At 59.3% G+C, this 57,028-nt stretch carries 48 protein-coding genes, 7 pseudogenes and 1 riboswitch (2 of these 56 only partly in view); of the genes and pseudogenes, 25 read left to right on the forward strand and 30 right to left on the reverse strand.

Features of this window, described 5'->3' with window-relative positions; translation table 11 throughout:
* Both JN403_RS08620 and JN403_RS08625 read right to left on the reverse strand, forming a co-directional pair.
* A pseudogene (locus JN403_RS08620) lies at nt 1-268 on the reverse strand (autotransporter domain-containing protein); it reaches 2,830 nt to the left of the window's first position.
* 168 nt (nt 269-436) lie between these two features.
* Nucleotides 437-1,600 carry a 1-acyl-sn-glycerol-3-phosphate acyltransferase gene (locus JN403_RS08625; protein WP_205487274.1) on the reverse strand — a complete coding sequence of 388 codons (1,164 nt, stop codon included), beginning with the start codon at nt 1,598-1,600 and terminating at the stop codon, nt 437-439.
* Nucleotides 1,601-1,814: 214 nt separating this feature from the next.
* Here JN403_RS08625 and JN403_RS08630 point away from each other — a divergent pair, with 214 nt between their 5' ends.
* From JN403_RS08630 to JN403_RS08645, 4 genes are all read left to right on the forward strand, one after another.
* Nucleotides 1,815-1,997, forward strand: a complete 183-nt coding sequence (locus tag JN403_RS08630) for a CPXCG motif-containing cysteine-rich protein (protein ID WP_122536175.1) — start codon at nt 1,815-1,817, stop codon at nt 1,995-1,997.
* On the forward strand, nt 1,997-2,257 hold the full coding sequence (locus JN403_RS08635; RefSeq protein ID WP_122536174.1) for a DUF2007 domain-containing protein: 261 nt from the start codon (nt 1,997-1,999) through the stop codon (nt 2,255-2,257). The genes JN403_RS08630 and JN403_RS08635 overlap by 1 nt, the downstream gene beginning before the upstream one ends.
* 51 nt (nt 2,258-2,308) lie before the next feature.
* Nucleotides 2,309-2,953, forward strand: coding sequence for an SOS response-associated peptidase (locus tag JN403_RS08640; RefSeq protein ID WP_205486733.1), 645 nt, complete (start codon nt 2,309-2,311; stop codon nt 2,951-2,953).
* 155 nt (nt 2,954-3,108) lie between these two features.
* Complete coding sequence (locus JN403_RS08645) at nt 3,109-3,927, forward strand: M48 family metallopeptidase (RefSeq protein WP_122536172.1); 819 nt, start codon at nt 3,109-3,111, stop codon at nt 3,925-3,927.
* Nucleotides 3,928-4,099: 172 nt separating this feature from the next.
* On the opposite strand, the gene JN403_RS08650 is transcribed toward JN403_RS08645, so the two are convergent.
* The 3 genes from JN403_RS08650 to JN403_RS08660 form a co-directional block, all read right to left on the reverse strand.
* Nucleotides 4,100-4,684 (reverse strand): TMEM165/GDT1 family protein, encoded by a 585-nt coding sequence (locus JN403_RS08650; protein ID WP_205486734.1) that lies wholly within the window; start codon nt 4,682-4,684, stop codon nt 4,100-4,102.
* Between the two features lie 90 nt (nt 4,685-4,774).
* A riboswitch (yybP-ykoY riboswitch) is annotated at nt 4,775-4,894 on the reverse strand.
* Nucleotides 4,895-4,934: 40 nt separating this feature from the next.
* Entirely contained in the window at nt 4,935-5,933 is a 999-nt protein-coding gene (locus JN403_RS08655) for a class I SAM-dependent methyltransferase (RefSeq protein ID WP_205487275.1), read from the reverse strand.
* 96 nt (nt 5,934-6,029) lie between these two features.
* Complete coding sequence (locus JN403_RS08660) at nt 6,030-6,995, reverse strand: 2-hydroxyacid dehydrogenase (RefSeq protein WP_205486735.1); 966 nt, start codon at nt 6,993-6,995, stop codon at nt 6,030-6,032.
* Between the two features lie 88 nt (nt 6,996-7,083).
* Here JN403_RS08660 and JN403_RS08665 point away from each other — a divergent pair, with 88 nt between their 5' ends.
* From JN403_RS08665 to JN403_RS08695, 7 genes and pseudogenes are all read left to right on the forward strand, one after another.
* Entirely contained in the window at nt 7,084-7,713 is a 630-nt protein-coding gene (locus JN403_RS08665; RefSeq protein ID WP_122536168.1) for a LysE family transporter, read from the forward strand.
* A gap of 426 nt (nt 7,714-8,139) precedes the next feature.
* Nucleotides 8,140-9,815: pseudogene (locus tag JN403_RS08670) on the forward strand (fatty acid--CoA ligase).
* Between the two features lie 363 nt (nt 9,816-10,178).
* On the forward strand, nt 10,179-12,101 hold the full coding sequence (locus JN403_RS08675) for a DUF1302 domain-containing protein (protein ID WP_122622572.1): 1,923 nt from the start codon (nt 10,179-10,181) through the stop codon (nt 12,099-12,101).
* A gap of 14 nt (nt 12,102-12,115) precedes the next feature.
* On the forward strand, nt 12,116-13,480 hold the full coding sequence (locus JN403_RS08680; protein ID WP_205486736.1) for a DUF1329 domain-containing protein: 1,365 nt from the start codon (nt 12,116-12,118) through the stop codon (nt 13,478-13,480).
* 451 nt (nt 13,481-13,931) lie between these two features.
* Nucleotides 13,932-16,694: a LuxR C-terminal-related transcriptional regulator gene (locus JN403_RS08685; protein WP_205486737.1), complete on the forward strand. Its 2,763-nt coding sequence runs from the start codon at nt 13,932-13,934 to the stop codon at nt 16,692-16,694.
* Between the two features lie 111 nt (nt 16,695-16,805).
* Nucleotides 16,806-18,130 (forward strand): annotated as a pseudogene (locus JN403_RS08690) (HipA domain-containing protein).
* The gene (locus JN403_RS08695; RefSeq protein ID WP_205486738.1) at nt 18,127-18,417 is read left to right on the forward strand and encodes a helix-turn-helix transcriptional regulator; all 291 of its coding nucleotides are present in this window, start codon (nt 18,127-18,129) and stop codon (nt 18,415-18,417) included. Before JN403_RS08690 ends, JN403_RS08695 begins: the two are co-directional and overlap by 4 nt.
* A gap of 33 nt (nt 18,418-18,450) precedes the next feature.
* Here the strand turns inward: JN403_RS08695 and JN403_RS08700 are convergent.
* Nucleotides 18,451-19,649, reverse strand: a pseudogene (locus JN403_RS08700) (HD-GYP domain-containing protein).
* A gap of 423 nt (nt 19,650-20,072) precedes the next feature.
* Here JN403_RS08700 and JN403_RS08705 point away from each other — a divergent pair.
* Entirely contained in the window at nt 20,073-20,774 is a 702-nt protein-coding gene (locus JN403_RS08705) for an OmpA family protein (RefSeq protein WP_205486739.1), read from the forward strand.
* A 65-nt stretch (nt 20,775-20,839) separates the two neighbouring features.
* On the opposite strand, the gene JN403_RS08710 is transcribed toward JN403_RS08705, so the two are convergent.
* From JN403_RS08710 to JN403_RS08720, 3 genes and pseudogenes are all read right to left on the reverse strand, one after another.
* Nucleotides 20,840-21,739, reverse strand: coding sequence for an acyltransferase (locus tag JN403_RS08710; protein ID WP_205486740.1), 900 nt, complete (start codon nt 21,737-21,739; stop codon nt 20,840-20,842).
* Between the two features lie 80 nt (nt 21,740-21,819).
* Nucleotides 21,820-23,913: a phosphate acetyltransferase gene (gene pta, locus JN403_RS08715; protein WP_205486741.1), complete on the reverse strand. Its 2,094-nt coding sequence runs from the start codon at nt 23,911-23,913 to the stop codon at nt 21,820-21,822.
* Between the two features lie 94 nt (nt 23,914-24,007).
* A pseudogene (locus JN403_RS08720) lies at nt 24,008-24,369 on the reverse strand (DUF3565 domain-containing protein).
* Here JN403_RS08720 and JN403_RS08725 point away from each other — a divergent pair.
* The 3 genes from JN403_RS08725 (at nt 24,338) to JN403_RS08735 (ending at nt 26,648) form a co-directional block, all read left to right on the forward strand.
* Entirely contained in the window at nt 24,338-24,823 is a 486-nt protein-coding gene (locus JN403_RS08725) for a peptidylprolyl isomerase (protein ID WP_074884740.1), read from the forward strand. The pseudogene JN403_RS08720 and the gene JN403_RS08725 overlap by 32 nt on opposite strands.
* Nucleotides 24,824-24,937: 114 nt before the next feature.
* Entirely contained in the window at nt 24,938-25,420 is a 483-nt protein-coding gene (locus JN403_RS08730) for a glutathione peroxidase (protein ID WP_122536156.1), read from the forward strand.
* 124 nt (nt 25,421-25,544) lie between these two features.
* On the forward strand, nt 25,545-26,648 hold the full coding sequence (locus JN403_RS08735) for an NADH:flavin oxidoreductase (RefSeq protein ID WP_205486742.1): 1,104 nt from the start codon (nt 25,545-25,547) through the stop codon (nt 26,646-26,648).
* Nucleotides 26,649-26,750: 102 nt separating this feature from the next.
* Here JN403_RS08735 and JN403_RS08740 read toward each other — a convergent pair whose 3' ends face one another.
* Together JN403_RS08740 and JN403_RS08745 are read right to left on the reverse strand one after the other, a co-directional pair.
* Entirely contained in the window at nt 26,751-27,929 is a 1,179-nt protein-coding gene (locus JN403_RS08740) for a glycosyltransferase family 1 protein (RefSeq protein WP_205486743.1), read from the reverse strand.
* Nucleotides 27,930-28,096: 167 nt separating this feature from the next.
* On the reverse strand, nt 28,097-28,390 hold the full coding sequence (locus JN403_RS08745; protein ID WP_205486744.1) for a hypothetical protein: 294 nt from the start codon (nt 28,388-28,390) through the stop codon (nt 28,097-28,099).
* Between the two features lie 205 nt (nt 28,391-28,595).
* On the opposite strand from JN403_RS08745, the gene JN403_RS08750 reads away from it, so the two are divergent.
* The gene (locus JN403_RS08750; RefSeq protein WP_205486745.1) at nt 28,596-29,228 is read left to right on the forward strand and encodes a hypothetical protein; all 633 of its coding nucleotides are present in this window, start codon (nt 28,596-28,598) and stop codon (nt 29,226-29,228) included.
* Nucleotides 29,229-29,416: 188 nt separating this feature from the next.
* Here the strand turns inward: JN403_RS08750 and JN403_RS08755 are convergent, their stop codons facing one another.
* The 7 genes and pseudogenes from JN403_RS08755 to cysZ all read right to left on the reverse strand — a co-directional run bounded on the left by JN403_RS08755 (nt 29,417) and on the right by cysZ (nt 38,313).
* A complete protein-coding gene (locus JN403_RS08755; protein ID WP_205486746.1) occupies nt 29,417-30,529 on the reverse strand; it encodes a hypothetical protein in 1,113 nt (370 codons plus the stop codon).
* Between the two features lie 93 nt (nt 30,530-30,622).
* Nucleotides 30,623-31,294 (reverse strand): DUF2931 family protein, encoded by a 672-nt coding sequence (locus tag JN403_RS08760; protein WP_205486747.1) that lies wholly within the window; start codon nt 31,292-31,294, stop codon nt 30,623-30,625.
* A complete protein-coding gene (locus tag JN403_RS08765) occupies nt 31,287-31,571 on the reverse strand; it encodes a hypothetical protein (RefSeq protein ID WP_205486748.1) in 285 nt (94 codons plus the stop codon). The genes JN403_RS08760 and JN403_RS08765 overlap by 8 nt, the downstream gene beginning before the upstream one ends.
* 7 nt (nt 31,572-31,578) lie before the next feature.
* Nucleotides 31,579-32,253, reverse strand: coding sequence for a DUF2931 family protein (locus JN403_RS08770; RefSeq protein WP_205487277.1), 675 nt, complete (start codon nt 32,251-32,253; stop codon nt 31,579-31,581).
* Between the two features lie 236 nt (nt 32,254-32,489).
* The gene (locus tag JN403_RS08775) at nt 32,490-33,164 is read right to left on the reverse strand and encodes a DUF2931 family protein (RefSeq protein WP_205486749.1); all 675 of its coding nucleotides are present in this window, start codon (nt 33,162-33,164) and stop codon (nt 32,490-32,492) included.
* Between the two features lie 1,738 nt (nt 33,165-34,902).
* Nucleotides 34,903-37,170: pseudogene (gene vgrG, locus JN403_RS25405) on the reverse strand (type VI secretion system tip protein VgrG); the annotation flags it as partial.
* Between the two features lie 387 nt (nt 37,171-37,557).
* Nucleotides 37,558-38,313 carry a sulfate transporter CysZ gene (cysZ, locus tag JN403_RS08785; protein WP_122535271.1) on the reverse strand — a complete coding sequence of 252 codons (756 nt, stop codon included), beginning with the start codon at nt 38,311-38,313 and terminating at the stop codon, nt 37,558-37,560.
* A 385-nt stretch (nt 38,314-38,698) separates the two neighbouring features.
* Between cysZ and trxB the strand changes: the two genes are divergently transcribed.
* A complete protein-coding gene (gene trxB, locus JN403_RS08790) occupies nt 38,699-39,661 on the forward strand; it encodes a thioredoxin-disulfide reductase (protein WP_122535273.1) in 963 nt (320 codons plus the stop codon).
* A gap of 86 nt (nt 39,662-39,747) precedes the next feature.
* Here the strand turns inward: trxB and JN403_RS08795 are convergent, their stop codons facing one another.
* The 7 genes and pseudogenes from JN403_RS08795 to JN403_RS08825 all read right to left on the reverse strand — a co-directional run bounded on the left by JN403_RS08795 (nt 39,748) and on the right by JN403_RS08825 (nt 43,725).
* Nucleotides 39,748-40,089 (reverse strand): HopJ type III effector protein, encoded by a 342-nt coding sequence (locus tag JN403_RS08795; RefSeq protein ID WP_205486751.1) that lies wholly within the window; start codon nt 40,087-40,089, stop codon nt 39,748-39,750.
* Nucleotides 40,082-40,378 carry a DUF1244 domain-containing protein gene (locus JN403_RS08800; RefSeq protein WP_172609676.1) on the reverse strand — a complete coding sequence of 99 codons (297 nt, stop codon included), beginning with the start codon at nt 40,376-40,378 and terminating at the stop codon, nt 40,082-40,084. The genes JN403_RS08795 and JN403_RS08800 overlap by 8 nt, the downstream gene beginning before the upstream one ends.
* A 90-nt stretch (nt 40,379-40,468) precedes the next feature.
* Nucleotides 40,469-40,840 (reverse strand): dihydroneopterin triphosphate 2'-epimerase, encoded by a 372-nt coding sequence (gene folX, locus JN403_RS08805; protein WP_172609675.1) that lies wholly within the window; start codon nt 40,838-40,840, stop codon nt 40,469-40,471.
* 3 nt (nt 40,841-40,843) lie between these two features.
* Nucleotides 40,844-41,404: a GTP cyclohydrolase I FolE gene (gene folE, locus JN403_RS08810; protein ID WP_205486752.1), complete on the reverse strand. Its 561-nt coding sequence runs from the start codon at nt 41,402-41,404 to the stop codon at nt 40,844-40,846.
* Nucleotides 41,405-41,424: 20 nt separating this feature from the next.
* Nucleotides 41,425-42,134 (reverse strand): annotated as a pseudogene (folM, locus tag JN403_RS08815) (dihydromonapterin reductase).
* Nucleotides 42,135-42,363: 229 nt separating this feature from the next.
* A complete protein-coding gene (locus JN403_RS08820; protein ID WP_122535283.1) occupies nt 42,364-42,933 on the reverse strand; it encodes an antibiotic biosynthesis monooxygenase in 570 nt (189 codons plus the stop codon).
* 186 nt (nt 42,934-43,119) lie between these two features.
* On the reverse strand, nt 43,120-43,725 hold the full coding sequence (locus tag JN403_RS08825) for a hypothetical protein (RefSeq protein WP_122535285.1): 606 nt from the start codon (nt 43,723-43,725) through the stop codon (nt 43,120-43,122).
* A gap of 376 nt (nt 43,726-44,101) precedes the next feature.
* Between JN403_RS08825 and JN403_RS08830 the strand changes: the two genes are divergently transcribed.
* The 4 genes from JN403_RS08830 (at nt 44,102) to JN403_RS08845 (ending at nt 50,291) form a co-directional block, all read left to right on the forward strand.
* On the forward strand, nt 44,102-44,557 hold the full coding sequence (locus tag JN403_RS08830) for a flavodoxin (RefSeq protein WP_205486753.1): 456 nt from the start codon (nt 44,102-44,104) through the stop codon (nt 44,555-44,557).
* Nucleotides 44,558-44,803: 246 nt separating this feature from the next.
* Nucleotides 44,804-45,712: an SDR family oxidoreductase gene (locus JN403_RS08835; protein WP_205486754.1), complete on the forward strand. Its 909-nt coding sequence runs from the start codon at nt 44,804-44,806 to the stop codon at nt 45,710-45,712.
* Between the two features lie 186 nt (nt 45,713-45,898).
* The gene (locus JN403_RS08840) at nt 45,899-46,423 is read left to right on the forward strand and encodes a hypothetical protein (protein WP_205486755.1); all 525 of its coding nucleotides are present in this window, start codon (nt 45,899-45,901) and stop codon (nt 46,421-46,423) included.
* A 427-nt stretch (nt 46,424-46,850) separates the two neighbouring features.
* On the forward strand, nt 46,851-50,291 hold the full coding sequence (locus tag JN403_RS08845; RefSeq protein WP_205486756.1) for a DUF6543 domain-containing protein: 3,441 nt from the start codon (nt 46,851-46,853) through the stop codon (nt 50,289-50,291).
* On the opposite strand, the gene JN403_RS08850 is transcribed toward JN403_RS08845, so the two are convergent.
* Entirely contained in the window at nt 50,292-51,095 is an 804-nt protein-coding gene (locus JN403_RS08850) for a transglutaminase family protein (RefSeq protein ID WP_205486757.1), read from the reverse strand.
* Between the two features lie 194 nt (nt 51,096-51,289).
* On the opposite strand from JN403_RS08850, the gene JN403_RS08855 reads away from it, so the two are divergent.
* On the forward strand, nt 51,290-52,312 hold the full coding sequence (locus JN403_RS08855; protein WP_205486758.1) for a Glu/Leu/Phe/Val dehydrogenase: 1,023 nt from the start codon (nt 51,290-51,292) through the stop codon (nt 52,310-52,312).
* Between the two features lie 55 nt (nt 52,313-52,367).
* Here JN403_RS08855 and JN403_RS08860 read toward each other — a convergent pair whose 3' ends face one another.
* The gene (locus tag JN403_RS08860; protein WP_122535297.1) at nt 52,368-52,634 is read right to left on the reverse strand and encodes a YebG family protein; all 267 of its coding nucleotides are present in this window, start codon (nt 52,632-52,634) and stop codon (nt 52,368-52,370) included.
* Between the two features lie 419 nt (nt 52,635-53,053).
* Between JN403_RS08860 and JN403_RS08865 the strand changes: the two genes are divergently transcribed.
* Entirely contained in the window at nt 53,054-53,500 is a 447-nt protein-coding gene (locus JN403_RS08865) for a phosphate-starvation-inducible PsiE family protein (RefSeq protein WP_122535298.1), read from the forward strand.
* A gap of 87 nt (nt 53,501-53,587) precedes the next feature.
* On the opposite strand, the gene JN403_RS08870 is transcribed toward JN403_RS08865, so the two are convergent.
* The 3 genes from JN403_RS08870 to JN403_RS08880 all read right to left on the reverse strand — a co-directional run bounded on the left by JN403_RS08870 (nt 53,588) and on the right by JN403_RS08880 (nt 55,458).
* The gene (locus JN403_RS08870) at nt 53,588-53,932 is read right to left on the reverse strand and encodes a YXWGXW repeat-containing protein (RefSeq protein ID WP_122535300.1); all 345 of its coding nucleotides are present in this window, start codon (nt 53,930-53,932) and stop codon (nt 53,588-53,590) included.
* A 235-nt stretch (nt 53,933-54,167) separates the two neighbouring features.
* On the reverse strand, nt 54,168-54,497 hold the full coding sequence (locus tag JN403_RS08875) for a DUF3509 domain-containing protein (RefSeq protein ID WP_205486759.1): 330 nt from the start codon (nt 54,495-54,497) through the stop codon (nt 54,168-54,170).
* A 538-nt stretch (nt 54,498-55,035) separates the two neighbouring features.
* On the reverse strand, nt 55,036-55,458 hold the full coding sequence (locus JN403_RS08880) for an HPF/RaiA family ribosome-associated protein (protein WP_205486760.1): 423 nt from the start codon (nt 55,456-55,458) through the stop codon (nt 55,036-55,038).
* 293 nt (nt 55,459-55,751) lie between these two features.
* Here JN403_RS08880 and JN403_RS08885 point away from each other — a divergent pair, with 293 nt between their 5' ends.
* Both JN403_RS08885 and JN403_RS08890 read left to right on the forward strand, forming a co-directional pair.
* Nucleotides 55,752-56,357, forward strand: a complete 606-nt coding sequence (locus tag JN403_RS08885) for an RNA polymerase sigma factor (RefSeq protein ID WP_205486761.1) — start codon at nt 55,752-55,754, stop codon at nt 56,355-56,357.
* Nucleotides 56,354-57,028, forward strand: the 5' portion of a protein-coding gene (locus tag JN403_RS08890; RefSeq protein WP_240356870.1) for a FecR domain-containing protein. 321 nt of this gene lie beyond the right edge of the window; 675 of the gene's 996 nt are visible here — the first part of the coding sequence; the start codon lies at nt 56,354-56,356; its stop codon lies off the right edge, out of view. Before JN403_RS08885 ends, JN403_RS08890 begins: the two co-directional genes overlap by 4 nt.

The raw sequence follows: 57,028 nt of genomic DNA on the forward strand, positions 1-57,028 counted from the left end.
AGGCGGCGGTTTCCTGCGCGAGGGTCCGGGTATTGGCGCGGTCGACCACGATTTGCAGGTTGCGCCTTAGCAGACTCTGACCCAGGGCGGTCGGTGTGCCCGTGTCCCAGGTCGCGCCGGTTGTCCACAAGGTGTCGAATCCGGAAAGGAGGTCAACGCCGTTGAGGGTGTCGTCTCCCGCACGGCTCGCCGCCTGAACCGACACGGCGAGCATTGAAAGTGCCAGGGAGGACACCATGACACGGGCAACCTGATTGCTGGATCGCATAGCGTACGCCTTCACTCGTTTGGATAGGCGACGACCTTAACGAGCGAGTCTTACGCTTGAGTGTGTCAGCAGTGACACATTTGTGAAGGCCGGTCTCGGCAACAACGGAGGGCGCACAACAAAAAACGGCGCTTGGAGAGCGCCGTTTTCGTTGAAGAGACGGGGGCCTTAAAGCGGCAAGCCCGCCTTCACCCGGTACTGATTGCGTACCGGCATGGCGTATTGCTGAATCAGAAACGGACGGTGCTCGGCGGGGCAGCCATTGAGTCGGCGCTGCCATTCATCCTCCGCACGTTCCAGCTCGTCCGTCGGGAACACCTCGGCGGCCTTCGGCACCTTGAGTTCGGGCTCGGCGTCGGCCCACTGCGCATACGCCAGGTAATGCACCGGGAACAGTCGATAGCCGCCGAGAATCTGTCGGTCCATTTCGATAGCCAGTAATTTGGTGTCCTCGAACAGCTCGGTGATCGGCGGGGCAAAGTTCACATGCACGCGGCCTTTATAGCCGGTGATCCCCAACGCAATGCTGACGTCGTCCTCACCCGGCACTTTGGTGTAACTGCCGGTGGTGGCGCGGATGTACAGCTCCCGCGCTTTGGCGTGATCGCACGGGTCGTATTCATAGCTGATCGAGACTGGCGTCAGGTTCAACGATTGGATGACTTCGCCAAACGGCTCGTCCTTGCGGCTCATGTGGAACATCTTGAGGATGGCCGATTCGGTGCGGTCGTCGCCGTCTTTGGCGCGGCCTTCGGCCTGGGCGATCCAGATCGACTGGCAGTCATTGCGGATGGAGTGGTTGATGTACGCCGACAGCAACTGGTAGGCCGCCATCTTCTCGCGACGCCCGATGATCGAGCGGTGCACGATGAAGCTTTTGTTCAGGCGCATCAGGTCGCTGACAAAAGGCTTCTGCAGCAGGTTATCGCCAATGGCAATGCGTGGTGTCGGCAGACCCGCGTGATAAACCGCGTAATTGACGAAGGCCGGGTCCATCACGATGTCGCGGTGATTGGCCAGAAACAGGTACGCGACCCCGGACTTGAACTGCTCGACGCCGGTGTAGGTCACACCGTCAGTGGCGCGTTCGATGGTGTGATCGACGTAATGTTCGACCTTGTCCTGCAGGGCCGCGACAGTGTCGATACCGGCGAACTGGCGACGCAGCTTGCGCGCGATGGCCGGCTGCAGAATCCAGCCGAGGGAGCCGGCCAGACGCGGAAATCGGAAATGCGTGAGGATCGCGAGGAACGCCTTGTCACCCAGCAGCCGATCAAGCACGGCTCTTACTTCGGTGTCGTCGTATGGTCGGATGGCATCGAATTCGCCCATCATGCTCTCTTGTCGGAAACGGCTAAGGTAAAGGAGGTCGAGTCCGGTGCAGCAGCGAATCACGACACCGCAGGCGTGGTGCCTGGGCGGCGGCCGCTCGATAAAGCGGCTTCGCTGAAGATGTCGACTCAGGCTGATGCCCGGATGCTGAGGAATAAAGCTCGACCGGCAAACAAGTCGGCGATTATACGCAAAACTGTGCCCGGAGACTGCGATGCAGGAAATACAGGATTACGACTGCCCTTATTGCGGCGAACCGGTGGAGGCGGTGCTGGATATTTCCGGCGGCGATCAGACCTACATTGAGGACTGCCCCGTCTGCTGCCGGCCGATCATCTTCAGTCTGCAGACCGATGGGGAAGAGTGGACGCTGGACGTCCGCAGCGAGAACGAGTGATGCGCAAGATTTACGAGCCCGAACACCTGATGGAAGGCGAGCTGCTGCAGTCCATGCTGGCCAGCGAAGGCATCGAGTCCCACATCACCGGGCGTCATCTGTTGGGCGCTGTCGGGGATTTGCCGGCGTTCGGGTTGCTGGGCCTGACGGTCGAGGATGACCAGGCCGAGCGGGCGCGTCTGTTGATCACCGAGTACAATGCCGCCTTTCCGCTGCCCGGTGACGAGCCAGACAGCTACCCCGATGTGTTGCTGTGCTGAATCCGGTTCGCGCGCGCCTCATTCGCTTTCAAAAAGAGTTGTGCTGAACCCATGTGTGGACGCTATGCCCTGTTTCGTTGGTCGCCTGCCTTTGCGGCCCTGCCCGGATTCCCGAGCGACCAGCAAGCGCAGTGGAATATTTCTCCTGCCGCTTGTGTGTTGATGGTTCGGGCTGCACCGGGCGAGGTCGAGGAGGGTGGTGAGCGCGGACGCGAAGTGGCGCGGGCGCGTTGGGGGCTGACGCCGCCCTGGCTGACCGACATGTCGCGCACGCCGGCCCATGCCCGCGCTGAAACCGTGGCCGAGCAGCCGATGTTCAAGCAGGCCTTTCGCGAACGACGCTGCCTGCTGCCCGCCAACGGTTTTTATGAATGGCGTGGCAGCGTCCGCAAGCGGCCGTTCTGGCTGACGCCGGCCGAAGGATCGACGCTGTATTTCGCGGCGATCTGGGAAGCCTATCCCGTCGAAGGCCACACCTACCTGAGCGTTGCCGTGGTCACGCAGTCGGCCATGAACCAGCGTCGACCGTTGATCCTCGACGAAGAAGGGCAGCGCGCCTGGCTTGATCCGGACTGCCCGCTGATCACCTTGCAGGCCTTGCTCGCCGCCCCGCAGACGCAACTGCGCGAACGGCCTCTGGCCAATCTGGTGAATGATCCGAAGCTCAACGCACCGGAATGCCTGACCCCGTTGTAATCCGCTCTGGCTCGGTTCAAATCGTCATTCCGTTATTTCGCTGCCGTTACACAGGCGCGATTTGCTTGCGCCTTTTTACATGGCAGACGGCTGGCATCTGGTGCTCAGCCTGCGTATTGCCTAGGATGGCGCGATTGTTTCAATGGAGATACGAGATGCGCAGGATTTTTGCTCTTTGTGGCGTGACGGCAGCGTTGCTGGTTGCCGGGTGTCAGGCGGTCAATACCACCACCGGCGATTCGGTGGGTGTCGAGCGCAAGCAATACATGTTCAGCATGCTGTCGACTGACGAAGTCAACCAGATGTACGCCCAGTCTTATCAACAGACGGTCAGTGAAGCGTCATCCAAAGGCGTGCTCGACAACAGCAGCGCCGAGGGCAAACGCGTTCAGGCCATCGCCAAGCGACTGATCGCCCAGGCGCCGAAATTGCGGCCCGACGCGGCGCAGTGGCAGTGGGACGTCAACCTGATCAAGAGCGACGAACTGAACGCCAACTGCGGTCCTGGCGGCAAGATCATCGTGTACAGCGGCCTGATCAATACCCTGAAGCTCAGCGATGATGAACTGGCAGCGGTCATGGGCCACGAAATCGCTCACGCGCTGCGCGAACACGGTCGTGAAGCGATGTCCAAGGCCTACGGTGTGCAGATGGCCAAGCAGGGTGCCGGTGCCTTGTTGGGGTTGGGGCAGGACAGTCTGGCGTTGGCCGACACCGTGGTCGATTACAGCCTGACGCTGCCGAACAGCCGCGCCAATGAAAACGAAGCGGACTTGCTGGGCCTCGAACTGGCGGCTCGCGCGGGTTACAACCCGAATGCCGCGATCACGCTGTGGCAGAAGATGGAAGCCCAAGGCGGCGCGTCGCAGCCAGAATTCATGAGTACCCACCCTGCATCGTCCAACCGGATTGCCTCGTTGCAGGCGGCGATCCCGAAAGTCATGCCGTTGTACCAGCAGGCGCCGAAGGGCTGATCAGCGCCTGATCTCGATAGGTGAGCGGGCGCGGCGTTTTTCGGAGCGGGTTGGTGCATGAAACGCTGTAGGAGTGAGCTTGCTCGCGATCATCGAATAGTCGCTGCGTATCTGCGAAGCGATTGAAGAGCATCGCGAGCAAGCTCACTTCTACAGGGGTTATCGTTAGCGCCTACACCCAGCCGCTGATCTGCATCGCCTTGTACACCGCAACGATCGCCAGAACGAAAAACGCCCCCGCTGCCAGACGACGGATCAGCGTCAGTGGCAGTTTCTCCGCAGCGAAATTCCCCGCCAGCACCACCGGCACATTGGCCAGCAACATGCCCAGCGTCGTGCCGATAATCACCAGCCACAAGTTGGAATACTGCGCCGCCAGCATGACCGTGGCGATCTGCGTCTTGTCGCCGATTTCCGCGATGAAAAATGCGATCAGCGTGGTCAGGAAGGGGCCGAACTTGCGCCCGGTATTGGCTTCGTCGTCGTCCAGCTTGTCCGGAACCAGCGTCCACAGCGCGGTGGCGGTAAAGCTCGCTGCAAGAATCCAGTGCAGGACGGAATCCGAGAGGTAGCTGCTGAACCATGCGCCGACGGCCCCGGCCGCGGCATGGTTGGCCAGCGTGGCTGCGACAATCCCGGCGATAATGGGCCAGGGCTTGCGGAAGCGAGCGGCGAGAACGAGTGCGAGGAGTTGGGTCTTGTCACCGATTTCAGCCAGTGCGACGACGGCGGTGGGGACCAACAGGGATTCCAGCATCAGGGTTTTCCTAAGGGGCGGGTCAACACGGCTATGACACGTACAACCTCCCCGCCCCGGGTCAGGATGTTCGTGTCATAGGTCTTGTCAAACCACCGATCCGTCTGAGCGGATCTGGGGTCGCACGCACCATGGTCTGAGGACCAAGTATGTTGATGCGTGCCGGACGAGCATGGCGCTCGTGGGAGACTACTCCCCTAGGACGGAGCGGATTCTGCCTAGCCGTTTGCCGTTCGGCAAGCGCTAATTATCACGCACGTTTCGCGCGGTAAATCCGGAAACCCTGGCCCTCGGCCATGATTGCGCACGGTCCGAGATGCGACTCGATGATCGGCTGATAGCGCAGAAAACTGTTGGCTACCAGCCGTAGTTCGCCGCCTTTTCTCAGATGTTCTCGTGCTTTTTTCAGCAGGTTTTCGGTCGCAGCGTAATCGGTGTGCACACCGGTATGGAACGGCGGATTGGTCAGAATCACGTCCAGGTCGTTCGGCGCGGCGTCAATTCCGTTGCCGGTCATGACGTCGGCTTCAAGGCCATTGGCCGCCAGGGTCAGCCGGCTGCTGGCGGTGGCAAACGCATCGACATCCAGCATCGTCACATGTGTTTCGGGGTAACGACGTTTCACCGCTGCACCGAGAACCCCCGCGCCGCAGCCAAAATCCAGCAAATGCCCGGCGGGAAGTCGGTCAATGTTTTCCAGCAACAGCGCCGAACCGCGGTCCAGACGGCCGTGGCTGAACACGCCGGGCAGACTCACCACCTTCAACGCGCCGCCTTCGACTTCGATGTCGAAACGTTTGGCCAGGCTGTCGAGCTCGACGGCTTGCGGAGGCGTTTCGACGGTGACTTGCCAGAGCTGGCAATGCCGGGCGCTGTCGAGTTTGCGCGTGCGCCCGAACGGGCTCAGCTGGCGGGCCGCGGCTTCAATGCCACCGCGTTTTTCGCCCACCAGAAACAGCTCACGTCCGGCCAGGCGGGAAGCGAGCGCGTTAATGAGGTAATCAGCGAGGTCGCGGGCCTTGGGCAAAAACAGCACCGCGGCTTCAAAGGGTTCGCCCGGGGCTTCGGTGCCGAAGTGCACGCGCTCGGGGAATCGTGTACCGAGGGTGTCGAAGTCGCCAGCGTGCCAGCTCCAGCCGCGTGCATTGGGCAGCGTGCTCAGCAGGTCGTCGGCGGGGAGGCCGGTCAGCAACAAGGAGCCCTGAAACAAATCGGCCTGCCGGAGTAACACTTCACTGCGCGGGTCCATCATCGGCTCCTCGAAAAAAGGGCGAAGTTTAACAGGCCTGCCACGCCGCGCACGTGCCCTGTGCGGCGGATCGGCGGGCCTGCGAAGCTCTGCGTGTCAGCTCACGACCCTGACCGGCTTGCCTTGATAGAACGCCAGAGCGTTTTCGTTGATCTGACCGACGATGCGCTGCCGCGCCTCCTGGCTGCCCCAGGCGCTGTGGGGCGTGATGATCAAACGCGGAATATCGCCCGACAGCAGCGGGTTGCCATTCACCGGAGGCTCGACCGTCAGCACGTCGGTGGCCGCGCCGCCGAGATGGCCGTTGCGCAGCGCATCGGCCAGTGCCTGCTCATTGATCAAGCCACCCCGCGCGGTATTGACGATGAAGGCTTTGGGCTTGAGCAGGCTCAACTCGTGGGCGCCAATCATGTCCCGCGTATGCTCGTTGAGCGGGCAATGAAGGGTGAGGGCGTCGACCTGCGGCAGAAGCTCATCCAGCGGCACGCGATCAGGGCGGGCAGGGCGGCCGGGGATCTGACCCGACAGCACGCGCATGCCGAAGGCTTCCGCCAGCTTCGCGACGGCGCCTCCCAGCTCGCCATGGCCCAGCAGCCCCAATGTTTTGCCTTCCAGCTCGACGATGGGGAAGTCCAGCAAGCAGAACTGCTTCGATTTCTGCCACTGGCCTTGATGAATCGCTTGTTGATAGTCAGGCAAGCGGGTGGCCATCGCCAACAGCAACATCAGCGTGTGCTGGGCCACGGAAGGAGTGCCGTAGCCCTGACAATTGCTGACCACCACGCCATGCGTGCGCGCTGCATCGAGGTCGACGTTGTTGACGCCGGTTGCGGTCACCAACACCAGTTTAAGATTCGGGCAGGCGGCGAACGTGTCGGCATCAATCATGATCTTGTTGGAAATGGCCACGTCGGCGTCCTTCAAGCGCTCGGCCACCTGATCGGTTGTGGTGCTGCCATGAAGCACCAGCTCGCTGAAGGTTTCACGCCACGGCGCGAGGTCGAGATCCCCCAGATCCAGAGAGGAGTGATCCAGGAAAACTGCTCGGCGTTGACTGGGCATCAGCTGTACCTTTTGCTCGGTGGGTGGGAGGCGTAATGTGACGAGCCTACCAGAGCCTGCCGCTCGCCATAACGCCTGGAGAACTTCAATGTACTGGCCCGAATTTTTAACCGTTGCCCTGATTCACCTGCTGGCCGTCGCCAGCCCCGGTCCGGATTTCGCGGTCGTCGTGCGCGAGAGCGTGACCCACGGGCGCAAGGCCGGCACCTACACCGCCATGGGCGTGGGCACCGCGATCTTCCTGCACGTCGGCTATTCGCTGCTGGGGATTGGCTTGATCGTTTCGCAGTCCATCGTGCTGTTCAACGCCTTGAAATGGGCGGCGGCGGCTTACCTGATTTACATCGGCATCAAAGCACTGCGCGCCAAACCTGCGAGCGCATCGGATGCGCCCGTGGACATCGCCAAAGGCGAACGCACCGCGCGCGGCGCCTTCACGGCGGGGTTCGTCACCAACGGGCTCAACCCCAAGGCAACGCTGTTTTTCCTGTCACTGTTCACCGTCGTGATCAACCCGCACACGCCAATGCTGGTTCAGGCGGGCTACGGGGTTTACCTGGCATTCGCGACCGGCGCGTGGTTCTGCCTGGTAGCACGCCTGTTCAGCCAGCCTCGGGTCCGCGCGGGTTTTGCGCGGATGGGGCACTGGTTTGATCGGGCGATGGGTGGCGTGCTGGTTGCGCTGGGTTTGAAGCTGGCGTTGACGGAAATGCACTGATAGGGCGTTACAGAATGCAAATCGAGGCGGGCCGCGTGACAAGAAGTACTGGCAGCGTCCGAGGACTTCGCCCCGGACCACGAACCGCGTATCGCCGTGCGCACATTCCGCGCCAGACGACGCCCATGTAGGAGTGAGCTTGTTCGCGATTGGCTGCGCAGCAGCCGTCAAACAGGGCACCTCGGTTATACCTGACACACCATATGCGCTGGTTTACTGCCGCTGCGCGCCAGATCGCGAGCAAGCTCACTCCTACCGTTTCGATCCGCATCGTTCCCGAGCCTGTGATTTTCGCCTTGGTAAACAGTGCCGGGGGTGCATCGTTTCCGACGCACAATTCATCCCTTCGGCTGATCCGATCGACGCGCCCAGGCCCTACAGTGCATATTTTCAGCCCCCGCACCTGCACCGTGAAAAGGGATTCCTATGCTGCACACCCGCGTGATTCCGCCCGCCGAAGGGGCGTACCCGTACCCTCTGTTGATCAAACGACTGCTGCTGTCAGGCGTGCGCTACGAAAAAACCGTGAGATTGTTTACCGGGACCATTCGCGCTACTCATATCAAATGCTCAACGAGCGCATCTGCCGGCTGGCCGGTGCGTTGACCGCGGCGGGGGTGAAAGCGGGGGACACCGTCGCGGTGATGGATTGGGACAGTCACCGTTACCTGGAATGCATGTTCGCCATTCCGATGATTGGCGCAGTGATCCACACCATCAACGTGCGGCTGTCGCCCGAGCAGATCCTGTTCACCATGAATCACGCCGAAGACAAGCTCGTGCTGGTGAACAGCGAATTCGTGCCCCTCTACAACGCCATCGCCGGGCAACTGACGACCGTGGAAAAAACACTATTACTGACCGACACCGATGGCGCTAACGCCGACCTGCCCAACCTCGTCGGCGAGTACGAAGCGTTGTTGGCCGCTGCGAGTTCTCACTATCAGTTCGAGGATTTCGACGAGAACTCGGTGGCGACCACGTTCTACACCACCGGCACGACAGGCAACCCCAAGGGGGTGTATTTCACCCATCGCCAGCTCGTGCTGCACACCATGGCCGTTGCGACGATCATGGGCAGCGTCGAAGGCATGCTCGGCGGTGACAAGGTCTACATGCCGATCACGCCGATGTTCCACGTTCATGCGTGGGGCGTGCCGTACGCCGCGACTATGCTGGGCGCGAAACAGGTGTATCCCGGTCGTTACGACCCCGAGTTGCTGGTAGAGCTCTGGCAAAAAGAGAAGGTCACGTTTTCCCACTGCGTGCCCACCATCATGCAAATGGTCCTCAACGCCAAAGCCGCCCAGAACATGGATTTCACCGGCTGGCACATCATCATCGGCGGCAGCTCACTCAATCGTTCGCTATACGAGGCAGCCAAGGCCAAGGGTATTCAGCTGTCTGCGGCCTACGGCATGTCCGAGACCGGGCCATTGGTGTCGGTTGCGCACCTGAACGACGACCTGATGGCAGCCAGTGAAGACGAACGCACCGCGTACCGAATCAAGGCGGGCGCGCCGGGTGTGCTGGTCGAGGCGGCGATTGTCGATGGCGAAGGCAACTTTCTCCCGTCGGATGGTGAGACCCAGGGCGAGCTGGTATTGCGCGCACCTTGGCTGAGCGAAGGCTATTACCGCGAGCCGGAGAAGGGCGCCGAACTGTGGGCCGGCGGCTGGCTGCACACCGGCGACGTGGCGACGCTGGACAGCATGGGCGGGATCGACATTCGTGACCGGATCAAAGACGTCATCAAGACCGGCGGCGAGTGGGTGTCGTCGCTTCAACTGGAGGACCTCTGCAGCCGCCATCCCGGTGTGCGCGAAGTGGCCGTCGTGGGCATCGCCGATCCGCAGTGGGGCGAGCGCCCGTTTGCGTTATTGGTCGCCCGCGAGGGCCACGTCCTGGATGCGAAGATCCTGAAGGAACATCTCAAGCCGTTTGTGGAACAGGGGCACATTAACAAGTGGGCGATTCCGAGCCAGATCGCCCTTGTTACCGAAATTCCCAAGACCAGTGTCGGCAAGCTCGACAAGAAGCAGATCCGCCAGAACATCCTCGAATGGCAGGGCAGCAACAGCGCTTTCCTCTCTACGCTCTGACGCTTTCCTTCGCGGCCATTTTATCGGTTGATTACGGTCAAAATGTGCCGCGAAGGCTCTACTCCGCCGTCTTCCTTGCCAATTCCTCTTTTTCAGCCATGCTCCCCCTGCGTTGTGATTGGCCACTCTGGAGTCGGCGTGCCAGAGGTGTCGGCGCTATAAATCACACTTTAGAGGGATCAAGCAGCAGCACCTGCTGGCTATAGTCGGCAGTAGGTCGTTACCGGAGAAAAGCGCCCTGATCGTTTCGCAGTTGTTTGGCTGCCCGATCGGCGCTGACACACAGGCGCTGCGGCCCGTCCGCCTGAGTCGTTTCTGGAAGCACCCACTGCCATAAAAATAAAAGCACATGGAGTAGCGTCGATGACATCAGCTAACCAGTTCTGGCGCCGGGCTAAATTGCCTCTGGCCGTCAGCCTCGCTTCCACGCTCGCCGGTCCTGCATTCGGCGTCAGTTTCAATATCGGAGAAATCGAAGGCAACTTCGACTCGTCGCTCTCGGTGGGGGCGAGCTGGTCCACCGAGAATGCCAACAAAAACCTGATCGGCTCCAACAACGGCGGTCACGGTCTTTCGCAAACCTCCGACGACGGTCACTTGAACTTCAAAAGCGGCGAAACCTTTTCGAAGATATTCAAGGGCATCCACGATCTTGAACTGAAGTACGGCGACACCGGCGTGTTCCTGCGGGGCAAATACTGGTACGACTTCGAGCTCAAGGACGAAGGCCGCGACTTCAAGGACATCAGCGATTCCGGCCGCAAGGAAGGCGCCAAATCCTCGGGGTTCGAGCTGCTCGACGCTTTCGTTTATCACAACTATTCCATTGCCGACGAGCCGGGTTCGGTGCGTCTGGGCAAGCAAGTCGTCAGTTGGGGTGAAAGTACCTTCATCCAGGGCGGCATCAACAGCATCAACCCGGTCGACGTGTCCGCGTTCCGTCGTCCTGGCTCGGAAATCAAGGAAGGCCTGATTCCGGTCAACATGTTCTATCTGTCGCAAAGCCTGACGGAAAACCTCTCGGCTGAAGGCTTTTACCAGCTGGAATGGGACCAGACCGTCGTCGACAACTGCGGCACGTTCTTCTCGCAACCCGACGTCATCGCGGACGGCTGCAACAGCAACCTTGCCGTGCTGCGCACCCGCGACAGCCTCAATTCGGCTCTGCCAGCCGCGTTGCGTGGTCCCGTTCAAAGAACACTGGCCGCACGCGGCGTGAGTTTCGGCAACCCTGACGAGGGCGCAGTGGTTGCCCGCGGCCCTGATCGCGATGCCCGGGACAGTGGTCAGTATGGCCTGGCCATGCACTACAACTTCGAGCCGCTGGACACTGAGTTTGGCGCCTATTACATGAACTACCACAGCCGTCTGCCGATCTTCAGCGGCAAAGGTGGGCCGGCAAGCGCCTACAGCGCAGCGGGTCTGGTGGGCGGTCTGGCGGCCAACGGCGTTCCTCGAGGCGTCGCGGCGGCCCTCGCGCCGACCCTGTTGCCCGTCGTGGTCGCCGGCAATTCCAGCTATTACGTTGAGTACCCGGAAGACATCCACCTGTTCGGCCTGAGCTTCTCCACCACCTTGCCCACCGGCACGGCGTGGAGTGGTGAACTCAGCTATCGCCCCAACGCTCCGGTGCAGTTGAACACCACCGACATTCTGTATTCCGGCCTGTCGCCGCTGAACTCGAACGTGTCCCTGCTGCAGGGCGCGCCCGGTCAGGACCAGAAAGGCTACCGCCGCAAGGAAATCAGCCAGGCGCAAACGACGTTTACGCACTTCTTCGATCAAGTGATGGGCGCTGAACGGCTGACCGTGGTGGGTGAGGTGGGCTGGACCCACGTTGGCGGCCTGGAAAGCACATCCAAACTGCGTTACGGCCGCGACCCGAGCTACGGCCCTGGCCCGCTGCCGGGTGGTCAATGCCAGACCCTCAACGCCAGTACCCTGGGCACCGCCGCGCAGAACAACCTCAGCCGCTACTGCGAAAACGAAGGCTTCACCACCACCGATTCGTGGGGTTATCGCGCCCGCGCCATCTGGGACTACAACAACGTCTTCGCCGGTGTGAACCTGCGCCCGAGCGTGGCCTGGTCCCACGACGTCGACGGCTACTCGCCGGGCCCTGGCGGCAACTTCGAGGAAGGTCGCAAGGCGGTGAGTCTGGGCCTCGACGCCGAGTACCAGAACACCTACACCGCCAACCTTTCCTACACCAACTTCTTCGACGGCAAGTACACCACCGTGGACGACCGCGACTTCGTGGCGCTCAGCTTCGGCATGAACTTCTAAGGACAATAATGAAAATGAAAATCACGAAGGGTCTGTTGCAGGTAGGCGTACTGGGTCTGTCGTTGTTGGCGACCAGCGTGATGGCGGCGGTGTCCGATGCCGAAGCCGCCAAGCTGGGCACCACGCTGACGCCGATGGGCGCGGAAAAAGCCGGCAACGCTGCCAACACCATCCCGGCCTGGAGCCCGATGCCGGTCAATGCCGGCGCCGTCGACGACAAAGGTTTCCTGGCCAATCCGTACGCCAACGAAAAAGCGCAGTTCACCATCACTGCGCAGAACGTGGATCAGTACAAGGACAAGCTTGCCCCGGGCCAATACGCGATGTTCAAGCGTTACCCGGACACCTACAAGATGCCGGTGTACCCGTCCCACCGTGGCGCTACCGTTCCCGCTGAGGTGTTCGCCGCGATCAAGAACAACGCCACCAAGACCAAACTGGTCGGCGGCGGCAACGGCCTGGAGAATTTCGAAACCGCTGTGCCGTTTCCGATTCCGAAGGACGGCCTCGAGGTGATCTGGAACCACATCACCCGTTATCGCGGCGGCAGCGTCTCGCGTCTGGTCACCCAGGCCACGCCGCAAACCAACGGCTCGTTCAACCCGGTGTATTTCCACGACGAGTTCGTCTTCCGCGACAAAATGAAAGATTTCGATCCGAAGAATCCGGGCAACATCCTGTTCTACTTCAAGCAGGAAGTGACGGCGCCGGCGCGTCTGGCGGGCTCGGTGTTGCTGGTGCACGAGACCCTCGATCAGGTCAAAGAGCCGCGTGCGGCGTGGGTTTACAACGCCGGGCAGCGTCGCGTACGCCGTGCGCCGCAAGTGTCCTATGACGGGCCGGGCACCGCCGCCGACGGACTGCGCACCTCCGACAACCTTGACATGTTCAACGGCGCGCCAGACCGCTACGACTGGAAACTGATCGGCAAACAAGAAATGTACATCGCGTCCGACAGTTACAAGCTCGACGATCCGAAACTGAAATACGCCGACATCATCAAGGCCGGCCACATCAATCAGGACCTGGCGCGTTATGAACTGCGTCGCGTCTGGCACGTGACCGCCACCTTGAAAGAAGGCCAGCGCCACATCTACGCCAAACGTGACTTCTTCATCGACGAAGACACCTGGCAGGCCGCGGTCATCGATCACTACGACGGCCGTGGTCAACTGTGGCGCGTGGCGGAAGCCCACGCCGAAAACTACTACGACAAACAAGTGCCGTGGTACGCCCTGGAAGCCCTGTACGACCTGCAATCAGGTCGCTACCTGGCGCTGGGCATGAAGAACGAAGAGAAGAGGGCGTATGACTTTGGCTTCACCGCCACTGCCAGCGACTTCTCGCCCAATGCCCTGCGCCAGGATGGCGTGCGCTAACGGCTGATCGAATGAGCGGAGAGCGTGCAATGTTGATCACAGCTACAGCGCACTGAAGTCCTTCGCTGTTTCACCCTATGGCTGAACCCCATAGCGCAGAAAGGAAACACCCCGAGTGGTCGGGGTGTTTTTTTGCGTCTGGATTCTTGAATGCCAAGCCGCCCTGGTTCCGCGTGGCAGCAAAGGGAGTGCTACAAACGAGAGATTTCAACGCGCATTGGCGGATGGGTCCTACACGATCCAATCATCGAGCATAGCGACGCCCGAGCCGACTACACTGCAGCAGGTGTAGGACCGTGTACCTCTCCAGACATATAAACCAACATTCCCCCTGTGGATGGGATACGTTTTCTTACAGTCTTTCGTCTAACAATGTTCAAAAGGCTTCCCATAGCCGCTAGTCTCCCGACATCTGAACGCCGAACAACAAGCACTCCAACAAGAGCCGGCCATGACTGATCTGTCGCGTTTGCAAGGATTCGCAAATCACGCAGTCACTGCGTTGGAAGGCCGTTTCTTCCGTCCGCCACTGCCTGAAGGTTACGTATCGAGGCCTCGGTTGTGCGAGCGGCTGAGTGCGGGTCTTTCCGGGCGCCTTTTGTTGATCAGTGCACCGGCCGGTTTCGGCAAAAGCTCATTGGCGGTGGAGTTCTGCGAGAGCCTGCCCGATCAGTGGCAGAACCTCTGGCTGGGACTGAGCCACCGGGACAGCGACCCGGGCCGGTTTCTCGAACGTCTACTCTGCGGTCTCCAGCAATTCTTTCCTCAACTCGGCGGCCAGGCGCTCGGCCTTCTGAAGATGCGTCAGCGTCACCAGCCCTTTGCCTTCGAAGAGTGGCTGGACGGTTTGCTGGACGAGCTGGCGATGCACCTGATGTTGAGCAAACCGCTGTTGCTGGTGCTCGACGACTATCACTTGGTGCAGGGCCCCGTGCTGGATCGCTGCCTGCAGTTTCTCCTCAATCATCTGCCTGCGGGCATGAACATCATGGTCACCAGCCGGCAGAGGCCGAACTGGCACCTCGCGCGGTTGCGGCTGTCCCGTCAATTGCTGGAATTGTCCGAGCAGGATCTGCGTCTGACCGACGACGAGTCGCTGGCGGTGCTGGATTCGCAGCGCAATTCCTTGAGCGATGAGGCACTGCGGGCCCTGTTGCAACGCAGTGAAGGCTGGGTGGCCGGCCTGCGATTCTGGCTACTGGCGGCCAACGAAGCGGGCAGTAACGCGCTGACCCAGGGGCTCAATGGCGGGGAAGGGCTGATCCGTGATTACCTGCTCGAAGAAGTCATTGATTGTCTGCCGGCCGACGTTCAGGCCTTTCTCTATGAAACCGCCTGCCTGGAGCGCTTCAGCGGTGCTCTGTGCAACGCCGCGCGTGACAGTCACGACAGCGACGACATGCTGGAGTACCTGCAAGCCCATCAGGTGTTTCTGGTTCCGCTGGACGAGCAGGGTCGCTGGTTTCGCTATCACCACTTGTTCTCTGACCTGCTTCGCGCGCGGGCCGGGGCTAGCGTGACGCCGCAACAGCGGCGGGTGCATCTGAACGCTTGCCGCTGGTTCAGCGACCAGGGTCTGCTAGACGAAGCCATCGAACAGGCGTTGCGCGCCGGGCACCTGGATGTGGCGGCCAATCTGGTGCAAAACCTTTCCGAGGAACAACTCCTCGCCGAGCAAAACGTCGGCATGCTGCTGCGCTGGAAAATGGACTTGCCCGACAGCCTGCTGGTCAGCACGCCGCGTCTGATCGTGCTGTACGCCTGGGCCCTGGGTCTTGCGTGTCAACTGGATGCCGCCGAGGAGCTGGGCAATCACCTCAGCCGATTCCTGCCGGCCCCTTCCGTGACCGCGCAAAATTCGATGCTGGCGCAGTGGCTGGCGCTGAGCGGGATCATCGCCCGGGGCCGTGGCGACAGTGAAACGGCCCGGCGTTATTGCAGCGAGGCATTGGTCAGCCTGCCGCCCAAACGCTACGGCCAGCGTTTGTTGTGCCTGTCGACGCTGGCAAATCTGGCCATCGCTGACGGTGATTTGTGGCGCGCCCGGGCGCTGAACCGTGATGCACTTGAGTTGGCGCAGCGCGTCGCCAATCCTTTGTTCGAAGCGCTGGCGCATTACGACCGCGCTCGCACGCTGCAGGCCCGTGGTGAAACCCTTCGCTCGATGGAGGAGGTGCGCCAGGGCTTGAGACGTTTGAACGGCCTGTCTTCACAAAAACTCTATGCGGTCCGCGCGCGGCTGACGTTGTACGAAGGTTATCTGCTGGTGCAGTTTCTTCAACCGGAGGCAGGGCGCGAGCGCTTGAATGCCGGGCTGGCCGAGGCGCGCGCCTGCCGCGACATCAGCGTGCTGATCGGCCACTGCGTGATTGCCGGGATGGAGGGGCGCGAAGGACGCTACGCCGAGGCCTTCGCCGAACTGGCCGAGGCCGAGCGGCTGATGCACATCTGGGACGTGCCGCCGGTGTATTACCTGGCAATGATCACCCTCGCCAAATGCGAACTGTGGCTGGCCCAGGGCCGTATCGATCTGGCCGACGCCTGGCTGCTGCGGCTTGGGCAGACCTATGGCGGCAACCAACCTGCGGCCGCCCCCGAATGCTCGCCGCAACTGCCTCAGCAGATCGAAACGCTGCGGGCGGTTCTCGACCACATTCAGGGCCGCACCGAAGAGGCGATGGCTCGGCTGCACGGTCTGGTGGAGTACGCCCAGCGGATCGGTGCAGGACTGCTCGGCCTTAATGCGCTGAGTCAGCACATCCTGTTGCTGCTCGACGCATCCCGTGTGCCCGAGGCCGATGAGCTTTTTCAACAGAGCCTCCAGCTCGCCACGGGCGGTGCGGTTTTACCCTTCCAGCGCCTGATCCGTGGCCATCCCGACCGGCTGCGCGAGCAACTGCATAAACGACCCTCATGCCGGCTGGTTGATTACCTGCTCCAGCAACTTCCTGAAGCTGCGCCCGGTCAGGGACTGCCTTGCCTGCGCGTCACCAGTGAGCCGCCCGCCTGTAACGGCGGCGACCACCTCAGTGCCCGCGAACTCAGCGTGCTGCAGCTGATCGCGCACGGTTGCTCCAATCAGGAGATCAGCGAGCGCTTATTCATTTCCCTGCATACCGTCAAAACCCACGCCAGCCACATCAACGGCAAACTTGGCGTCGAACGACGCACCCAGGCGGTGGCCCGGGCGCAAGAGCTGGGACTGCTAAGCTGACTGATCGGCATTTAAATACCGGTTCTTCGTTAGAATCTTCAATTTTAGGCATTTAATTGCCTTTTATTCGCTCTAGCCCTAAGGTTTAGGCATTAAATTGCCGAGCACCCTGTGATGCAGCTAACCCTCCAACTCTATCTGTCGGGACGATGGCACGACGCGATGCGTTTCGAAGTCGAGAAGCCAGAGTCAGGACAGAACAGCCCGTGCAGCTTTGCGTATGAGCAGGCATTTCTAATTGACCACCTGGATTCGCTCGATCGTCCCACCTCGCCGTCCGTGAGTACCCGGATTCCACTGGGCTGGGATTTGTTCAGAACGCCCGGACTGCCAGCGTTTTTGCATGACATCGTTCCAGCGGGAGCGGCACGCCGTTTCCTCTTGGCGCGTCTTGCATTGCCCGAAGGTGAAAATACCCCGGCTGATCTGGTGCTCTTGCAGCGCTGCACCCCTGCACCCGTCGGGCATCTGCGCATCAAGGAATCGTTCGAAGCTTTGCCCAAGGCCAGCAGCATCGGTTTTGACCGGAGTGAGGTCGTTGCTCGGGACAGCCGCTTTCTCGAATACGCGTATGAGCAAGGCGCCGCAGTGGGCGGCGCAACGGGAGCGGGCGGTGAGGCGCCGAAGCTATTGCTGGCCGAGGACGCCGAAGGGCTCATGCACCCTGATGCAACGCTCGCCGACAGCGAAGTCCGTCAACACTGGTTCGTGAAATTCTCTCGTAACAAGGGCAACGAGACCGATCGCACCATTCTCAGAAGCGAGTTCTGCTACTACCAGGCCCTCGAACGCGTCGGTGAACGCACTGTTCCCTGTGACGGCATGAGCCTCGAAGAAGCTCGCAAGCCCAGCCTGTGGATGAAGCGTTTCGACCGCAGCGTTGATGAACAGGGCGTGCGCCGTCTGGCTGTCGAATCGGTGTACTCGCTCGCCGACATCACCCGCCCCGGCGCGTACATGACGCACGTGCAATCCGTCGCCGCGCTGGCTAACGCCTGGTCGGCGAATGCTCAGCAGGGGAGATTCCTCAGATGGTCGCCGAGTACATACGCCGCGACCTGATCAATCAGATTCTGGGAAATAGCGATAACCATGGGCGTAATACTTCGATATTGCGCGATGAACAGCGACTCTCTCTGGCGCCGATTTACGACCTGGCGCCTATGGTCATGGACGATGAAGGCGTGACGCGCACAACCAAATGGCCTGATCCCATCGAACGCGCTGGCGAAGTGGACTGGCGCGAAGCCTGCCGGGCGTTATCCGCCTGGGTCGACCCCGACGAGTTATTCGATGGCCTCCGAGCCGATGCCGAACGCCTGCGCGCATTACCTGATTTACTGACCGAAATGGGCTTGCCGCAAAAGACCTTCAGTCATCCGCGCATCCGCCTTGGGCGCCTGGATACGACGCTCAGAGAATGGGGCCTGCGATGAACGACGACATACGCCAGCGCGGCATTATTCTCGACGAGCTTCGGAATCAATTGTTGGACGGGACCGTTTCGATGGGCGCTGCCGTCAAACGGCTGCGGACCGAGATCACAGGATTGCGCCAGGAACAGTTCGCAAGCATGTGCAAAATCTCGCTGCGCACGCTGCGCCAGATCGAACAGGACGAGGGTAATCCAACGGTGCAGACCCTCAATGCCGTGTTCAGACCCTTCGGCATGCAGGTCGGCATTATTCCGTTGCGACGCAGGCCAGTGTCGGCCAGCCTTTAAGCGGTCATCGCGCCAATTAGCCCGACGGCAGGTTCAAGCCGCGGGCTGACCGGCCCACATGCTGGCGACGTCCAGCAGGCCCCAATCTTCAGCCAGCTCAAATTTCAGGATGCCGTCTCGCACAGTGGTGCAGGCGAGGTTGATGACGTGCGGCTCAAAGGGCATCCGGGTTCGGGTGGACAGGAAAACTTTCACTTTTGGGTGCAACAGAGACTTTTCATCCTGTTCGACAACCACCCCCAAGCGTTCACTCCTCAGTCGGACCAACGCGCCAACGGGGTAGATGCCGACGGTTTTGACGAAGTGCTGAAACACCTTCACATCGAAGTGGCCTTTCCAGGACGCCATTTCGCGAACCGAATGCGCGGCATCCCAGCCCTTCTTGTAGGGCCGGTCTGAGGTCACCGCGTCATACACGTCACAAATAGCGCCCATTTTCGCCAGCAGGCTGATCTCGTCGCCTTTCAGCCCGTGGGGATAACCGCTGCCGTCGACTTTTTCGTGGTGATGCAGGCACACGTCCATTACCAGTCGAGTCACTCGCTCGCAGCCTTGGAGGATTTCCAGACCGGCCTGCGGATGATGCTTCATGACCTCATATTCTTCGTAGGTCAGGCGATCGGGTTTATTGAGAATGGCCGAGTCGATCATCATTTTGCCGACGTCATGCATCAGCCCGGCAACGCCAGCTTCACGCACCTGATCTTCATTCAGATCCATCTGCCGTGCGAGCGCGACCATCAATGCACACACGGCCACCGAATGCATATAGGTGTACTCATCGGTGGTCTTCAGGCGCGACAGGCTGATGAGTGCGTGGGGATGGCGCATCACGGACGTAGAGATTTCCTCGACCAACAGGTCGACGTCTTCGGTATTCATCGCCCGACCCATCCGGGCATCGCTGAACATGGTCATCACTGCCGCTTTGGCACGGCCACAGATCAGGCGTGCACGGGCCAGTTCCAGCTCAAGGCTGCAAGGCGCGGTTTCGGCAGCGTCAAAACACTCGGGGGAGTCTCTTCGGCCGGCGAGCGGTCGACGGAGTTTTTGCCAAGGCGAGTGTCGATCCAGACTTCACGGGTCGACGCCTGAATGTGCCGCAGCACGGCGGCGTCACTGAGCTCGCGTTCGACGTTCGCGGCCCAGAACGGATCGTTGATCCGCGGGCGGCAGAATTCGTGGATGTACATGCCCAGCGTGAGGTCGGAAACGGGGATTTTTCTTAGCATAGAGTCAGCTCTTGCGCGTGGATACAGCGCTGCCTTGCCTGAAAGTGAGAGCGATTTTTATAGTTTGCTTCATCACTGCGCTTTCCTGTGGTTGCGCAAGGCCAGTATAGGAAAGCTTCCTAGAAATGAAACTGCCTTAAATTTTGTGGGCTTTGCTGGCTGACGGATGAATAGCGATATCAATCAGTGGCTTGCGGAAGTTAGCTAGATAACCCTGGGCAATTTGAGTGGCATAAATACGATGAACAGTATGTTCACGCTGCACATAAATATTTGCTTTTGTTATTAAAGAAATACTGCCGTTGGCCGTGCGCAGGCGGTTCAGCCGTCGTTAAGGAATTTTTGACGGCCACCATGCTCTAATTGCCCAAATCGTCGGCCTTTATGTTTGGCCGTAGAAAAGCAAAACAGGAGCTCTCCTTGATGTTGACCTTTCGCCGTTTGATCATCGCTGCCACCGCACTGACCGTGCTTTCCGGCTGCGCGACGCAGAATCCATACGACAATCAGGGGCAGGCGCAGAACTCCGGCGGGATGAGCAAGACCGCCAAGTACGGCGGTCTGGGTGCATTGGCCGGCGCCGTCGCCGGCGCTGCCATTGATCACAACAACCGCGGCAAAGGTGCGCTGATTGGCGCTGCCGTGGCGGGTGCTGCCTCAGCCGGTTACGGTTACTACGCTGACAAGCAGGAAGCCGCGTTGCGCGCCAGCATGGCCAACACTGGCGTTCAGGTTCAACGCGAAGGCGACAACATCAAGCTAGTGATGCCGGGCAACATTACGTTTGCCACCGACTCTTCGGCCATCGCCAGCAGCTTCTACTCGCCGCTGAACAATCTGGCTGGCTCGCTGAAGCAGTACAACCAGAACATGATTGAAATCGTCGGCTACACCGACAGCACCGGCAGTCGCCAGCACAATATGGACCTGTCGCAGCAGCGCGCCCAGAGCGTGGCGACCTACCTGACCTCCCAAGGGGTTGATGCCGCTCACCTGTCGGTGCGCGGTGCCGGTCCGGATTCGCCGATCGCCAGCAACGCCGACGTCAACGGCCGCGCCCAGAATCGCCGTGTTGAGGTCAATCTCAAGCCGATTCCTGGCCAGCAGTACCAACAACAGCAGTAACCGCATGACGTGAAACTAAAACCCCGGCCAGTGAGCCGGGGTTTTTCGTTGAGGCCTATAAGTACTCAGCCCGGATACCGCTCATGCATCTGCGCGAGCAACGCGTCCTTGTCTTCCCACAGCCGGTTGATCCACTGCTGAAACTCGAGGCGGTAGGCATCATCCTGGTCGTAGCTTTTGCCAATGAACTGCGGCGGAATCTGCACTTCTTCGAAATGCGCGACCACTTCGCGAACGTTCCCGCAGAGCAAGTCCCAATACCCTGGGCGTCCGGCCGGATAATGAATGGTCACGTTGACGATGGACTCCAACTGCTCGCCCATGGCGTCCAGCACGAAGGCAATGCCACCTGCCTTGGGCTTCAACACGTAACGGAATGGCGAGTTCTGCTGCGCATGTTTGGCTTCGGTGAAGCGCGTGCCTTCAACGAAGTTGAAAATGCCCACCGGGTTGTTGCGAAACTTCGCACAAGTGCGGCGGGTGGTGGCGAGGTCCTTGCCTTTCTTTTCCGGGTGCTTGGCCAGATAAGCCTTGCTGTAGCGCTTCATGAACGGAAAGCCCAGCGCCCACCAGGCGAGGCCAATCACCGGCACCCAGATCAGCTCCTGCTTGAGGAAAAACTTCAGCGGACGGATGCGCCGGTTCAGCACGTACTGCAGCACCATGATGTCGACCCAGCTCTGGTGATTGCTCGTCACCAGATAAGAATGCTGATAGTCCAGGCTTTCCAGCCCGCTCAAATGCCAGCGGGTGTGACCGAGCAGGTCCATCCAGGCGTTGTTGTTGCTGATCCACGCTTCGTGGATGTGGCTCATCAGCCAGTCGGTGACCTTCTGCGCGGCCGGGAAGGGCAGGCACAGTTTGAAGATGGCAACGACGAACAGAGGCGTGCAGCAGAGAATCGTGTTGAGCGCCAACAGCAACGAGGCGATGACGCCGCGCAAAGGGGCGGGCAGGAAATCCATCTGAATCGAACTCCGGGGTCAGTCAGCCGCCGGTGGGTCCCGGCGGGGTTATTGTGGGCAAGCGATATTGCAGCGCAATGTTAGTGCGGCAAGGTGGCCGCCTGAATCGCCGTCAGGGCAATGGTATAGACGATGTCGTCGACCTGAGCGCCGCGCGGCAGGTCATTGACCGGCTTGCGCAGGCCTTGCAGCATCGGGCCGAGGCTTACGCAGTCCGCACTGCGCTGCACCGCTTTGTAGGTCGTATTGCCGGTGTTGAGATCCGGAAACACGAACACGTTGGCGCGACCTGCCACCGGGCTGTCCGGTGCCAGTTGCCGGGCGACGTGCTCGTTGGCGGCGGCATCGTATTGCAACGGCCCGTCGATCAGCAGACCGCGCTGGGTTTCGCGCGCCAGTTGCGTGGCTTCGCGGACCTTTTCCACTTCCTCGCCGCTGGCCGAGTTGCCGCTGGAATAGCTGATCATCGCCACCCGCGGTGACAGGCCGAACGCCACGGCCGAGTCCGCGCTCTGCACCGCGATCTCCGCCAGCTCGGTGGCCGTCGGGTGCGGGTTCATGATGCAGTCGCCATACACCAGCACCTGCTCCGGAAACAGCATGAAAAACACCGATGAAACGAGGGTGCAGCCTGGTGCCGTCTTGATTAGCTGCAACGCAGGCCGAATGGTGTTGGCGGTCGAATGGATCACCCCCGACACCAGCCCGTCCACTTCGTCGAGGGCCAGCATCATGGTGCCGATCACCACCGGATCTTCCAGTTGCTGCTCGGCCATCGGCGCATTCAGGTTTTTGCTGCGGCGCAGATCGACCATCGGCGCGACGTAGCGCTCGCGGATCTGGTCCGGATCGAGAATCTCCAGGCCCGGCGGCAGCTCGATGCCGTGGGCGCGGGCCACGGCATTCACGTCCTCGGGCTTGGCCAGCAGCACACAGCGGGCAATGCCGCGGGCCTGGCAAATCGCCGCCGCCTGGACGGTCAACGGCTCGGCGCCTTCGGGCAGCACAATGCGTTTGTTTGCCGCTTGGGCGCGCTGGATCAGTTGATAACGGAACACTGCTGGCGACAGGCGCATCTCACGGGGCGTACCGCAGCGCTGATGCAGCCAGTTAGCGTCAAGGTGGCTGGCGACGAAATCGGTGATGATCTCCGCACGTTCGCGGTCATCAATAGGGATTTCCTTGTTCAGCTGATTGAGTTGCGTCGCGGTGTCGTACGAGCCGGTACTCACCGACAGCACGGGCAACCCGGCCTGCAGTGCGCCTCGGCACAGGTCCATGATGCGCGGATCGGGCAGGGTGTCGCTGGTCAGCAGCAGCCCGGCCAACGGCACGCCGTTAAGGGTCGCCAGGCTTACGGCCAGAATGATGTCATCGCGATCGCCCGGTGTAACGACCAGCACGCCCGGCTTGAGTAACTGCAGGGTGTTGAGCACCGTGCGGGCGCAGATGATGATCTTCGACATGCGCCGCTGTTCGTAGTCGCCAGCATTGATCACTTGCGCACCGAGCAGGTCCGCCACGTCGCGGGTGCGCGGGGCGTTCAGGTCGGCCTGAAACGGAATGCAGCCGAGCAGGCGGAAATCACCGCTGCGCAACAGCGGCGAGTGTTCCTTGAGCCGCGTCGAAAACGCTTCCATGCTCTCGTCGGTGCGTACTTTGTTGAGGATAACGCCAAGCACTTTCGGGTCTTTCGGGCCACCGAACATCTGCGCCTGCAACTCGACGCGGCCGGAGAGCTCGGTCAGTACTTCGTTTTCCGGGGCGGATACGAGAATGACTTCCGCATCCAGGGCCTTGGCCATGTGCAGATTGACCCGGGCGGCATAGCTGGCGCTGCGGGTCGGGACCATGCCTTCGACGATCAGCACGTCGCGGCCAATCGACGCCTCTTGATACAGGTTGATGATTTCTTCAAGCAACTCGTCAAGCTGGCCTTCGCCGAGCATACGTTCAACGTGAGCCAGCCCCAGCGGCTTGGGCGGCTTGAGGCCGTGGGTGCGCGCGATCAGTTCAGTTGAACGCTCCGGGCCCAGATCCCCGGGATGCGGCTGAGCGATTGGCTTGAAAAAACCGACCTTGAGCCCGGCGCGCTCCAGGGTGCGTACCAGCCCCAGGCTGATGGACGTCAGGCCCACACCAAAATCTGTGGGCGCGATAAAGAAAGTCTGCATGCGGGCTTCTCGAAGATGAGCAGTGCAAGGGTCGTGGCGCTACGAATTCAGCCATCGGACCGGATAAATCAGGACGCTGTTCAGTCGCAGCGTCTCAACGGGGCCCAAGGTTATCGTTATCTGACCCCGACGCGCACCAGCCGCATTGAAAGGACTGGCCGATTTTTGCCTGGCGCTGCGCCGAATCCAGTACCCAGGCGCGGGATTGCCAGGGCGGGTCGTGGCGCAAATGCTGGGTGTGCCCGCAGGACAGCTCAACCACCCAGTGACCGTCCAGGTCCTGAACAAAGCCGGTAATGATCGAGCGGTGAGAGGGGGCTTTCGGGGATTCCAATCGGGGCCGTCCGTCTGAGTTGCGTTCGCTTTCGCGCGAGTGCTTGGTTAGACTTGGTCGCTCATATCTATTTGCAAAAGGTCTCGCCCCATGCCGATCGCCGCCAATAAGGCTGTCTCCATCGACTATACCCTGACCAATGACGCTGGTGAGGTCATCGACAGTTCTGCCGGCGGCGCGCCGCTGGTTTACCTGCAAGGTGCAGGCAATATCATCCCGGGTCTGGAAAAGGCGCTGGATGGCAAGGAAGTCGGCGACGAACTGAAAGTGGCCATCGAGCCTGAAGATGCGTACGGCGAATACTCCGCCGAGCTGGTCAGCACCCTCAATCGCAGCATGTTCGAAGGTGTCGACGAGCTGGAAGTCGGCATGCAGTTCCACGCTTCGGCGCCGGACGGCCAGATGCAGATCGTGACCATCCGCGATCTGGACGGCGACGACGTCACTGTCGACGGTAACCACCCGTTGGCCGGTCAACGATTGAACTTCGATGTGAAGATCGTCGCCATCCGTGATGCAAGCGAAGAAGAAATGGCCCACGGTCACGTGCACGGCGAAGGTGGTCATCACCACTGATTGTCCTGCTAAGCTGAGTGAGCTGGCCAGGCGTCCTAGCGGTCTTGTGAAAACATCTGTTTTTGCGGTCTGACAGGGCGCTTTTTGCGGCCTAGGGTTTCCAGGGGAGTTTTCATGAGTGTATTTCACGAGCTGAAGTTGAAGGCTCTGGATGGTCAGGAGCTGCCCCTCGCCCCGCTCAAGGGCAAAGTGGTTCTGGTGGTCAACGTCGCGTCAAAGTGTGGCCTCACGCCGCAATACGCTGCGCTGGAAACCCTTTATCAGAAATATAAAGATCAGGGCTTCAGCGTCCTCGGGCTGCCGTGCAATCAGTTCGCTGGTCAGGAGCCTGGTAGTCAGGAAGAGATTCAGACGTTCTGTTCGCTTAACTACGGCGTGACCTTTCCGCTGGGCGACAAGCTTGAAGTCAATGGACCGCACCGCCATCGGCTGTATCAGATGCTCGCGGGCGAAGGCGCCGAGTTTCCCGGTGACATCACCTGGAATTTCGAGAAGTTTCTCGTCGGAAAAGATGGCCGCGTTCTGGCACGCTTCTCACCCAGTACGCTTCCGGATGACGCCAAAGTGGTGAGTGCGATCGAGAAGGCACTGCCCTAGTATTTCAATTCGCTGTCCTTCTTCTGCGCCTTAATCACTCCAGTCAATAGTGCTTCGTATCCCGTGCGCTTCGGCTCATTCTGTATGACCTTCATCATATTTCCAGAATGCCGAGGACGCCTGCATGCCTGTTCAAGCCTTGTTCAAACCCTTCCACTTGGGCAGCCTCGAGTTGCCAACGCGCATCGTCATGGCGCCGATGACCCGCTCGTTTTCACCGGGCGGCGTACCCAATTCCAAAGTCATCGAGTACTACCGTCGTCGTGCGTCTGCGGGCGTTGGCTTGATCATCACCGAAGGCACCACAGTCGGGCACAAGGCCTCAAATGGATACCCCAACGTGCCGCAGTTCTTTGGCGAAGCGGCACTGGAAGGCTGGCGCAAGGTGGTGGAAGCGGTTCACGAAGAAGGCGGCAAGATCGTGCCGCAACTCTGGCACGTGGGCGCTGTGCGCCGTCTGGGCACAGAGCCCGACGGTACGGTGCCGGCCTATGGCCCGACCGAGAAGCTAAAAGACGGCAACGTTGTGGTTCACGGCATGAGCAAGCAAGACATCGACGAGGTCATTGCAGCGTTCGCCCAGGCGGCGAAAGACGCGAAAGCCATCGGCATGGACGGCGTCGAGATCCATGGCGCCCATGGTTATCTGGTCGATCAGTTCTTCTGGGAAGGCACCAATCAGCGTACCGACGAGTACGGCGGCGACCTCGCGCACCGTTCACGCTTTGCCATCGAACTGATTGAGGCCGTGCGGGCAGCAGTAGGTCCGGACTACCCGATCATTTTTCGTTACTCGCAGTGGAAACAGCAGGATTACAGCGCGCGTCTGGTGCAAACGGTGGAAGAGCTCGACGCGTTCCTCAAGCCGCTGTCCGACGCAGGCGTGGACATCTTCCACTGCTCGACGCGACGTTTCTGGGAGCCTGAGTTTGAAGGATCTGACCTGAACCTGGCCGGATGGACGCGCAAGCTCACCGGTAAACCGACCATCACGGTCGGCAGCGTCGGACTTGACGGAGAGTTTTTGCAATTCATGGTCAACACCGACAAAGTCGCCCAGCCCGCGAGCCTGGAAAACCTGCTCAAGCGCTTGGGCGACGAGGAGTTCGATCTGGTCGCAGTCGGCCGCGCGCTGCTGGTCGACCCGGACTGGGCGTTGAAAGTGAAGGAAGGCCGCGAGCACGACATTTTGCCGTTCAGCCGTGAAGCGCTGGGCCGATTGGAGTGAAGGAAAGGGGCTGATTTATTTACAGTGAAGGAAAGGGACTGATTTATTTACAGCGCTTCACCGTAAATTAATCTGTCCCTGACTGCTCACATCGCTGGGCCGCTACTGTCCCGTCCCCACCCCCAAAACAATCCCATCCCGCGTCTCGCTCGCCGCCCGCAAATAACTCTCGAATGAGTCAATAATCCCGGCCCATCCCTGACGACTCGCGTGTTGCCGGGCATTCAGCCTGACCCGGCGCAAGGTTTCCTCATCTTCCAGCATCCAGCGCGCGGCATCGATGAAGCCGTCTTCATCCCCCGGCATCGCTACCGCGCCGTTATGGCCGTGGCGAATGTGCTGGGCCGCCGCCGCTTCGTCATAGGCGATCACCCCCAGCCCTGACGCCAACGCTTCCAGCACCACGTTGCCAAAGGTTTCAGTCAGGCTCGGAAACAGAAACAAGTCACTCGACGCATAGTGCGCTGCCAGCGCATCCCCTCGCTGGGTGCCGCAGAAGATGGCGTTCGGGAGCTGACGCTGCAGAGTGGGCCGGACAGGTCCATCGCCGACAATCACCAGCCGCAGGTTTTTCTCGGGATAGGTGCTGACCAGTCCGTCAAAGGTGGTCTTCAGCAGCCCCAGGTTTTTCTCCGCCGCCAGCCGTCCGACGTGCAGAACCGCCGTATCGCCTGGTTCAAGGCCCCAACTCTCACGCAGCGCACTTGAGCGCTTCGACGGGTGAAACAATTGGCAATCGACGCCCCGCGACAATAGTTCCAGTCGCTCGAAGCCTCGGCGTTCGAGTTCGGTTTTCTGCGTGAAGCTGGGCACGAGGGTAGCGTTGGAGCGGTTATGAAACCAGCGCAGGTAGGTGGTCAGCAGGCGCGTGATGAAACTCAGCCCGTACTGCCGCGTGTACTGCTGAAAGTTGGTGTGAAACCCGCTGACGATGGCAATTCCCAGTCGCCGCGCGGCACGCAGCGCCGAAAGACCAAGCGGTCCTTCTGTCGCGATATACAGCACATCCGGGCGATTGCGCTGCCAGCGGCGCAGCAGCTTGTGCATCGATGACTGCCCCCACTGCAGCCCGGGATATCCCGGCATCGGCCAGCCGCGGCACAGCATCAAATCTTCCCCGGCCGCGCGCATTTCATCGTCGCTCTGCCGCGGCCGAATCACCTCAACCCGATGCCCCCGCAGGCGCAGCCCGTCGCACAAACGGCTGAGCGTATTGGCCACGCCGTTTATTTCAGGTGCATACGTCTCGGTGATCAGGGTAATGCGCAGGGATTTACTCATGAGATCAGTTTCTGAGCGGGTCATTGCGCTTGTGTGGCGGTTCAGTGATGGATTTGTGACTGCACATGGCTTGCTGGGATTTGGCAGTAGCCTCGTCCGAACCTGACCGGTTGTTACGGCACTCGCCCCGATCAGGTTTGAGCATGACTGCGCAGACCAATGGTGCATTATCCGCCAACGGTGAAGGGCACAAGCCGCGACTCACCGATGCGCTCGAAGGCAGCCGGTTCTGGCACATAGTGCGTCTGCACTGGGTTCAGGCTGGTCAGTTGCAGGTGCGAACGGGGTTCAGCGGGCTTGGCAAGGTTCGCAGATTCAGCCTTCAGGGTGTGTGAGACGAACGGCTGAGTCGCCTGCGCCAGTGCTTGCATGAACGCAGGGGCGTGGGGTTCCGGCTTCTTCTGTCGGTCCATCACAAACGACGCAAGATGAGCGGTGGTTTTAAGCGGTGTTGATTCCATGGGCATATGACTCCTGCTGATGAACACGCCGGGCGCTTGAACGCGGCGGCAAATACTCGCCCGGAGTGGGCATGTCCATGGTTAAACAGGAAGGCTGTGGGAAGTGGCGAATACCGTCGTAGGAATCGTCCTGATTTTCCCGAGGTTGATTAAAAGAGTGTTTCCGCCTTTAGCATGCGTCGCCTCAACTTCTGGAGGAAACGCTGTGTCCGAACAATTCAACACGCCACCTGCTGCCGATTTGACGGCTTTGCCTACGAGCGGCCCGCCGTTTTATACGGTATCGCTGGTCAAGTTGACGGTGATGATGTTTATCACTTGCGGGTTGTACGGGCTCTACTGGTATTACAAAAACTGGTCGCGATACAAAGCGTATTCGGCGAAACCGATCTGGCCGGTCCTCCGCGCCATTTTCGGACTGATTTATGTGCCGTCCATGTTTGGCAAGGTCGACGCCTTGCTGAAGGAGAAAGGGCAGCGGGGGATGCCTTATTGGGGCACGCTTGCGGCAGGCATGATTCTTCTGGCGCTCGCCCCGTCACTTTTCGTGTTCGTCCACAACATCGCAACAAGCTCGAAAGGCGTCGCTTCGGCAGGCCTTGGGCTTATCCCGCTAGCGATATCCGTCATTTCGACGTTTGCACAGTTCCTGATCATGCTCAGAGTGCAGTCGTTCATTAACCAGCTGAACCGCGACGCCGAAGGAAGCTGCAAGTGTGGTTCTACCTTCGGTGAAGGTATATGGGCGATGCTGGGCTTAATGTGCTGGGTCGTTGTGATAATTATCGTTGTCATGATTGAAACTATCAGAATGTATTTTTCCAGCCGTGGCCTGTAGCCGTCTGAGCGAGTTGCTGCACTGATAGAACCTGCGTCTCACACAAAAAAGGCCTCAATCGAGGCCTTTTCTCTCCATCGGCGAATCCGTTCTGGCAGCGTCTCCGCGCCACGCTCCCTCACCCAAAACAACGTCGCCCCGCTACTGCCGCAGCCTTATGTGTAGCGTGCCAAGCAGGTCGCGCGGGGTCACCTAGGCCGGAAGCAACCTGTGCTGCCGCCTATCTCCAAAGAGAGGCAGCCGGGCGTGACGTCCAGTTGCAGATACTGAAACAGATCCGATAACTCTCCGTATGCCGGGTTGGGCTTGGCATCCCACTCTACGATTAGCCACCTCGCATCCGGAGTTACCTCAAACCACTCAATGGCTTCGGTCGCCCCCTCTATCCCCACGCCAACTTTCTCCAGTTCTCTGTTGGCCTGGTAGGGCAGGGCTATCCTTTCTTGAGTCGAATCCGTCCAGACACTCGATACGGTCGATCCGTCCTTGAACTGCCAATACACCGTCATCGGCTTAATGGGAGGCGGTTTCATCGGATCGTAATGAAAGACTTCAACCAGGTAGTGAGTGTCGATTTGATTAGCGTCTTGCTCTTCGAGTCTTCGATGGGCCTCAGCTAGCGTGAACTCATCTGGTTCTGTGTAAGTGATCGGTTGGTTTGTTGATTTTTCCCACCAAAAATTGAACATGTGGCTGTTGGGTGCTACGTCGAACCAGCGTGTTGGGGCGGCCATTTGAGAAGTGCTGAGCCCTATTTTTGTTATTGTTCTGTTGGGATCGTAGTGAAGCATTGCACGGGACGATGGGTCAGCTGTGAGCTTTATAGAGGCAGCGGGCCCATGGTCAAATTGGAAGTGGACGAACTCCGGCTTGATGCGAGGAGGCTCACGGTAACGAGCGTAACGCATTTCCAAAATGTAGTGACTCGTCCAGAATTCCAATGGAGAGTATTTATTCTGGATGGCGTACTCCAAGAGTGCATCCCTGGGCCGCTCCCGGAATAAGTCGAAGGCAAGCTCATGAGCGGGTCGAAGAGTGGGTTCGCTTTCTAGCGTTAGAACGTTGTCCTCGACATACCACTTCCCTTTCGCAAAGCCACTGGCACTTCCATATTCGACTCCCGCCGTAAATGTGCCGTCTTTTTCCAGCTGCAGTCCAGCCGCCATTTCCATCACGCCGTACAGGTAATATAGTCCTTCCAAAGCGTGGGTTTCGGCGCGAGTGCACGTCGTGATTACCCATAAGAGAACGACAAGGCAGAATTTGGAACTGGAACTGTCCGTTAACTTGAATAAATTCATAACATCCCTTTCATATGTCGCGCCTCAAACGCTGAGAAGAATTCTTTGAATGGCTGGCCATCGATTTTGGCAACTGAATATCAGAGCGACTATTCACCACGAACCATATGGAATGCCGAATTTCTCAACATAGGCTTTGGACTCAGCCGATGGCTGAACGAACTTGCCACCCGATAAGCCGTCACTTGGCCCGGTCGGATCGACCTTGGCCTGAACCCTCGTGACCTCAATGGGAGACAAGCAAGGTCCTGTTACCCAAACTTTCGCGATGCCACCTGGCGCCAAGCCGATGACGATGGCTTCGCGGTAGCCGGTGATCCATTTCGCGTCGAAGCGACAAAATACTTTCTCGCCTTTGCGCATGATCTCTCGGGTTGATTCGGGGATGTCGATGCGCGCGTGATAGATCTGTGGTTCAACCAGCGATTGCCAGCGAACATACATCTCTTTAGGAAGGTCAGCTTTGAGATATTTACCTTTGCCCCATCCCACGCGCTCGGGCCAGCCTTTGGGATCGCCTCTGAATTTTTCTGGTATCCCCTTGCTTCGCGCCCGTGGATAGCCAATGGACGGTACGCCTCTGGCTGCTTCAAAGGTGACATAACCACCAATGTCCAAGACATTAACTGTTTCAATCCAGACTTCCATATAATCGGGGGCAAATACACCTAGGCGCCACGCTTCGTATGGCATTGAACGACTGTTTGCGTTAGTGCAGCCAGTGAGCAGCATCAAGGACAGGGCGAGCGACAAAAGCTTATTCATTGGGATGCACCATGCGCAGACCGTTGTCACCTAGGCGGTTGATGACCACGGTATCGAATTTACTGTTCCAGTCATTGGCCGGATTCCAGTGGTAGGAGAGCTGGACATAGCGTTGATAGAGCAACGTCTCTTCGGCCGGACTCAATACGTAGGTTTTGGACTTCCCTAACGCGTAAGCGGTGAGCTCGTCTGCAACGGGCGGTAGCTCGTCCGGCAATACCAGTCTGCGGTTCCGCTTCGGACATCTGGACTGCTGCGCAAATACAAGCTTGTGCATTTGGGACTCACCACGAGCCATAAGGTACGCCGAACTTCTCGACGTAGGCTTTTGAGGTGGGAGACAGTGGACGGTACTTGCCGCCGGATTTGCCATCATATGGGCCGGTACGATCAACCTTTGCCTGCACCCTCGTCACCTCTATAGGAGACAGGCAGGGACCGGTTACCCAAACTTTTGCTATGCCGCCCGGTGCCAAGCCAATAACGATGGCTTTTCGATAGTCTGTTATCCACTTTCCATCGGCAGGGCAAAGTGTTTTTTCGCCCTTGAGCATGCTCTCTCGAGTCGCTTCACTGATGCTAATCCACGCGTGATAGATTTGCGGCTCGACCAACGATTGCCACCGGACATAGATCTGTTTGGGGAGCGCAGCGCCTTTGACGTATTTTCCGGCACCCCAACCCACCTGCTCTGGCCAGCCTTTTGGGTCTCCTCTGAGCACCTCGGGGATTTCTTTTCTGAGAGCTCGGGGATAGCCAATGGAAGCGGTTCCGCTACCTGCGTGCATGCGGACCATCCCATCGCTGCCATAGGCGTCAGCAGTCTCAATCCAGACCTCCATGTAATCGGGAGCGAAGAAGCCAAGGCGCCATGCGTCATATGGCATGGACCGGCTGCTAGCAATCGTGCAACTGGTGAGCAGCAGTATCAGTGCGACGCCTAGTGCGTACTTATTCATTGGGATGCACCGTTGCAGGTAGTTTTCATCAGACCGGTTGATGACCACGGTATCGAATTTACTGTTCCAGTCATTGGCCGGATTCCAGTGGTAGGAGAGCTGGACATAGCGTTGATAGAGCAATGTCTCTTCGGCCGGACTCAATACGTAGGTGTTGGACTTCCCTAACACGTAAGCGGTGAGCTCGTCTGCAACGGGCGGTAGTCCATCCGGCAATGAACACCTTCATTAATTTCTCACCACGAACCATATGGAATGCCGAATTTCTCAACATAGGCTTTGGACTCAGCCGATGGCTGAACGAACTTGCCACCAGATAAGCCGTCACTTGGCCCGGTCGGGTCTATCTTGGCCTGCACCCTTGTCACTTCAATGGGAGACAAACAGGGGCCTGTTACCCAAACTTTTACAATGCCGCCCGGTGCCAGGCCGATGACGATGGCTTTGCGGTAATCGGTGATCCATTTCGCGTCGAAGCGACAAAATACTTTCTCGCCTTTGCGCATGATCTCTCGGGTTGATTCGGGGATGTCGATGCGCGCGTGATAGATCTGTGGTTCGAGCAGTGATTGCCAGCGGATATAGAGTTCTTTGGGTAGATCCGCCCGCTTGACGTATTTCCCAGCGCCCCATCCGGGGCGCTCTGGCCATCCCTTCGGATCGCCCTTGAATACCTCGGGAATTCCTTTGCTAAAAGCGCGGGGATACGTCATTGAGGGTATCCCCCTGCCTGCTTCAAAAATCACATAACCGCTGTTATCCAACACATTGGCTGTCTCAATCCAGACCTCCATGTAATCGGGAGCGAAGAAGCCAAGGCGCCATGCGTCATATGGCATTGACCGGCTGCTAGCAGTCGTGCAACTGGTGAGCAGCAGCATCATTGCGAAGCCTAGGACGAGCTTATTCATTGGGATGCACCGTTCGCAGGTAGTTTTCGCCAGGCCGGTTGGTGAACAGCGTGTCGCGTTCAGCCGATGGGTGAGTGACGGGATTCCAGTGAGCAGAGAGGTGAATGTAGCGTTGGTAGAGCAATGTCTCTTCGGCCGGGCTTAAACCGTAGGAACCGGATTTTCCCAACGCATAAGCCATAAGTTTTTCGTGGATGGGCAGGAGCTCAGAAGGCAAGGCAAGGCGTTTATCCTCGTTTGGGACTTCTCGAAACGGCACGCCATGTTGCACCGCCAGCTCACGCATGATGCGCAGATACACAAGCGCCAGATCGTTGCGCACTTCCCGCTGACTGCTCACTGCGGCATAAACTCGTTTAGTGTGAGAGACATCGCCTTTGGCGTTGTTGGCGACGTCGACATGCCAGGTGCGGATTTCCAGCGGCAGGGTGTAGTTGGCGTAGATCGCTTCAACCTGTTGCAAGTCTTGCTGGGTGAGTTGATAACTGACAGCGCTGTGGTTAGGTGCGGTTTTAGCGATTTCGTTGTTGCGAGGCTTGCTCAGCATCACGCGCTCTACCATGTCGGGCAGATATCCGCCGCCCAGATCGGAGTGCACGCCGGGGAGAAGAATCTCGGCACCGCTCGCCTTATTTAGCGAAAAGTTATAGCGGCGTTCGTCTTTGGCAACGAGGTGTACAACCTTTCGCGCAGTACCCGGCGCCAGCCGAATATCGATGCCGGGATTGATGGCGTTATTACCGCTGAAGTCTCCGTGCATCCAGTCAGCAATGGCGGCCACGGTGTCAAAAATGCCGATGTAGTTGATGCAGAAATCTGTTTGAGGCCTCCAGGCAAAACTGTCTCCCAAGCCCGGTGTTCCGGCTGGGATGGCTTTGGCGACCACGCTGCCTTTTCCCTTTAGTACTTCATTTGCAAAATCCCTTGCCGCCGCCGCGCCGCGACTGAATCCGAAGATGTCGAATTCAATTCTGTTTATGCGCTTATCAGGATTATTTAGCTGAAACGTTCGCAGGGTTTTTAATAGCAGGCCGGGACTCTCCTCGACGCGGGCTCTGACCCCTTGCGCGCCGAGCCCGGTGGCTTGGGAATACAGCGAGTCGCCTTGCGTGCTGCTCGTGCCAATGCCTTCGATGTAGACGGGAAATGAAGCCTCAGTCTCGTCATCTGAAATTTGCTTGTCGCTGTCGTCTCTGTAGAGCTCAAACAACTTCGCCACATTGCTGCTGTCATTGCCGAAACTGTCATCTGGTGCGCCGCCGTTGCCGTCGAATCCGTGCTGTTTGCAGAACGCGACAATGTCAGGCGCTGCCTCTGCGAGATTCACGTCACGGGCGTAGCAAGCGCGTGCTTTTTCACTGTTATCGCGGTTGTTACCCGTGCCATCGAAGAACATGCCGATGCGCAACGTGATCAACTGCTCCAGTTCAACCTCTTCCTCTTCTTCCTCCTCCAGTTCAGGTGTGGGACGCGGCTTCAGCCTTTCTTCGGACTGAGGAAAGTCGATCGCGATGTTTCCAGGCAACATCGTGTGGACGGGCATGGTTCTGCCGTCCTTGTCGGTCACGCCGTTGAACACTTCGCCGTTCTGCGTGGTGATCCGGTAACGGACGAAACGGGCAGCGGCTTGTTGCGCGTCGACCAGGGTGTACCCCGCCCCATAGCCATAAGGTATTGGTGTCACCGGGGTGGTCAGCGTGGTGGCACCGCCCTTTAGCACGTAAACGGCACGGTGATAGATATTCCCCGGCGCGCCCAGCTCGATCTCGCCATCCTTGATGCGGATGTACGCGCCGCCGCAACTGAGGACGAGTTCCTTCGGCGCGCTGATTTCGATCCGGCCGGCCAGGCTTTCGATCTTGATGTCGTCTTGGGCGAGCGCATGCAGTGCGGCACTTTGGGCGTGAAGCTGAACGTCGCCCTGAACCGCTTTCAATTGCAGACCCTTGGTGACGGCACACAGGCTGATCGCACCTTCGGCGGTGCCGGTGATGTTGCGTCCGGCGCTGAGGTCGGTTGAGCGTGACGAGGTGATGGCGACGCTTTCGCGACCGGAGGACACGCAGATGGCTTCGGGGCTAACCATGCCGATGCCGGCCGGCGCGTGCAGCAGAAGACCGGGCTCGGTGAGATTGGTGAGCGCATCGTTCAGTTGCGTTTGGCCGCTCGTATCGGCGGGAATGGCGCCCGCACTTTTTGCGGCCTGGGCCATGGTGCGCGCCAGGGACAGCGCAGTTTCCAGCTGGTCGATTGCAGCGTCCATGTCCAGCTGCTGACCGTGGGCTTTGGTCTGTTCATCCGCACTGATAAACAGCCCGCTTCCCGCCCGAGTCGCGCCCCAGCCATCGGTGCGCAGTTCAAACCCTTCGCCGCGCTTCTCCTTCTCGTTGTCGACCAGATGCCCGAGATTCAGCTGGCTCTTGCCGCTGTGCTCGGTGCTGAGTTTGATGTGTTCCTTGCCGCGATCGTCTTCCATGCGCAGCTTGTTATTCGCCGGGGTGCGCAGCACGTTGCGTTTGTAATCGCTGCGCAGCAGCGTCACATGGTCAGGGTGGCGATCATCGTGAAGGGCATGGGCGATGTAGGGCCGGTCCGGGTCGCCTTGCTCAAACGCGATGGCTACTTCGGTGCCGCAGATCAGCGGCAGATGCAGCCCGTGGGTATCCCCGGCATAGGGACGGGCAAGCCGCAGCCACAGACTTTCCTCACCGAGTTTCCAGCTATCGCGGTCGAACAGAAAGCTGACCTTGTAACGACCTTCGCTGTCGATGTGGCTGTAGTGATCGTTGGCCAGCGAACTGGTCACGCGAGCCGGAACGGTGCCCGCTATCTCAGGCTTGGTCAGCAAAGGCGGCCGAAAGCACACGCTCTCCGAATAGGGAATCGCTTCAAAGCTCAGTTCAAAACTGCGATCCCGCGCCGCACGCAACCGTAGCCTTGTGATCACCGCCCCCGGTTCAAAAGCCTGAGGCGCCCCACCGGAAATCGCCAGCACCTGCGCCAATCCCAACGAAGCGCTGCTGCTGAGACCACTCAGGCGAGTCTGGTCATTCAGATACCGCTCATGCCGCAGCCGACCATAGAAAAACCCGCTTTCCCCCAGCAGATCCTCGTCCTGATCCAGCTTGTCGCCCAAGGCCTTATATGGCTCGGCATAGTGATACGCCTCGCCATAAGTGGTCGGGTCACCCCGGGTCTGATCAACATCCCCATCCAGCCAAGCACTGGCATCCCGATGGTGATAAGCCCGAAAGTGAACGCTCTGCTCCACCACCCCATGACTGACCTGCAGCCCCCAAACCCCGTCCGCACCGCTGCTGCCCAGCCCCGACTGAGGCCGGTAGGGCAGACTGATCCGAGGCCGACCGTAATGCCGCTGATCATCATGAAACTCGACGACCGCAATCCCCAATCGCTCATCGTTAGTGAAGCGATACCAGATCCCCACCTCGGCCAACAACCGCGCAATAAACGAAAGATCACTCTCGCCGTACTGCATCACCTGCTCGCGCTTCGGATACTCCCGCACCAGCGTGAATAGAAAATCCTGCCCCTCAAAATCATGCCGCGTGCGCAAAATGCTCTCGACAATCTGCGGCACCGACTGATGCTGATAAATCCGGAACTGCCGCCCGCGACCCAGCAACGCCAAGCGCGGTTCCAGCGTCACTTCATAGCGCGCCTCGTCAGCGGAACCGGACAGCCGCTTGAAGCCGGTGATGACCCCATGCAACGTCCGCAACGCTTCAACCCGAGGGACCGGCAACCCACGAATCGCAACAGGCAACGTATGTGCCGCAGCATGCAGGCTGAACTGAGCGGTCTTCCCCAGCATCCGCTCGGCGCCGATGTCCTGCTCGACGGAAGTAAATTCCACGCGATAAAGAAACGGCCGGCTCAGCTGTTCTTCACCTTCAAAGGCTAAAACGTCGAGGGCGATAGGCAGGCTGTGAACGACAAGCTTGTGGCGGCTGTGATCGAAGAAAGGCGGCAATACGGTGAGCATGAATGAGCGTCCCTGGCAGGAGAATGCGCCCCCGACCGGTCCATAAAGAACCGATCAACTCATCCATGACAGGGGCTGAAGCGGGCGAAGATGAGGCATTCCTCACCGTCATTCCATAGACAAAACACGAACGGGACGCGTCCTAATGGAGATCAGGAAATGCCCTACACAGATCGCAAGGGGAAAGGCGTTTGAGCCGCCCGACGCTCCCGGCTGAAGGCGGAAGCAGAGTTGTGCAGTTTGATGTGACGCGCGGCAGCTTGCCGGAAACGGGCTGCGCAACCTACGTCGAATAGTCGGCGGCAACCCTGGATTTCCAGAGCGCTGATCGACCCGTTTAAAAAGCTTGCGTACAAAAAAGGCCTCAATCGAGGCCTTTTCTCTGCATCAGCGAATCCGCTCTGCCAGCGTCTCCGCCCCACGCTCCCTCACCCAGAATAACGTCGCCCCGGCCACCGCCGCCGGCATCATCAGGATGTTGACCACCGGTATCAGCAGCACCAGATACACAATCCCGCCGAAGCTCATGCTCTGCCACCGCTTGGCCCGCAGCCAGGCGAGCATGTCTTGCCAGCTCATTTTGTGGTTGTCGGCGGGGTAGTCGATGTACTGGATGGCCATCATCCACACCCCAAATATTAGCCACAGCGGCGCGGCGACGAGGTTCACCACGGGAATCCACGAAAGGATGAACAGGCCCACGGCACGCGGGAGGAAATAGCCCAGTTTGCGCATCTCCCGGCTCAAAGTGCGCGGGACCATTTCCACCAGCTCGCCCCAACTGAACGCGGGAAAATCATCCGTCCCGCGCAGGACCACTTCTACCTTTTCAGCGAGAAAGCCATTAAACGGCGCGGCGATGATGTTGGCGATCATGGTGAAGGTGAAGAAGACCATCAGCGCGACAAGCACCACGAACAACGGCCACAGGATGTAGTTGAGAAAGCTGAGCCAGCCGGGGAGGGTGGGCATGAAGGAGTCGACCCACAATCTGAATTCGTGGCCGGCGAAGTAAATCATGGCGCTGAACAGCACCAGATTGATCGCCAGCGGCAGCAGGACGAACAGGCGCAGACCGGGGCTCAGGACCAGTTTCAGGCCTTCGCGCAGGTATTGCGGGCCAGACAGGACGGGTGCAGGCATGTGTGCCTCCAGGCAGTGATATCGCGCCGACCTTACCGGCTTTGCTACGACGGCGGAAGCGCTGCCGTGGGTGAGACATTCGCTGAAACAATCGCGCAGCGGTAAAGTCTATGCAGGACTGCATGCGCAAAGGGGAGGATGAGGATAGGGCTGGCCTATGAGCTGGATTGTGAAACGATATTTCCTTAATCTTCTCCGCCCCGATAAGCTTGCGGCCAACTTTCACCGTTGCTGTGCCCCGAGTGGCAGCTTCTCGTTTTCAGGATTGTCGTGCGGCCCGTGTAGCCACAGGCCCCCGTCAGTCCCAACCCTCTCAACCGGTACGCCGGTTCAGACCCAGTGACTCCGACCACGCGTAACGATGGCCGGTCAATAGGAGTGTGTCATGTCTGATGTACGTCATTCGCGAGTGATTATCCTCGGCTCCGGCCCTGCCGGTTACAGCGCTGCAGTCTATGCCGCGCGCGCCAACCTCAAGCCGTTGCTGATCACCGGGATGCAGGCGGGTGGTCAGCTGACCACCACTACCGAAGTCGACAACTGGCCGGGCGACCCCCATGGCCTGACCGGCCCGGCATTGATGGAGCGTATGCGTGAACACGCCGAGCGTTTCGAGACCGAGATCGTGTTCGATCACATCAATGCGGTCGATCTGGCCGGTAAGCCGTTCAGCCTGAAAGGCGACAACGCGACTTACACCTGCGACGCGCTGATCATCGCCACCGGCGCCAGCGCCCGTTATCTGGGTCTGCCGTCCGAAGAAGCGTTCATGGGCAAGGGCGTGTCGGCCTGCGCGACCTGCGACGGTTTCTTCTATCGCAACAAGCCGGTCGCCGTGGTCGGCGGCGGCAATACTGCTGTCGAGGAAGCCCTGTATCTGGCCAACATCGCCAGCAAGGTCACCCTGGTTCACCGTCGCGATACCTTCCGCGCCGAGAAGATCCTCATCGACAAGCTGCATGCACGTGTCGCCGAAGGCAAGATCGAGCTCAAGCTCAACGCTACGCTGGACGAAGTGCTGGGTGACAACATGGGCGTGACCGGTGCTCGCTTGAAGAACAACGACGGCAGCTATTCCGAAGTGACCGTCGACGGCGTGTTCATCGCCATTGGCCACACGCCGAATACCAGCCTGTTTGACGGTCAGCTGGCGTTGAAAGACGGCTACATGGTCGTTCAAGGCGGTCGCGAAGGTAATGCGACGGCCACCAGCGTTGACGGTGTTTTCGCTGCCGGCGACGTGGCGGATCACGTCTACCGTCAGGCCATCACTTCGGCTGGCGCAGGCTGCATGGCTGCACTGGACGTCGAGCGCTACCTGGACGGCCTGGCGAACGTTTCGTTCTGACCTGACCATCAGCTGCAAAAAAACCGGCTCATTGAGCCGGTTTTTTTATGTCTGGCAAACGCGCCTTTTCGCCGAAAAACCTGCGGTCAGGCCTTGGGCTTGAGCGGCTCGGCCGAGAACTTAACGCCGGCCAAACCGTTCGCGATCAGTGCCCGAATATTGCCGTGGTCCGAGCCGTCCGGTGTATCGAGCACAGACCGGTAGTGCTCGCCAAAAGCCAGCAGCGCTTCTTCATCGCTCAGGCCTTCCAGCAGCGCCAGGCCGAGGGTCTTGCAGGAGCCTTCGTTCTGGCCAGCGGCGTTTTCCACCGGGCCGTTGCTGAACGCCTGAGGCTGATAGTCGTAATGCGCGGCGATGAACGTCAGCGTGTCGGCGAACAGATGATCGCCGCTGGCGAGGCTGGCGCGCAGGGCGCTCAGGTCAGTCATGCTTCGGTTCCTTGACGAACGCGGCTTGCTGCTCGGCGCTGGCTTCTTTCTGGTACGTGGATTTCCACTCGCTGTACGGCATGCCGTAAACCACTTCGCGGGCGTCATCGAGCGTGATGTCGATGTGCTTCTCGTCGGCCTCGGCCTTGTACCACTTGGACAGACAGTTGCGACAGAAACCGGCAAGGTTCATCAGGTCGATGTTCTGCACGTCCTTGCGGCTGTCCAGATGCGCAACCAGACGGCGGAAAGCGGCGGCTTCAAGTTCAAGACGTTGTTGCTCGGTCATGGTGTGCTCTGTCGGAAGTAAAAGATGGGCGGATGATAAGAGTGGCAGTCAGGCCGGGCAAGCGCGCGCCCGCAAAGGCGAGCGCAGGAATCAGCGCGCTGCCGCCAAGGTGATCGATACCGATTCGGCGAAACGCAGTGCGTGGGGCTTGTCCACTTCGACTTCGGCGTATTGCACCTCGTCATGGGTCATTACCAGGTCGAGCACTTCCTGGGTCAGGCGCTCAAGCAGGGCAAAGCGGTTGCTTTCGACGTGCTGGATGATGGCCTTGGTGATGGTCCGGTAGTTCAACGCGTGATCGATGTCGTTGTCACGCACCGCTTCCTGCGCCGCATACAGGATCGTCAGGTTGATCAGCACGTCCTGCTTGTTGAGGATTTCGGCTTCGTTGATGCCGATAAACGTCCGCAGGCACAGGTCTTTGACCCTGATGCGCGCGGTGCCGGGTTCGAGTCTTGCCATGGACTACTTGCTCCGTCCGATCAATTGCAGAAATTCCATGCGGGTCGTGGTCGACTCGCGGAAGGCGCCGAGCATCACTGAGGTGTTCATGGTGGAGTTCTGCTTTTCAACGCCGCGCATCATCATGCACATGTGTTGAGCCTCAATGACCACGGCCACGCCTGCGGCCTTGGTCACGTCCTGAATCGCGTCGGCGATCTGCCGCGTCAGGTTTTCCTGAATCTGCAGGCGCCGCGCGTACATGTCGACGATGCGTGCGATCTTCGACAGGCCCAGAACTTTTCCGGTTGGAATGTAGGCCACATGAGCCTTGCCGATGAAGGGCAGCAGGTGATGCTCGCACAGCGAATAAAGTTCGATGTCCTTGACGATCACCATCTCGTCGCTTTCGGACGCAAACAGCGCGCCGTTGACGATCTCTTCCAGCGTCTGCTCGTAGCCATGACACAGGTATTGCATCGCCTTGGCGGCGCGCTTGGGCGTATCCAGCAGGCCTTCGCGTTCAGGATCTTCACCCAGGCCGACAAGGATCTCACGGTAATGCTGTGGCAGTGACAGGGTCATCAATGTTTCCTCGGGGCGGCTTACTTGACGTGCCGTCCGCCGTTTACGGTCAGAGTGGTGCCGGTGATGTAGGAGGTATCCATCAGATAGCGCAGGCTCTGGTAGATCACCTCGGCGCCGGGTTCGATGCCCAGTGCCGACTTTTCCAGCGTGCGTGCGCGGTATGCCGCGTCGTCATCGGGTTGAAACATCAGCATGGCCGGGGCAATGCCGTTGACCTTGATGTGGGGTGCAAATCTGGCGGCGAAGGACAGGGTCAGGTTTTCCAGGCCTGCCTTGCTGGCGCTGTAAGCGATGTGCTTGCTGCTGCCCTTGCGCGTGACGTCGTCGCTGATGTGAATAATGTCGGCCGTCTCCGAGCGCCGCAACAGCTCGGCGCAATGCAGATTGATGAGGTAGGGCGCCAGCATGTGGACATTGAACATCTGCATGAACACATCCGACTCCTCCCCGGCGTTTCGGCCAGCCAGTCGGACGCGTTGTGCACGATGGCCCTCAGGCTGCCAGTCTGCTCCTTGAGTCGGGCGATGAAATCCAGAACGCTCGTCTCTGACGAAAAATCAGCTTGAAGCACCACCGCGCCCAGCGCCTTTAGACGCTGCACGCCCGGCCGCTCGCTGCGGTAGGTGATGATCACCGGCTGGCCTTCCGCCAATAGACGCTCGGCGCAATACAGGCCAACGCGCTGGCTGGCACCAGTGATCAAGACAGGGGCAGGGGAGCAGGCCATGGTCGTCACGCATTCATCAACGGGGAGAGAGGTCGGGCGAGTCGGTGCTGAATGGCGAACAGTAAAGGCTCGCGTGCACCATCGAAAACGACCGTGGGGCAAAGTTACCCCAACGGTCGGTTCTTGTACAACACCGGCAGGGCTGTACATGTTTTTGAATTGGCGCCACGTCGGGCGCTGCAACGCGGTTCGACGGCGCCCGGATCGGGAAAGCGCTTGTGGATGAGCGCTAGCGGGTAGACGCCGGCTCCGTTCCGCTGACCTGTGCAGGCGTGCTGCTGTGCAGCCACCCCGCCAGAAGATGGGTCGACAGCGGAATAAACCAGAACACCATCAGCGGTGTGAGGATCAACGTGCTGATCATGATGCGCGGGAACAAATCCAGCTGACTGAGCAGCGGTCCCAGCACGAAATTGAAGAGCAGTGACACCGGGAAGAACGCCAGCCAGATGGCAACGGCTTGCTTCCAGCGCGGCGGGCGCTGACCGACGGCGCCAAACCAGCCGTCGATACCGCTCACGCGGTGCACGGAATTCTTGGCAAACAGGCCGCTGCCGCGCACCAGCCAGGAGCGTCGGGAGGCGGAATGCTCCCAGGCGTGCATGGTAGCTTCATCGGCAAAGCGGAAAATAATCTGGAATTCGTCATCCCCAGGCGGCGGAGCAAGCACGCCGGACCCTAGATAGCCGGGGAAGTCGGTAGCGAGCTGTTCGCCTTCATGCAGCCAGGCAATCAGTTCCTGATAGCGGCCATGGGCGACGCGACGGGCAACCATCAGCGTGACGGGTGAGGTAGACATTGTGTATCTCCGATAAACAAGTGAGCTTCCCGGGTAGGGAAATCACATGACGCGGCGCCGGGGTGGTGGCGATGCGTCAGCTTCACTGGAAAAAGCAAGCAAGGATTATTCCTGAATCCTGCGATAAAGCCAGAGGTGTTTATCGGATGAGGAGGGTGCCGTAGAGGATCGCCTGATCAGGCAATCCTAGAGGTGCATCGAAGGATGAATCTTGCGGTGTTCCTGAAGAATGTACTGACGCAGACGTTCAGTGTCTTCTTTACTGTTCTGGCTCAACCGATACGCTGCCAGACCATGCTGAGTCAGACGTTCGAAGGTCCCGCGCAACGAAATCGGCGCATGGCCCTCCGGACAGAACCAGGCGGCAAATGACTTCGGCGGCTTGGTCTGCTTGCGTATTTCCAGGAGGATGCCTTTGAAGGACACTTCATGCACCCACAGCGCGGTAGGCGAACCTTTTTCAGTTTGCAGCGGCATCGGCTCAGGCAGTATCAAGCGCCATGGACGAATGCGCGGGCCTTCTTCGAAGATGCTCGGCGCACCCAGCTCCAGATGCAGCGCATGAAATTCGTCTTCCACCAGATGCAGCGGGAAAGTCATTTGCTGATTATCGAACTGGGCCTGAATCGTGACTTGCTCATGGGCAGCCAGACGGGTCAGCAGATCCTGAATCTGCACGCCGCCGTTCACCACCAGGCTGCTGGACTTGTCGCCCAGATTCAGCGTGGGGTTGTGCTGCATCTTCTGAATGAACTCCAGTTCATCAGGCGTGAGGATGTTGTCGCGCTGCATGGCCAGGCTCGATTAACCGGTTATTGAAAGAGCAGACAGATCGTTCGCAGGTAGGTTGCGGCCGTTCGTCAGTTGCAAGATGTTACCCCTTCAGGATTTCATTCTCCAGCCGAGGTTGCGCCCGTTCGGCGTTTAACTCGACGCCTTTTGCGCCGGCCGGATTGTCGCGGCGTCCGGACGGGTTCGACTGCCAATCGGAAAGTAGTAGAGGTACTCAATTGAGACAGGAATTTTCGAGCATCGTTGAACCTTATTTGGCGTCAACGCCGTGCTCGTCGATCCGCTTCACGTTTGGCAGCGCAAGGTCAGGAGTCCAAGACATCGCGCCGCGCTGAGGCATAATGCCGCACGATTTTACCCGTCACAGGATGAACCCATGAAAGTCGCGATTATTGCGGGCTCGGTGTATGGCTCGGCAGAAGAGGTTGCCCGCCACGCCCAACAGCTTATTAAGGATGCAGGGCACGAAGTATTTTTCAATCCACGCGCCACCCTTGCCGATTTGCAAAGCTTCGCGCCAGAAGCCCTGCTGGCAGTGAGTTCGACCACTGGGATGGGCGAGCTGCCGGACAACATTCAGCCGCTCTATCACCAGATCCGCGACGTCCTGCCCGCTGCCTGGCGCGGATTGCCGGGTGGCGTCATTGCATTGGGCGACGCGAGTTACGGCGATACGTTTTGCGCGGGCGGCGAGTTGATGCGTCAGCTCTTTGCCGAGCTGGGGATTCGCGAGGTGCAGGAGATGCTGCGTCTGGACGCCAGCGAAACCGTGACCCCGGAAAGCGATGCCGAGCCGTGGCTGGCGGAGTTCATCGGACAGCTGAACGCCTGAACGGCGAGCCTGTTGCTCATGGGCAGCCAGGCGCAAGGGCCAGCCATCAATGCTTCAGGTGCTGGCCGGGCAATGGCCAAGCCATCCCTCAGCGTTATCGACCACCATTCAGCGTGCCCCGTGTTGATTGTGACCGTGCATCGGGTCGGCGAGACTCGATGACCATTACGCCCGCGTCTGCTGCTGACGCCCTGATGAATCCAGGGCAGCGGCTGCAGCGCCGGCTTCATCATCGGGGAGAGCAACATGAGCGAGTCCGTGCGTTTTGAAGACAAAGTGGTGATCGTCACCGGTGCGGGCGGCGGGTTGGGAAGAGCCCATGCGTTGTTGTTCGCCCGACACGGCGCGCGGGTGATCGTCAACGACCTCGGCGGTTCGGCCCACGGCGAAGGCGCCAATGCATCGGCAGCGGATCGAGTGGTTGCGGAAATCCGTGAAGCGGGCGGCGAGGCGGTTGCCAATCATGACTCGGTCACCGATGGCGACAAGATCGTTCAGAACGCTCTCGATGTTTTCGGCCGCGTCGACGTCGTGGTCAACAACGCCGGCATCCTCCGCGACAAAAGCTTCGCCAAAATGGAAGACGCCGACTGGGACCTGGTTTACCGCGTGCATGTCGAAGGCGCCTACAAAGTCACCCGTGCTGCCTGGCCCCACCTGCGGGACCAGAACTACGGCCGCATCATCTTCACCTCGTCCACTTCAGGTATTTACGGCAACTTCGGTCAGGCCAACTACGGCATGGCCAAGCTCGGGCTGTACGGTTTGACGCGCACGCTCGCCGTTGAGGGGCGCAAAAACAACATCCTGGTCAACGCCATCGCCCCTACCGGTGGCACTCGCATGACCGAAGGCCTGATTCCGGCCAGTGTGTTCGATCTGCTCAAGCCCGAGTTGGTCAGCCCGCTGGTGGTGTACCTGGGCAGCGAGCAGTGCCAGGACAGCGCCGGCCTGTATGAAGTGGGTGGCGGCTGGATCGGCAAAGTCCGCTGGGAGCGCAGTCTGGGCGCTGGCTTCAACCCTCATGAAGGCTTCTCGCCGGAAGACGTCGCGGCGCAGTGGCAGACCATCAGTGACTTCAGCGACGCTGTGCACCCCGCCGACAATATCGAAGCGCTCAAGGAAATGATGGCGAATTTGCAGAAATTTGCCTGACCTCTCTGTGCTCACATAACGGCCAGTCCGGAGGATCGGATTGGCCGTTTTTGTAGGAAAGTTATTTGCCGCGACGTAGGAACGGTCTCTGAATGAGGCAATGATTCCGTCTTCACTTTTTCAGCCTAAAACCCGCCCCGAGCCGCCCGACATTTCCTGAGGATCAACCGATTTTCAGGAGGTTTTATGATTGGCAATTTGAGCAAAGTGCAAGAGCGGCTGAGCGTGTATGTGGCCGCACCCTACAAACGCTTCGAGGCCAACTCCGGGCTAGGTATCGAGGAGCAGGCGGTCAAACAAAAAGTCCGACAGTACTGGGCAGATGAGAGTCTTTCCAACATCAAAAAACTACAAGGGTTGAATCTTGACCTGGCTGGCTTCGACCCTACCCGGACGAACAACAAACAGTTGAGGGAGATCGGTGCGGTGTTGGCGGAGCGCGGATTTATCGATGAAGGGCTTGTAGATGCGATGTCCAGCATCGATATCGAATTCGACGCTGATGGAAAGGAAATTAACTCAGAGCGCGAAGTGAATGCTTATGCCTTTTTTGAGAAAGAGTTGGGCGCGCTTCATGACCTGATGAACCGGGAAAATGATGTGGCCAAAGGTGGCCTGGTGGAATTAAAAACGGTCATTTCCGTCGTGATGGCGCTTGCTGAGTATGCAAACACGCCACGCGAACGTTCGCTGGTGAACATCCGCGCCTGAAGCATTTCTTTGCGTGCGGCCCGTTCACGCAAAAAACCGCTGCAATCGCAGCGGCCAAATAAGACGTTGAATCCAGGAGCTTCAAAACACAACGTCGGTGACGAGGGTTGAGCGCTTCCCCAAGCCGTTCAAGGGCCAGTGGTTGCTCAGAGGCTGCGAAGGGTAAAGGGTTTGAGGAACTCGAAACAGCTCGCGTTGTGACAAGCAGTGTTACCGCCACAGCAACAGTAGGAACGCGCAACGAGTGCCAAACAATCGCTCCTTTTTCCTGCGTCATTGATCGGCTGGTCGCGCTCATCGCTATCAATAGTTATTCCATCGGTCTGCGATTCAGCGGGTTAGATGACAGCTCTTTCGGACCGCCCACGTATTTCACACTTTGGCTGGATGCCTCTGTGGCGCGGGCGGTCATTATGGAGCTGTAAAGATGACTGATCAGTTTAAAAAACACACCGGCCCGACGGCGGGTTCGCTGCTCGATCACGCCGATAAAGAGGCCGAGCTTTCGGCATTGATGGTCGCGCATTTTCGGGAGGCTCCGACTGTGCATCAGGCGGCGAGGCAACTGCTGGCCGACGCACTGGTTAGGATTACGCGATTTCCCAATCCTGACGCGCTGTTCATTCATGCAAACAATGCAGGCGGGCTCGATCCCGCACCCCTCTCACTGACCGAGGTCCTGCTGCGCGCATTTGTCGGAGACACCACTCACCTCGATGATCAACAAGCAGCGTTGTCGACGCGAAGAGACTCCGCGCACACTGCATATGCACCGGCAGGTCTGGACATCGGTGCGGTCAGGGAAATGTTGCCCGATCTGCTGAAAAGGCTGCCCGGCTTTTTCACGTTCAGTCTCGATCAGTACTGGGCAGTTGACGAGCAGACTTTTACACGGATTCCCGGCGAAGACGCGTTCAGCGGCACACGCGAGGAAGTCTTCGAAACCTTGCAGTCGTGGGTGCTTGGCCACGCCATCGGTTTGGCCGTCGGCACCCGCGAGCTCACCCCTCAGGAAGAAGAGCGGCTGCTGAGCATTGTCGACTCTCCCGACTGCATGGGCCGTTATGCACTGTCGTTGCGGACATCGGATGGCTCGGTGCTGCCACTGATCGGCACCTGCGTAGCGACTGCCGAAGACGTCGATGTCATGCCGCTGGATTCAATTGGCCCCGATGCCGTCGTCTATCTCTTCAGCCCGTCTGGCGGGGTGGAGAAGTTCGCAACGCTGGACGCGATGGAACTCGAGTTCAAGCAGCGCCTGGCGCAGACCGACTCGCGGGATCTGATTCTGGGTTGTCTCTCGCTCGAACACCAGATGCTGCTCAACGACGTCTCGGCGGAGGCTTTAGACCTTGACTACTCACTGATGAAAGAAAAGCCAGCGGCCCGATTCATCGCGAGCCTTCGGGAGAAACAGCTGCACGATTTCGACCACTTGCTTGCCCACGCACCTTTAAGCAGTGGCGACCCGGATGCGCTGTTGCAGATGTTCGAGGACGTTAGCCGTCTGGACGACCTGGAGCAGGCTCTGAATGCTCGCTACATGGATCTGCTGGCATTCGTGCATGAGCGGCGCCTGCCACAATGGCTGCGGTTCGCTGCGCCGTCAGACCGTCAGCGCTACGAGACACTCGCCGCTGAGCAGTCGCTGTGCGAAGCGCGAATGCAAGCGCAACTGGTTGGCATCGAGACGCCCGAAGTCTTTGCACGGAAAGAAATCGCGGCTTATCTGATGAAACATCTGGGTTACACGCTTGACCCGTCCAGCGTGACGATCCATCTGCCCGATGAAATGCAGTTCGCAGACGCGCCGCTGAAGACTGTGTACACAAACACTCTATTGGGCTTTGCCCTCGACGGCATGCCGGAGACGGATTTGGCCCTCGCCCCGAGTATCGAGGTCGATGCCACTTATGCCCATGTACACCTGAACTTCGAGTTCGTGTGCCGCCTGGTGCGAGACCTCAATGTGAAGCAGCGCTACGGGAGCGAAGTCGAGCGTCGCTACCGCGACCAAACCGCAGTGGATGCCATGAGCGCATTGCGCGCCAGCAATATCGCGCTGAGTGCCTGGGCGGCCAAGCTGCAAGGGCATCTTTCTGATCGCGGTCTGGCTTTGATCGAGCAAGTGCAGTCGAATCTTTCCGGCAGCCCCGCGATAAAGTTAGGTGGTCTGTACCTCAAAGGCGGCAATCGGCGTTTGGAAGATGTGGTCGCCATTCGTGAGGTCAACGGCGATGACGAGTTCTATGTGCTGTATGCACCGGGTCAGCCAAATGGGCGCGAGATGTTTGACTTCGACACCTGGCGCAAGCTGTCCCTCGAAGTCGGCAGCTGGACGGGTAATGCGCGCGGTGCGCAGTACCTTCTGGACCAGACCGTCGTCAAGGCAGACCAGCATGTCGTTCCGTACATTGAAAGCATTCAGCTGATGCCTTCGCAATGGTCTACGGACAGCCTCCAGTTCGTTGCCGTCAACGGCGCCTCTTTCACCGATGCGCTGTCGGGCCTGAGCCATTACAAGATCGAGCAAATGCTGGCGCGCAATCAGATTGTCGCCAGTGGGCGGATGCAGCATGTCACCGAGCAACACCGGATGGCGCAGGTGGTGCTGACCCATCGGATTGCAGCACTGAACAAAGCCTACGATGCTTTTGGCATCACGCCTTGGCGCCAGGCTGCCCGTCGTGAGTGCGAGCGCTTGATCGACAGGCATCTGAAGGCGTCCGGGGTGCCGGGCCGCATCGACCCGGACACTGTGTTTTTTGATGTGGAGGGTAACGCTGGCGAGGGTGAACCGGATTTCGGCCGCTACACCACGCTCAAGTGCCTGACGGACCTGTTCATGGTCGGCTACTCGGAAGAGGAATACGATTTTGATCCCGATGCTGCCGTGTATTCGTCGATTGGCCAGGATGTCTCCGCGCTTACGGGTGCTTTCGTTGACGAGATGATCCGCGGCTCCAACTATGCCGATGAGTACATCAAAAAACTGCGCCAGCACACGTTGGGTCTGACCAATTCCCCGCCGCCCAGGGCTCGCGCCCTGTTCGCGCGCAAAACCCACTGTGAATTGCGCCGTGACGCGTTGATTGAGTACGCCGCAGGCCGGCTTGACGCTGATCATTACAACTGGCTCGTGCGGATGATCACAAGTCTGGACAGTAGTATCGTCGGGAACAATATTCAGGCGCCGGGGACACTCCATCTGCTGATAATGGCGTACAAATCCTTTGCCAATATCTACGTTTTCAAGCCGGATAAAGCCAATGCTCGCCTGGGAACGCTGGTCTACACACCGGGTGCGCCCGATGGCTATCTGTTCCGCCAGGAGGATGACGTTGTTCGCTCTGTGTCCCGCCCCGGGATGAGCCGTTATTACTATGATCAGGTCTATTACGGCGCTCAGCGCATCATCGGAACGTTGATGCAAAAGCTTGAGGTCTCGCCCGTCGTCGACGGCAAGCCCTATAAAGTTTCTCACTCTGCGCCAGTGACACTACAGAGCTTGCACGGGATCGCGGTGCAGCACTTGATCGTGGACATCGACACACAGACCGAGAGTGTCAACGAGCGAAGGCTGCTCAATACCTATACTTTCGTCCGAAAATACGGCGGTCAGCTGGCTGGCTTGAACCCAATGACGAAGCTGGTCTGGACGGCGCTTCACGCGAGCGTTGATCTCTACCGCGGAATCCATGCGTATCAGGATGGCGACCGTGCCCGCGCGAGGGGCTACTTCATGAAGGCTGCACTGGGAGCCTTCAAAACCGCCAGGCAGATCCGCAAGATCCGCAAGGCCGAGAAAGTGAAGCGCCTGGGCAAGACGGCAAAACGGTCGTCTGGCAGTGTGCCGCGGTTTCGATAATCAGTGCAAAGCGCCCACCCCGGGCAGCTGAACCAGACGTTGAGTGAGCCGCACCCGTTGAACCGGGTCCTCACTCAACATCAACGCATGCTCCAGGTCGAAACGTTCGGCCTGTGGGCAATCCAGATGCTGGTACAGGCTGGCACGAGCGAGGTAATCGCTGGTGTTGGCCTGGCCCAGCTCCATCACGCGGGTCGCGTCCTTGAGCGCCGCGATCAGGTCGTCATTCAACTGATGCAGGTAACGCAGGTTGCGTGACAAACGCTGCAGCATCGCCGCAGGCGTCGCCGTTTGCATGTGCTCGGCCTTGAGCTGCATCTGCGCACCAAACTGCCGCAGCAACAATTCACGACAGTCCTTTGGGTAGAGTCTGCGCCCGCCGCAAGGGTCCAGCGAATGGTCGGCACCGGGCACGCGCAACAAAAAATGCCCGGGGAAATTAACGCCTTCGAGTGGTATCTCCAGACGTCTGGCAATTTCCATGGCGACCATCGCCAGCCCCAGCGGTTGGCCCCGACGACGTTCAAGGACTTTATGGATCAGGGCAGCCTGGGGTTTGGGCTGAGCGGCATCGTCCTGCTGAAATCCCAACGTCGCCAGTTGCCGCAGCAAGGGCTGGGCAAGCTCTGCGGCCGGCAACGACGGGAGCGCCGCACTGACGCTGCGTTCCAGAGCGGTTAGCTGGTCGCGGACAGCCTGGAAATCAACCTGGCCGTCGTGCTCTGTGGCGATCCACGCAGCGGCTTCGAAGGTAGACGGCGGGGTCCGTTCTAGACAGGCAATGCATTGCTGGCGCGGATTCATCGACTTCTCCGGCAGGATAAGACGGCTGAGAAGAGTTAACGGATGGCTCTGTTTTAGCCCTGGCTGCCGCCTTCGTCCAGCGTTGATTGATCGTGCGCGGCCAACGGCAGTCCGTCGTCCGGATCCTCCCGGCCCGGCCTTCTTTTTTCAACCAGCGCCTATACTCGCCAGTACGAAAAAGGGGAGCAGTGCCCATGTTCGCTCTCATGCAAAGCTCACGCGTGCAATCACTGCACATGATGGTTGAGCCGCGCACCGGCCTGAAGGCGGTGATCGCGATCCACAGCAGCCGCAAAGGCCCGGCGATGGGAGGCTGTCGCTACCTCTCCTATCCAAACGAAGAGAGTGCTATCGAGGATGCCATTCAGCTGGCAAGGAACATGAGCTACAAAGCCGTACTCGCCGGGCTGTCACTGGGCGGTGGGACGGCGGTGATCATGCGTCCGGCCCACGTGCCCGATCGTGCCGCCTTGTTCGAGGCGTTCGGGCGATTCGTGCAGACCCTCGACGGCCGTTACGTCACGGCCATGGACAGCGGCACTTCCAGGGAGGACATGGACTGCATTGCCCAATACAGCCAGCATGTCACCAGCACCACGGCGGTAGGCGACCCATCTGCGCATACCGCCTTGGGTTTGTACGCCGGGATTCGCACCACGGCCATGGCAAGACTGGGCAGCGACAACCTCGAAGGTTTGCGCGTGGCCATCCAGGGACTGGGGCATGTGGGTTATGCGCTGGCGGAACAGCTGCATGCAGCGGGCGCCGAGTTGTTGGTTGCAGATCTGGACAGTGGCAAGGTGCAACTCGCCATGGAGCAGTTGGGGGCCAAGCCGATCGCCAGCGAAGCGTTGCTCAGCACGCCTTGCGATATTCTTGCGCCGTGCGGGCTGGGCGGTGTGCTCAACAGCCACAGTGTCACCAAGTTACGGTGCGCCGCAGTGGCAGGTGGCGCCAATAACCAACTGAGCTGCGCCGCCATTGCCGACCAACTGGAAGCCCGTGGCATTCTTTATGCCCCGGATTATGTGATCAATTCAGGCGGTCTGATTTATGTGGCGCTGCATCATCAGGGGCAAAGCCCAGGCACCATTACCGCACATCTTTCTCAGATCGGCACGCGGCTGACCGAGGTGTTCGCCCATGCGCAAGCCGAAAAGCGCTCGCCCGCGCGGGTTGCAGATGAGCTGGCCGAGCGGCTGCTGGACATGGACTGAATCGCTCCGTGACAACCCCGCAGTCAACCGGCTGAAGCCGACGTCGCGGGCCTGATCACTCTGCCTGCTCAGCCGCAGGAGCCAGCTCGTTGAGAGCCAGGGCATTGCTCTTGAAAGCGGCCGCGAAGACGGCACGGTTTTTCGCCATGAAAATGCTGGCGTCTTCTGCATGTTTTTCGGAGAGGCCATCGACGTTTTTCATCAGCACGTCGGTGAGCAGTTCGGCCAGTTCCAGCATCTGATCATGGGCATCGGCGAGTTTGCGGTCCACGAACGTAGTCTCCAAATCACGGGTACTGCGGTAAAGGGTTTCAACAGCCATTGTTGGCCTCGTCGTCATTTCCAGAGTTGTAAGGGATCAGCCCGGGCGCTCAACGCTTGTGGCCGACAGATGATGCAAAGACAGCGTACTCCGTCTTTTTACTGTGTATTTATACAGTGCGCAGCATAGGTGAATCGCCGCAGCTTGGGTAGGGGTGCGCGCTCACTTTTTTGTCGCGAGCCACCTTGCGACATCTGGTCACGTTCTCAACCTTAGCCGATGGCCCTATTAATGCTTGCCTACGGCCATGCGCGCACGAGCAAATCGTCAGGCGCGCGTAGCATCATCCGATCCGGGTTACTCAAGGAAGTACATCGTGAACATCAACGTGGCCATAGCCCTGCGTCGACCGATCCACCGCTGCGCTCAATCGCAGCGCTCGTTATGAACAGTTTTGGTTTGGTCAGGGGAGGTGAGGGATGGGTGGTGTGAGATGGGCAGACCGAATGCGGGCCAAGCTTCATGGCGGCGCCAACAGCCTGGGCAATCTGGCCGTTGAGGCGTTTCATTACCTGGCGCTGTTCGGCATCGGCGCGGTGACTGCCTATGCCGCGATAAAAGCCTTCATCGGTATGCTCGGGCAGGAATACATCGCCGTGGATGATATTTTGCTGTTGTTCATTTACCTCGAGCTGGGCGCCATGGTCGGGATTTATTTCAAGACCAACCACATGCCCCTGCGGTTCTTGCTCTATATCGGGGTGACCGCGTTGATCCGCTTGCTGATCAGTGACGTATCCCATCACAAGGCGCCGGATCTGGGGATTATTTATGTGTGTGGCGGCGTGCTCTTACTGGCGTTTTCGATTCTGGTCGTGAGGTATTCCTCGTCGAGGTATCCGTCGGTGCAAGAGAAGGTGGAGTAAGCTGATTCACATCCTCTCAACCGGTCTACACGCAAATCCATAAAAAATGCCCCGTCTCAACGGGGCATTTTCATGTGCGAAGAACGGTCAGTTCACCCACACCCCGACATGGTAATGCCAGCCATCGCCCCGGCTTTCCCAGTACGGATGTTGATAGCGATAGCCCGGCCGTACCGCTTCCCAGTGGCCGTGTTCGGCGACGTAGCGGTTGCCGTTCCAGCGCCAGTAGCCGCGGGACCAGATGTAGCCCGGACGCGGAGCCGGTTCTTCTTCGATGACGCGCACGGGCGGCGCTTGCGGGGCGACGACTTCGACGTATTCGGCGCGGGGCGCGGGTCGGTCGACCACTCGGCGCTCATGCACCACTCTTTCTTCCACGCAGCCGGTCGCGAGCGCCAGCGCGCCAATCAGCGCTATGTATCGTAGAGACATATCGTCACCTCAGACTTGTCCAGACTCTGCTGCTCGCCGTTTTTCTGTTCACACGGGGCAGCCGGCTTGCTACAGGTTTGTTGTAACAGGTGCTTTCTGTCTGGGGGCTGAATCGGCGGGAGTTACAGGGGCGTTGGCGATCATCGGCAGGTGGCAGGGCGCATCAAGAATGATGCCCCGAAGAGGCTGCGCTGGCGAGGCGATGGATATCACCTCACTCCATGCGTATCGAAAATCAGATGCCGGCTGCCGACTGCGAACGGCTCAGGAAACTGGATCGGGCAGGCGGCGGGGAAAGTTGCTTAAGGTCACCGTCGGTCATGGCTGCCAGGATTTTGATGGCGCTGTGGCCCTGTTCGATGGCGATGCCGAACTGGATACTTTCGATCAAGCGACGCAGGCGCTTGGGCGAATTGCGTTGCTCAGCACTGAGCAAGCGTTTGGCGACCACACCTGATTCATTCGACAGCGTCAGCATGATGGTCCCGTCGAGGCCCTGGATACTCAGGTTGACCCGATAGTCGGGATGGAAGGCGTCGGTGATCAGTTGAAAAGGGTTATCCATGGCCTGTTACCTGTTAACGATCTGCATAAGTTGACTGGGGGTGAATCCCTTTAGTTCTCGAAGCCGATCAACGGTTGATGATTCCTGCCCTGGCCGCGCTCGCTGAAGTCACGGTGGTATCCATAACTGTTCCGTTGAAAGGTCGTCTCATTGAGCGAGTCACTGCGCGGGGGCCAATAAGCTCGCGCCGCGCAGGTGAGTTGTAAGCTCGACGATACAAAGCTTGCAGGGTTTGGGCCACAAGGGACGAAAGGTGTAAATGCTCCCAATGGGCGGACCGCGAGGCGCTGAGTTGCCAACAAGGTCACGGTTTCGACGTCCATCGTGTACTGGCCAATCGCTTGGGTGTTTACAACCCGGCACCATTTGCGCGCTTCATGCGTTGTTAGTGTGCACCGGGTTGGCAAATGAACTGGCGGCTGTGTTTAGCGCAGCTGATCAGTCGTGCGCTCGCCGCTTGATGGCCGCACAAAAAAGGGGCGGGCCCGTTTCCAGGCCCGCCCCTCGTTCAGCAGTTCAGTGTTTCAAGGCTGCTGCATCAGCCGTGCAACGCGTCATCCTTCTCGAGAAACTCTTCTTCGAGCAGCGCGTCAGCACTGACCGGCTCGTAATCCAGATCGCTTTCAATCACCGGAGCCGCACCGCGTTTGTTGCCGCGCAGTTTTCCGAAAAGATGTTCCAGCGCGTGGTCGAGTTTGACCGCTGCGCCATCCACTGCCTGATCAATCGAATCGGCCTTGTGGGTCACGGAAATGGGTTGGTGTCCTTTTGGCCGGGCTTCCATCTGGCAACGGATGTCATGCGGGCCGGGCTTGTCGCCGTTTTCGTCGTTGATGTGGACCTCAACGCGGGTCAGATCCTCTTCGTATCGTTCGAGCGTAGTTTCAACCGTGGTTCGTACCCACTCCTCCAGACGGACGCTGTTTTCGATGTGGTTATCGCTGTTGACCTGGATTTGCATAGTTCTTCCCTTACTTTGGCTTGCTCGGGAGAGTCTGGACGAGGTGTTTTTCGTCTGCCCTCATTCACAGTGTTGGCGCCGATCCACGAACAATTCAACCCCTTGGAACCGAGAATATATTTCGCGAATGCGGGAACTCGACCGGCAAGTCCATTTTTGCTGGGCCACGTCTTTTCACGGTCGGGTTTCAGCCGCTGCAGATTTGTTGCGAGATTCGTCGGACATCTTTTGCGCATGAGAATATTTATCATTAATATCGCGCCTCGCATCATTCCCACTGCCGTGCCTGAACCATGATCGATCCACCTCCATCCTTGAACTCAGCGTGCCAGGACCTCGACCACGAGGCTCCGAAGGCTGCACGCGCACGGTTTCTGGAAGTGTTTCTCTCCCAGCGTCCGCAAATGGAGGCGCTGGTCAGCCGAAGAGTGGGTTGCCGGGCGACGGCAGCGGATCTGGTGCAGGACCTGTTCCTCAGGTTCTGGAGGCGCCCGCTGGTCCAGGTCGAAGAGCTCAACACTTATCTGCTGCGCTGTGCTGGCAATATCGCCATTGACCATCTGCGCAATGAAGGCACCCGTGCCCGGCTCAGCGACGAGATGCTGCCTGACGCGCATCGGCCCGACACTGACGAACCCCAGGCGGCGCTGGAGGCGAGCAATGATCTGCGCCACATCGAAACGGCGTTGCGCGCATTGCCGGACAAAACGCGGCAGATCTTCCTGCTCAATCGTATCCACGGACGCAAATATGTCGAAATCGCCAAGGCCATGGGGCTTTCGCAGAGTGCCGTGGAGAAACACATGATGCGGGCCCTGCAGGCCTGCAAGGCGAGCATCAACCAAGACGTCGCTCGGGTTGTGCCCCCTGTCGGGAAATCCGGAGGGGGTCGTCGATGAACGCCTTTCCCGATCCGAAAACTCATTCAAATGCCGATCCCGACACCATGGCCCTGAGCTGGCTCAGTGTGCTGCACAACCAGCCGACGATCGCCGATCAGGCGCGTTTCAGCCGCTGGCTGCACGCCGAGCCGGCCCATGCCCAGGCCTACGCTCAGGCTCAAGTACTATGGGAACTCAGTGAAGAGCCTGCCACCACACTGGCCAGCGAAGACGCCGTCGCCCTCGACGCCTTGCTGCGGAAAATGGACGCACCCCCGCCGCAACGCTTGCCGGGCTGGGGAGCGGCGCTGGCGATGGCGGCGTGTCTGCTGCTAATGGTGAGCGTCGCGACGGGCTGGAATCCTCAGCGCTGGGCAGAGGATTTGAACGCCGATTATGTGTCGGCACCGGGGCAGGTCCGAACGTTGATCCTGGCAGACGGGTCGCAGGTAATGATGGACGCCGACAGCGCCATCGCCGTGCATTTCGACGACGGAGAACGGCATGTCGAGCTGCGCCGTGGCGCCGCATTCTTTCAGGTTATCCACAACGGCGAGCCGTTCGTGGTCGATGGCGGGCGCGGTGAAACCCGGGTGCTGGGCACACAGTTCGAGGTGCGACTGCAACCTGCCGGCGCGCAAGTCACCGTGCTGTCGGGCCGCGTTGGCGTGAAGGCAGACGCCGATGCG

This window comes from Pseudomonas sp. 15A4, from assembly GCF_016925575.1.
Taxonomy (GTDB): Bacteria; Pseudomonadota; Gammaproteobacteria; order Pseudomonadales; family Pseudomonadaceae; genus Aquipseudomonas.

Coding starts and splice junctions, on each gene's coding strand:
- JN403_RS08830 (WP_205486753.1), top strand. CDS start 44,102: ATGAAAGTCGCGATTATTGCGGGCTCGGTGTATGGCTCGGCAGAAGAG.
- JN403_RS08855 (WP_205486758.1), top strand. CDS start 51,290: ATGTTCGCTCTCATGCAAAGCTCACGCGTGCAATCACTGCACATGATG.
- JN403_RS08655 (WP_205487275.1), bottom strand. CDS start 5,933: ATGGACCCGCGCAGTGAAGTGTTACTCCGGCAGGCCGATTTGTTTCAG.
- JN403_RS08625 (WP_205487274.1), bottom strand. CDS start 1,600: ATGGGCGAATTCGATGCCATCCGACCATACGACGACACCGAAGTAAGA.
- JN403_RS08755 (WP_205486746.1), bottom strand. CDS start 30,529: ATGAATTTATTCAAGTTAACGGACAGTTCCAGTTCCAAATTCTGCCTT.
- folE (WP_205486752.1), bottom strand. CDS start 41,404: ATGACCCTGTCACTGCCACAGCATTACCGTGAGATCCTTGTCGGCCTG.
- JN403_RS08645 (WP_122536172.1), top strand. CDS start 3,109: ATGCGCAGGATTTTTGCTCTTTGTGGCGTGACGGCAGCGTTGCTGGTT.
- JN403_RS08675 (WP_122622572.1), top strand. CDS start 10,179: ATGACATCAGCTAACCAGTTCTGGCGCCGGGCTAAATTGCCTCTGGCC.
- JN403_RS08635 (WP_122536174.1), top strand. CDS start 1,997: ATGCGCAAGATTTACGAGCCCGAACACCTGATGGAAGGCGAGCTGCTG.
- JN403_RS08795 (WP_205486751.1), bottom strand. CDS start 40,089: ATGACTGACCTGAGCGCCCTGCGCGCCAGCCTCGCCAGCGGCGATCAT.
- JN403_RS08800 (WP_172609676.1), bottom strand. CDS start 40,378: ATGACCGAGCAACAACGTCTTGAACTTGAAGCCGCCGCTTTCCGCCGT.
- JN403_RS08770 (WP_205487277.1), bottom strand. CDS start 32,253: ATGAATAAGTACGCACTAGGCGTCGCACTGATACTGCTGCTCACCAGT.
- JN403_RS08630 (WP_122536175.1), top strand. CDS start 1,815: ATGCAGGAAATACAGGATTACGACTGCCCTTATTGCGGCGAACCGGTG.
- JN403_RS08775 (WP_205486749.1), bottom strand. CDS start 33,164: ATGAATAAGCTCGTCCTAGGCTTCGCAATGATGCTGCTGCTCACCAGT.
- JN403_RS08860 (WP_122535297.1), bottom strand. CDS start 52,634: ATGGCTGTTGAAACCCTTTACCGCAGTACCCGTGATTTGGAGACTACG.
- JN403_RS08850 (WP_205486757.1), bottom strand. CDS start 51,095: ATGAATCCGCGCCAGCAATGCATTGCCTGTCTAGAACGGACCCCGCCG.
- JN403_RS08680 (WP_205486736.1), top strand. CDS start 12,116: ATGAAAATCACGAAGGGTCTGTTGCAGGTAGGCGTACTGGGTCTGTCG.
- JN403_RS08650 (WP_205486734.1), bottom strand. CDS start 4,684: ATGCTGGAATCCCTGTTGGTCCCCACCGCCGTCGTCGCACTGGCTGAA.
- JN403_RS08745 (WP_205486744.1), bottom strand. CDS start 28,390: ATGGAATCAACACCGCTTAAAACCACCGCTCATCTTGCGTCGTTTGTG.
- JN403_RS08845 (WP_205486756.1), top strand. CDS start 46,851: ATGACTGATCAGTTTAAAAAACACACCGGCCCGACGGCGGGTTCGCTG.
- JN403_RS08875 (WP_205486759.1), bottom strand. CDS start 54,497: ATGGATAACCCTTTTCAACTGATCACCGACGCCTTCCATCCCGACTAT.
- pta (WP_205486741.1), bottom strand. CDS start 23,913: ATGCAGACTTTCTTTATCGCGCCCACAGATTTTGGTGTGGGCCTGACG.
- JN403_RS08725 (WP_074884740.1), top strand. CDS start 24,338: ATGCCGATCGCCGCCAATAAGGCTGTCTCCATCGACTATACCCTGACC.
- cysZ (WP_122535271.1), bottom strand. CDS start 38,313: ATGCCTGCACCCGTCCTGTCTGGCCCGCAATACCTGCGCGAAGGCCTG.
- JN403_RS08665 (WP_122536168.1), top strand. CDS start 7,084: ATGTACTGGCCCGAATTTTTAACCGTTGCCCTGATTCACCTGCTGGCC.
- JN403_RS08885 (WP_205486761.1), top strand. CDS start 55,752: ATGATCGATCCACCTCCATCCTTGAACTCAGCGTGCCAGGACCTCGAC.
- JN403_RS08705 (WP_205486739.1), top strand. CDS start 20,073: ATGTTGACCTTTCGCCGTTTGATCATCGCTGCCACCGCACTGACCGTG.
- JN403_RS08865 (WP_122535298.1), top strand. CDS start 53,054: ATGGGTGGTGTGAGATGGGCAGACCGAATGCGGGCCAAGCTTCATGGC.
- JN403_RS08695 (WP_205486738.1), top strand. CDS start 18,127: ATGAACGACGACATACGCCAGCGCGGCATTATTCTCGACGAGCTTCGG.
- JN403_RS08820 (WP_122535283.1), bottom strand. CDS start 42,933: ATGTCTACCTCACCCGTCACGCTGATGGTTGCCCGTCGCGTCGCCCAT.
- trxB (WP_122535273.1), top strand. CDS start 38,699: ATGTCTGATGTACGTCATTCGCGAGTGATTATCCTCGGCTCCGGCCCT.
- JN403_RS08660 (WP_205486735.1), bottom strand. CDS start 6,995: ATGCCCAGTCAACGCCGAGCAGTTTTCCTGGATCACTCCTCTCTGGAT.
- JN403_RS08870 (WP_122535300.1), bottom strand. CDS start 53,932: ATGTCTCTACGATACATAGCGCTGATTGGCGCGCTGGCGCTCGCGACC.
- JN403_RS08735 (WP_205486742.1), top strand. CDS start 25,545: ATGCCTGTTCAAGCCTTGTTCAAACCCTTCCACTTGGGCAGCCTCGAG.
- JN403_RS08765 (WP_205486748.1), bottom strand. CDS start 31,571: ATGCACAAGCTTGTATTTGCGCAGCAGTCCAGATGTCCGAAGCGGAAC.
- JN403_RS08835 (WP_205486754.1), top strand. CDS start 44,804: ATGAGCGAGTCCGTGCGTTTTGAAGACAAAGTGGTGATCGTCACCGGT.
- JN403_RS08710 (WP_205486740.1), bottom strand. CDS start 21,739: ATGGATTTCCTGCCCGCCCCTTTGCGCGGCGTCATCGCCTCGTTGCTG.
- folX (WP_172609675.1), bottom strand. CDS start 40,840: ATGGCAAGACTCGAACCCGGCACCGCGCGCATCAGGGTCAAAGACCTG.
- JN403_RS08840 (WP_205486755.1), top strand. CDS start 45,899: ATGATTGGCAATTTGAGCAAAGTGCAAGAGCGGCTGAGCGTGTATGTG.
- JN403_RS08685 (WP_205486737.1), top strand. CDS start 13,932: ATGACTGATCTGTCGCGTTTGCAAGGATTCGCAAATCACGCAGTCACT.
- JN403_RS08730 (WP_122536156.1), top strand. CDS start 24,938: ATGAGTGTATTTCACGAGCTGAAGTTGAAGGCTCTGGATGGTCAGGAG.
- JN403_RS08880 (WP_205486760.1), bottom strand. CDS start 55,458: ATGCAAATCCAGGTCAACAGCGATAACCACATCGAAAACAGCGTCCGT.
- JN403_RS08740 (WP_205486743.1), bottom strand. CDS start 27,929: ATGAGTAAATCCCTGCGCATTACCCTGATCACCGAGACGTATGCACCT.
- JN403_RS08825 (WP_122535285.1), bottom strand. CDS start 43,725: ATGCAGCGCGACAACATCCTCACGCCTGATGAACTGGAGTTCATTCAG.
- JN403_RS08640 (WP_205486733.1), top strand. CDS start 2,309: ATGTGTGGACGCTATGCCCTGTTTCGTTGGTCGCCTGCCTTTGCGGCC.
- JN403_RS08760 (WP_205486747.1), bottom strand. CDS start 31,294: ATGAATAAGCTTTTGTCGCTCGCCCTGTCCTTGATGCTGCTCACTGGC.